The following is a 57,671-nucleotide window of genomic DNA, read 5'->3' on the forward strand; positions in this document are numbered from 1 at the left end:
TCTCGGGCTTTCCTCCGGGCTTTTCCCTTCGGTCTTGCGTTTCCGACTCTATCAGACTCTTTCGTGTCCGATTCCCCGTCGGAGCGGGGCCGCCTTCCAGGTTTCCGCTTTCGCGTTTCCCTTTCCGGCGATTCCGACTCTATCAGATTCATTCGGCGTGTTCTGCTTCATGAATTCCGATGGCCTTTGGATTGGCCTTGCCTTTCGGCTGACCCGACTTTAGCAGAAGCATTTGGGCCGATCTCGTCGGCCTTGATGATCTGGAGTCGAATCGAAGGGGTCGCTTGGAAATTCGATTCCCATCGCGAGCCGCATAGAAATGATCAACTGCTCTCGAAGCATGTCCTACTTCGAGGCAACCGTTCAAATCTACCTCCCCACGTCAACCGTGTCAACGGTCGTTGTGGGGCGAAGAGGAGACTAACAGGTGTCGGCCGCGATACGCACATCAGGCCGCGACCGGGAGTTCGGCGCTGCGGTCCGTGGCATCCACGTCTCCCGTCTCGCCCGCTCGTACGGCCCGGCCGCCGAGGATGTAGACGTAAGCGAGGAAGGCCGCCTCGGCTGCTACGCCGATGGCGATCCGCGCCCATGTGGGGAGGCCGGACGGGGTCACGAAGCCCTCTATCAGGCCTGACACGAAAAGGACGAGCGCCAGGCCGATGGCCATGCCCAGTGCGGCCCGGCCCTGCTGGGCCATGGCGGTGCGGCGGCTGTACGGGCCCGGGTCGATCAGTGTCCAGCCGAGCCGGAGTCCCGTACCCGCGGCGACGAAGACCGCTGTCAGTTCCAGCAGGCCGTGCGGGAGGATCAGCCCGAGGAAGATGTCGAGGCGGCCGGCCGAGGACATCAGACCGATGCCGACTCCCAGGTTGAGCACATTGACGAAGAGGATCCAGATGACCGGGAGACAGAGGAAGGCGCCCAGGACGAGGCACATGGCGGCGGCCTGGGCGTTGTTCGTCCAGACCTGGGCCGCGAAGGACGCCGCCGGATGGCTTGAGTAGTACGTCTCGTACTCACCACCGGGCCGGGTCATCCGGCGCAGTTCGTCCGGGGCGGCGATCGCTGACTGGACCTCGGGGTGAGCTCCGATCCACCAGCCGATGACGGCGGCCAGGAGGGTGGAGAGGATCGCCGTCGGGATCCACCAGCGCCGGGAGCGGTAGACGGCCGCGGGAAAGCCGGCCGTCAGGAAGCGCGCGGCGTCGCGCCAGGTGGCCCGGCGCGCTCCGGTCACCGTGGCACGGGCTCGGGCCACGAGCTGGGTGAGGCGCGTGGTGAGCGCCGGGTCAGGGGCGGTGGACTGGATCAGGGAGAGATGAGTGGCCGTGCGCTGGTAGAGCGCGACGAGTTCATCGGCCTCGGCTCCGGTGAGACGGCGCCCCCGGTGCAGGAGATGATCCAGGCGGTCCCACTCGGCGCGGTGGGCTGTCACGAAGACATCGAGGTCCATGGTCGGCTGCTGCTCCAGGCACTGGGTGCGTACGGTCCGTACTACTGCGCGGCCAGCGCACCGCTGTCACTGCCACTGCCGCGACGCGCTGCGGGCCAGCTTGGCAGACTGAGGTCTTCAGGGGCAGAGAAGGTCCGGCGATGGGTGGGGCACCGGTGGATGAGCTTGTGACGGGCGACGCGGTGGTACTCGGGCTGCGCCCGGCGAGGCTGCCGAGCCGGGCGCTGGCGGTGGCGATCGACCTGGTGGTCGCGTGGACGGCCTATCTGCTCGTGTCAGTCGGAATCGCTCTGTCGACGGGCGCCCTGGACGAGGCGGCGGTCATGGCCCTGTCCATCGCGGCGTTTCTGCTGGTGCTGGTGGGCGGTCCGATCGCTGTCGAGACTCTCAGCCATGGACGTTCGCTGGGAAAGCTGGCCTGTGGACTGCGCGTAGTACGGGACGACGGCGGCCCCATCCGGTTCCGGCACGCGCTCGTGCGCGGGGCGATGGGGGTCGTGGAGATCCTGCTGTCGTTCGGAGTCGTCGCCTGTATCGCGTCGCTCGTCTCGGCGCGGGGCCGGCGGATCGGGGACGTCTTCGCGGGAACCCTGGTCGTACGGGAGCGGGTGCCGGTGACGCACCCGGCCATGGTCCCGCCGCCCCCGCCGTGGCTCGCGGGACGGTTCGCGGAGCTGGACCTGTCCGCCGTGCCGGACGATCTGTGGCTCGCGATACGCCAGTACCTGACGAGGATGGGGCAGCTCGACGCCGGGGTGAGCTGGTCGATGGCCGAGCGGCTCGCGGGTGATCTGGCGGCACGTACCGGGGCTCCGGCGCCGCAGGGGATCCCCTCGGGCGCCTATCTGGCCGCCGTCGTGCATGAGCGGCAGGCCCGGGACGCCCGACGGGCCTTCGGAGCCCCCCTCGGCCCGACCCCCGCCCCGGTGGCGTATTCGGTCCCCGCCCAGGTCCCCGCCTCTACCCCTCTCCAGGTCCCGGCTCCGGCTCCGTCCCCCACACCCGCTCACACACCCACACCGTCCGAAGCCGGGTCTCCCCCGGCCACCGGGTTCGCCCCGCCGGCGTAGGCATTGGGCAGGGCCCGGGTCAGGGCAGGACGGACGGCGGGGATTCCAGGTCTTCGAGCTCGATACCTGGGGCCGAGAGCACCACGTCTCCGGCGAGGTGAATCGTGTGCTGTTCCCCCGTGTCCAGGGCGCTGACCTGGTACTCGTCCACTGTCAGGGGTCCGTTGTCAGTGGCGTGCGCTTCACTGTTCACCAGGGCCCAGGACTGATCGAGAGTACGGGGAGCGAGGACGGGATCCGTGAAGGCGACGAGGCGTACGCGGGTCGCGGGGGAGCCGGGGGTGAGACGAAGAAGTCGCGCGGTCGCGACAAGGAACGCGGGGGAGGTGCCGGTGAAGGCATGGGCGCGGACGTTGCCTTCGGTGGCATGGGTGCCGGTGGGGTCGGTACGGACCCAGGTGACGCCGTCGAGGGCGGCGCCACGGATCTGCCAGCTCGCGGCGTGGAGCTGAAGACGGATGGGGCGGCCGAGCTCGTCGAGGGCCAGATCGACGGAGCCGGAGTGGTCGCCGGAGGGGGTGGTGATCTGAGAGACATAGCGCCAGCCGGAGGGGCCGGGCGCGCAGTGGAAGTGTTCGTCACCGAGAGGAGCGTGATCGTGCGGATCATGGAGCGAATAACGGCCGCGGGGCATGGGGGCTTTCCGGTCCTTCGGGTCCTCGGCGTCTGACGCTCTTCCTCGCCGCGCACGGGACAGGCCCCCGACACGGGGGTGCGGGGGCCTGTCCGTAACCACGGAGGTACCTACGGGGTACCTACGGAGGGTGCGTCAGTACAGAGGGTGTGTCAGTAGCGGTAGTGGTCGGGCTTGTACGGGCCTTCTACCTCGACGCCGATGTAGGCGGCCTGCTCCGGGCGGAGCGTCGTCAGCTTCACACCGAGCGCGTCGAGGTGGAGCCGGGCGACCTTCTCGTCCAGGTGCTTGGGGAGCACGTAGACATCGGTCGGGTACTCCTCCGGCTTGGTGAACAGCTCGATCTGGGCCAGGGTCTGGTCCGCGAACGAGTTGGACATCACGAAGGAGGGGTGGCCGGTCGCGTTGCCCAGGTTCAGCAGGCGGCCCTCGGACAGGACGATCAGCGTCTTGCCGTCCGGGAAGGTCCAGGTGTGGACCTGCGGCTTGACCTCGTCCTTGACGATGCCGTCGATCTTGGCGAGGCCAGCCATGTCGATCTCGTTGTCGAAGTGACCGATGTTTCCGACGATCGCCTGGTGCTTCATCTTGGCCATGTCCGAGGCCATGATGATGTCCTTGTTGCCCGTGGTGGTCACGAAGATGTCGGCGATACCGACGACATCGTCGAGCGTGGAGACCTGGTAGCCGTCCATCGCCGCCTGGAGGGCGCAGATCGGGTCGATCTCCGTGATGATCACGCGAGCGCCCTGGCCGCGCAGCGACTCCGCGCAGCCCTTGCCGACGTCGCCGTAGCCGAAGACGACCGCGACCTTGCCGCCGATGAGGACGTCGGTGGCGCGGTTGATGCCGTCGATCAGGGAGTGGCGGCAGCCGTACTTGTTGTCGAACTTGGACTTGGTGACCGCGTCGTTGACGTTGATCGCCGGGAAGAGGAGGGAGCCGTCGCGGTGCATCTCGTACAGCCGGTGCACGCCGGTGGTGGTCTCTTCGGTGACACCGCGGATCTCGGACGCCAGACGGGTCCACTTCTGCGGGTTCTCGGAGAGGGTGCGGTTCAGCAGACGGAGGATGTAGCTGTACTCCTCGCTGTCCGCGGTGGCCGGGTCGGGGGCCGCGCCGGCCTTCTCGAACTCGACGCCCTTGTGCACGAGGAGGGTGGCGTCACCACCGTCGTCGAGGATCATGTTCGGACCGCCGGTGGGCGAGTTCGGCCACGTCAGGGCCTGCTCCGTGCACCACCAGTACTCCTCCAGCGTCTCGCCCTTCCAGGCGAAGACCGGGACACCCTGGGGGTTGTCGGCGGTGCCCTCGGGACCGACCGCGATGGCGGCAGCGGCGTGGTCCTGGGTGGAGAAGATGTTGCAGGACGCCCAGCGGACCTCGGCACCGAGGGCCGTCAGGGTCTCGATGAGGACCGCGGTCTGCACGGTCATGTGCAGGGAGCCGGTGACACGGGCGCCGGCCAGCGGCTGGGACGCCGCGTACTCCTTGCGGATCGACATCAGACCGGGCATCTCGTGCTCGGCGAGGGTGATCTCCTTGCGGCCGAACTCGGCGAGCGAGAGATCGGCGACCTTGAAGTCCTGTCGGTTGGCGACAGTCGTCATAACGAGCTGCTCCTCGTAAATCGGGTCGAGGGTGGGTACGTACGGCTGGCTCTGCGGCGGCGGGCATACGAATGCCCGAGCCCCCGCGGCGCAGTCCGTCGGAGGCCCTCTCTCCCTCGGCCGGTCCGCAACTGCGGGCCGCCCGACCGCCATCAGCAGCGACGTCTGGCTCTGCAGACGAATCTACACCGACCGGCCCAGGGGCCCACAGCCGAACGGAAAAGGGATCATGAAGGGATCGGGGAGTGACCAGGACTCAGTGGGTGGTGCCGGGCGTCGCACCGCCCTGGTCCTTGGCGGGGTTGGTGCCCGCCGCGGCGGCCGACTCGCTGAAGATGTCCGGCTCCAGATAGATCACCCGGGCGATCGGGACCGCCTCGCGGATCCGGGCCTCGGCCGCGTTGATGGCCTGGGCGATCTCGCCGGCGGTGTCGTCGTGCTCGACCGCGATCTTGGCGGCGACCAGCAGTTCCTCGGGACCGAGGTGGAGCGTACGCATGTGGATGATGCCGGTCACCACATCGCCGTCGACGAGCGCGTTCTTGATCTTCTCCACGTCCTCGGTGCCCGCGGCCTCGCCGAGGAGCAGGGACTTCGTCTCGGCCGCCAGTACCAGCGCGATGAGGATGAGGAGGATGCCGATGCAGAGGGTGCCGATGCCGTCCCAGACGCCGTTGCCGGTCCCCAGGGCGAGCCCCACACCGGCCAGGGCGAGTACGAGACCGACGAGCGCGCCGAGGTCCTCCAGGAGCACGACGGGGAGTTCGGGGGCCTTGGCGCGGCGGACGAACTGCGTCCAGGACAGCGAGCCGCGCGTGGCGTTCGACTCCTTGATGGCTGTACGGAACGAGAAACCCTCCGCGATGATCGCGAAGACGAGCACACCGACCGGCCAGTACCAGGCCTCGATCTCGTGGGGGTGCTTGATCTTCTCGTAGCCCTCGTAGATGGCGAACATGCCACCGACCGAGAACAGCACGATCGAGACGAGGAAGGCATAGATATAGCGCTCACGGCCGTAGCCGAAGGGGTGTTGCGGGGTCGCCTCGCGCTTCGCCTTCTTGCCGCCGAGCAGCAGCAGCCCCTGGTTGCCGGAGTCGGCGACGGAGTGCACGCTCTCCGCGAGCATCGACGACGAACCACTGAAGAGGAACGCCACGAACTTGGCTACTGCGATCGCGAGGTTGGCGGCGAGCGCCGCCACGATCGCCTTGGTTCCGCCTGACGCGCTCATTGGGTGCGAGGTGTCCCTTCATCGGTGCCGCGGCCCTGGCGCCGCGGTACGGCGGGACATTGTTGCAGCCGCCGGGAAGGCCGGTGCATCAGACCACCACTGTGGCCCGGAACACGGTGCCCGTACCGGACAGTTCGGCCTTCTCGCCCGCCGCGACGAAGACCGAGCCGCCGGGCGACAGCTCGATGTCGTTCGCCTGCGGCGTGCCCGCTGTGCAGAGCAGGATCTGGGGCGTCGCGGCGGTGACGTCGCGCGGCTCGGCGCCGGGCGCGAGGGCGTAGCGGGAGAGCCTGAACTCGTCGATGGGGGTCTCGTACAGCTCCTCGCCCGTGGGCGACGCCTCCGGACGCAGGACACCGGGGTCGGTGGCCTCGAAGCGCACGACACGGAGCAGTTCGGGCACGTCCACGTGCTTGGGGGTGAGTCCGCAGCGCAGGACGTTGTCCGAGGTGGCCATGATCTCGACGCCGAGACCGTTGAGATAGGCGTGCGGGACGCCCGCGCCGAGGAAGAGCGCCTCGCCCGGCTGGAGTTGTACGTAGTTGAGCAGCATGGCGGCGATGACGCCCGGGTCGCCGGGGTAGTGGTGCGCGATCGACGCATACGGCGCGTAGTCGCCGCCGAGCCGGTCCGCCGCCGCGGCGGCCTCGGTGACGGTGACGGCCATCTCGTCCGGATCGGCGCTGAGGACGGCGGTCAGCACCTCGCGCAGCGCGGCCTCTTCGGGGTGGGCCCGCAGGAGGTCGACGTACGGCTTGAGTGAGTCGACGTCCAGCCGCGCGAGCAGCTCGGCGGTCGCCTCCGGGGCGCGGAAGCCGCACAGGCCGTCGAAGGGCGTGAGCGCGCAGATCATTTCGGGCTTGTGGTTGGCGTCCTTGTAATTACGGTGGGGCGCGTCGATCGGGACACCGCGCCGCTCCTCCGCCTCGTACCCCTCCTTCGCCTGGGCGAGGTCGGGGTGGACCTGGAGGGAGAGCGGGGAGCCGGCGGCGAGGAGCTTGAGGAGGAAGGGCAGACGAGGGCCGAACTTCCGGACCGCGGCCGCGCCGAGCTCCGCCTCGGGGTCGGCGTCGATGACGGCGGAGAGCGCCTGTTCACCGGAGCCATGGCCCCGGTCGAGACGGGACGGGGCTCCCGGGTGGGCGCCCATCCACATCTCGGCCTGGGGCTCACCCGTGGGAGCGGTGCCGAGCAGCTCCGGGATGGCGGTCGTCGAGCCCCAGGCGTAGGGGCGCACGGTGTTGAAGAGGCGGTCCATGGGGTGAGCTTTCTCGTACGGGGTGACGGAACGGCGGCGTGCGGTGGCGGCACGGATGTGGCGACGGTGAAGGTGTGATGAAGACGGTGATGGAGAGCTGGTCAGAGAATGTGGGGCCAGGTTCGGCTCACGGTCATGTAGGGCCGGGTTCGGCTCACGCGGGAGTGGCCCCGGCTTACGCGGGGGCGGCCCCCGCGAGGGCCAGATAGACCGTGGCGAAGTCGGTGACCGCGACCAGCTCGGCGAGGGCCTCCAGCTCACTGCCCTCTTCGGGCTCCAGTTCGCTGATGGCCGTGTCATGGCCGAGGGCGAGTTCGCGGGCGGCGGGGGCCGCGGTCAGACCGCCCGCCGGGCGGTCCCGGAGCAGGACGACACGGGCACGCCACGCCTGCGCCTCCTCGACCCGGTCACGGAAGAAGTCGTCGGGGTCGGCGGCGCCGCCCGCGAAGTGTCCGGCGAGCAGCGCGCTGTGTGCCGGGAGGGCTTCGGGCAGTTCGGCGGCGAGGGCGGGGCGACCGGTCAGTTCGGCCAGTACGGCGGCGAAGCGGCGCCCCGCGGGGGCGGCCACCGGGCCCTCCGTCCAGACCAGCGGGAGGCTGTCGGCCAGCTCGGCGGCGAGGGTCTTGGCGGGGTTGCTGTACGTGGCGATGGCCGGCCCGCAGCGTTCGGCGGTGAGGTCCAGCCGGTCGGCGACGAGTTGGAGGGTCTCGGCCGGCGCGGTGACCAGCCCGACGCGGTCCAGGAGCGCGAGCAGCGGGACGAGCAGGGCCCACAGCGGGCCGGGGCCGGCTACCGGCGTCTCCTCGGGCTCGTACCACTCATCGGAGCCGTTCTGCCCGTACGAGCCGTTCTGCCCGTACTGGCCGTTCGGTGCCGTCGCCATCGGGACCATCAGTCCGTGCGTCCCGCCGACGACCTCGCTCAACGGCGACTGGCGCGGGGCGACGGCGACGACCGTACAGCCGCGGCGGTACGCCTGCTCGGCGAGGAGCGCGAGGCCGGGCTCGCTGCCGTCCGTGGTGGCGATCAGCAGCAGGTCCACGGGGCCGGCCCAGCCCGGGAGCGCCCAGCGCAGCGCGCCCGCCGCGGCGGCGACGCCGGTGGGGCGGAGCCGGGTGACGGGCGCGGCGTTCGTCGTGAGCGCGGTGATCAGATCGGCGACGCCGGTCGCGGCGGCGCCGGAACCGGCGATCAGCACGGCGCGCGGGCGGCCTTCCGGTGCGAGTCCGGCGATACCGGCCTCCGCGGTGTGCCGAAGGGCGGTACGCACTCTCGCCCCGGCCTCCGCCGCGCCGCGCAGCAGACCGTTGCGGTCGGCGTCGGCGAGGGCGTCGGGAGCGTCGAGCAACGACTCGTCGAGCATGGGGATGGGCCTCCGATCGCCGGGCGCGGGCCTCGCGGGCACGGGGCGCGGGGCGTTGTGGGCAGCGCTTGCTTGGTCAGGCGGGGCGGCGTGCCTCGTCGACGAGGAGGACCGGGATGTCGTCCCGTACCGGATAGGCCAGGCCGCAGTCCTCGCCGGTGCAGATCAGCTCGGGGGTCTCTGCCGCGGTGCGGTCGCTGAGCGGCGCGTGGCAGGCCGGACAGGCGAGGATCTCCAGAAGGCCGGCTTCGAGCGGCATGGGGTTGGGGTCCCTTCGTGCGGGTGGATCGGGCCATGTCAGCGTACCGCCGGGCGCTGTCCGGCGGGGACCGCCGGCCGCGGGCCGGGCCGGGCGGGACCGTCGCCGGCCGGACCGCCGCCGGACGATCACCCACCGGCCGCCCGGACACGCCCGACAGGCCTTAGCGGCGAATCGCTACGTGCGGATCAGCGCCAGCGCCTCGTCCCTGACCCGCTCCATCGTCGCCGCGTCGCGCGCCTCGACGTTCAGGCGCAGCAGCGGCTCCGTGTTGGAGGGACGGAGGTTGAACCACCAGTCCGCGCCCGTCACCGTCAGCCCGTCCAGTTCGTCGAACGTGACGTCGTCGCGGGAGGCGAAGGACGCGCGTACCGCCGCCGTGCGGGCCGCCTGGTCGTCGACCGTGGAGTTGATCTCGCCGGAGCCCGCGTAGCGGTCGTACGAGGCGACCAGCTCGGACAGCGGTCCCCGCTGGCCGCCGAGCGCCGCCAGCACATGGAGCGCGGCGAGCATGCCGGTGTCGGCGTTCCAGAAGTCGCGGAAGTAGTAGTGCGCGGAGTGCTCGCCGCCGAAGACCGCTCCCGTACGGGCCATCTCCTGCTTGATGAAGGAGTGTCCGACGCGGGTGCGTACGGGCGTGCCGCCGTGTTCCCTGACGACCTGGGGGACCGACCAGGAGGTGATCAGGTTGTGGATGATCGTGCCGCCGGGGTACTTGGCCAGCTCGCGCGCCGCGACCAGGGCGGTGATCGCCGACGGGGAGACGCCCTGGCCCCGCTCGTCGACGACGAAGCAGCGGTCGGCGTCGCCGTCGAAGGCGAGTCCCAGGTCGGCGCCCTCGGCCAGGACGCGGGCCTGGAGGTCCACGATGTTCTTCGGGTCGAGCGGGTTGGCCTCGTGGTTCGGGAACGTACCGTCCAGCTCGAAGTACATCGGCACCACGTCGAGCGGCAGATCCGCGAAGACCGTCGGGACGGTGTGCCCGCCCATCCCGTTGCCCGCGTCCACGACGACCTTCAGCGGGCGGATCGCCGAAACGTCGACCAGGGACAGCAGATACGCGGCGTAGTCCGTGAGCGTGTCCCGCTGCCCGAGGTGTCCGGGCTTGGTCACCGAGGCGGGTGCGCCGTCGGTCAGCCAGCCCTCGGCCAGCGCGCGGATCTCCGCCAGCCCGGTGTCCTGGCCGACCGGCGCCGCGCCGGCCCGGCACATCTTGATGCCGTTGTACTGGGCCGGGTTGTGCGACGCGGTGAACATGGCGCCGGGCATGTCCATGTCGCCCGACGCGAAGTACAGCTGGTCGGTGGAGCACAGTCCGATGATCGTGGCGTCGGCTCCGCGCGAGACGGCGCCCCGGGCGAAGCTCGACGCCAGACCGGGCGAGGAGGGCCGCATGTCATGGCCGATCACGATCGCTCCGGCGCCGGTGACCTCGACGAAGGCGGCGCCGAAGAGCTCCGCGAGCCGGTCGTCCAGTTGATCGGGGTACACCCCTCGCACGTCGTACGCCTTCACGATCTGCGACAAATCGGCCACGGCCAACGCCTCCAGAAGTTCCTGTCACCGCGATCTGCTCACCGCGGTCTGCTCACCACGGTCTGCGCGGTCTGCTGCGATCCGCTGCGGTCGGCTTCAAACTACCCGCCGGCCGCCTCTCGACGGTCCGGCGGACAGCCGTAAGTCCCTAAACCTCAGGGAAGCATCCACCCCAGCACGGCGGTGCTCTGCCCCAGCACGATCAGGCACATCACCAGCAACAGGGCCAGGCTCCAGGGCAGTACCTTGCGCAGCAGATCCCCTTCCTTGCCCGCGAGTCCGACCGCCGCGCACGCGATCGTCAGGTTCTGCGGCGAGATCATCTTGCCGAGCACTCCCCCGGAGCTGTTCGCCGCGGCCAGCAGCTCGGGCGACAGGCCGGACTGGGCCGCCGCCGTCACCTGGAGCGCGCCGAACAGCGCGTTGGCCGAGGTGTCCGAGCCCGAGACCGCGACGCCGAACCACCCCAGGATCGGTGAGAGGAACGCGAGTCCCGCGCCCGCCGCGGCGACGAAGTGGCCGATGGTGCCTGCCTGTCCGGACAGATTCATGACGTACGCGAGGGCCAGTACGGAGGTGACGGTGAGGATCGCGTACCGCAGTTCGTACACGGTCGCCGCCCACTCCCGCGCCGCGTCCCCCGCGCGTACGCCGAGGACGACGACCGTGAAGAGACCGGCGAGCAGCACGAGCGTGCCGCCGGTCGCGACGAGGGGCAGGGAGAAGACATTGGCGCCGACGCGGTTCCCGTCCGGGTCCGCGGCGTCGAGGAACGGCCAGTCGAACACCCTCGTGGCCCTGGCCAGCGTCTCCTTGACCGGCGGGATCTGGGCGATGGAGAAGATCACCACGATCAGTGCGTACGGGGCGTAGGCGCGCAGCACTTCGGGGCGCGGGTCCTCGCGGTCCAGGTCCTCGCTCCGTACGCCCGTGAGCACCGCGGCGCGCACCGGCTCCGCCGCGGGCCTACGGGCCGACGGTACGGCCACCAGCGCCGCCGCTCCGGCCAGCGCGGCGCCGATGTCGGCGAGTTGGGCGGAGACGTAGTTGGCGGCGAGGAACTGCGCGGCGGCGAAGGCGACTCCGCAGGCCAGCGCGGGCGCCCAGGTCTCGCGCAGCCCCCGCCGGCCGTCGACGAGCCAGACCAGCACGAGCGGTACGACGAGCGCGAGCAGTGGGGTCTGCCGGCCGACGACCGACGCGACGGTGTCCAGCGGCAGATCGGTGACCTGCGCGAGCGTCACCACGGGGGTGCCCATCGCGCCGAACGCCACGGGCGCGGTGTTGGCGACGAGCGAGACGACGGCGGCCTTGACCGGGGAGAAGCCGAGCGCCACCAGCATCACCGAGCAGATGGCCACCGGCGCCCCGAAGCCCGCGAGCGCTTCGAGCAGCGCGCCGAAACAGAAGGCGATGACGAGTGCCTGGATACGGGGGTCGTCGGAGAGCCGTCCGAACGAGCGCCGCAGGATGTCGAAATGCTGGGTACGGACCGTCATCCGGTACACCCAGAGGGCGTTGACGACGATCCACATGATCGGGAAGAGCCCGAAGAGCGCTCCCTGGGCGCCGGCCGAGAGGGTCTGGCCGAGGGGCATACCGAAGACGAGCCAGCCGACCAGCACGGCGACGGCGAGACCGATGACCCCCGCGCGGTGGGCTTTCATACGGAGGGCACCGAGCAGGATCAGTACGGTGGCCAGCGGGAGGGCGGCGACGAGGGCGGAGAGGGCGAGCGAGTCGGCGACGGGTTCCAGTTGCTGTACGTACACGACAGTCCTCCGGATTCCGCGATACGGAAAGCGATCTCTCACGGGTGGAGGAATGGTCGTGTCCACGCCAAGGCGAGGTCAATGGCCCGTACAGGATCTGTACCGGAAAGCCGGAAAGTGCGCCGATCAAAGGCCGGTCAATGGCCGGTGAACGAAGGGTGCCGACGAAGCGGAGAAGAGCGTTGCTCAGGGCTCAGCCGCTCAGGGCTCAGGGCTCAGGGGAGCGCAGCACTCGCAGATGCCCCCGGCGCCCGCCCTCCGTCGGATCCACCCCGCGTGCGCCGTTGCCACCGCCCCCGGCCGCGCGCTCCTGCGGGCGTGCGGCTTCACGTACGGCGTTGGCGAGCGCCTCCAGATCGTCACCGCTCGGGCGCGCCGGAGCCGAGCCGTCCGTCAGGCGGACGACCTCCCAGCCGCGCGGAGCCGTCAGCCGCTCGCTGTGTTCCGCACACAGGTCGTAGCAATGAGGCTCGGCGTAGGTGGCGAGCGGGCCGAGGACCGCGGTCGAGTCGGCATAGACGTACGTCAGTGTCGCGACAGCAGGGCGGCCGCACGCGGTGCGCGAACAGCGACGTACAGGGCTCACGATGTTGGACGGTACCGCACTCTTGAGCGGGCCGCGACGACTCCCCACCAGGTCACTCGCCCGTGTCGCGGCGCGATATCCCGCCCAACTTGGCCGGAAGTAACTGCCCTGACCTGCATGGAAAGAAGAGTGACCGAGCGACGACACTCCGTTACCCGGTCACGACTTGGGGCAAAAGCCGTCAATGACGGCGAGAGCGGTGATCGTGGGGACGCCTGGAATCGAGCCCAAGCTTGGCCTGAATGCTCAATATGCGACATGCCGCACGAGGGGGCGGCAGCCGCGATATCCGCGGGGCGGGGAGGGCTACCCTGCGTCAGTGATGGACAGTCCTGTACCGCCCCGCCCGACCGAACCACGGCCGCGCCGCCGCGACCGTCACGGCCGCGGTATGCGTGGGCCCGTCGCCCCGCCCCAGGTGCCGCTCTCGACCAGCCGCTCCGAGTCCTTCCGCGATCTCGTGCGGGACTCCGTGGACCGGCTGGAGCGGCGCTGGCCCCAGCTGGCCGAGGTGGATTTCGTGGTCATGGAGGTGCCGACCCCGCAGGACGACACCGTGCCGCTCGGCAGCTCGGTCCCGGCCGGCAAGGACCACCCGGCGCGAATCCTGGTCTACCGGCGGCCCGTGGAGATCCGTACCAAGAACCGCGACGACCGCGCGCTGCTGGTGCACGAGGTCGTGGTCGAGCAGGTCGCGGAACTGCTGGGGCTGGCGCCCGAGTCCGTCGATCCCCGGTACGGGCAGGAATGAGAGCGGACAGCCCCGACGCAACCTAGTGCCGCGACGGGGCAAACATTGCCGGTCGCGGCACTAGCTGCTAGCTGCCGTCGTCCAGGATCGACAGGTCCTCCTTGGCCTTCGGTACGGACACGGTCCCCCGGTCGTCCGGCAGCGTCTGGACCGTGAACATCGGAACCCCGTCCTCCGGCAGCGCCAGCGTGCGCGCCGCGTGGACCGGACCGCCGCCCGGCTCCGGCTCGACCGTCAGCGCGTACGAGCCCTTCAGCCCGGCCGGCACCGGCGGGGTGACCGCCAGGGTCGTACCGCCCTTGACCGTGTACGTCTTCTCGGCCGGCTCGCCGCCCCCGGTCCCCGCCGAGGCCGTGACCTTGACCTTCGCGGTCGCGCCCGGCGCGGTCAGGGAGAGCGTCGAGCCCTTGGCACGGTTGTCGGCGACGGTCGACCGCGACGCGATCGGCGCGGTCGCCGGGATGAACGCGATCTCCCGCTTGTCGCCCTTGCCGCGCACCACGCGCAGCGCCGCGACCACCGGGGCCGCGCGCCCGCCCTCGGCCGGGGTGAGGATCAGCGAACCCGCCTGGCCCTTGGTGATGTCCGCCAGTTCGAGGGTCGCCGTCATCTGCGACTTGATGTGCAGGCTCTCGCTGCCCGCCGGGGTGATCGTGCCGTCGGCGCCCGCCAGTTGCACCTTCAGGTCGGCGTCGTCGGAACCCGTCGCGAACGCCACGAGCCGCACGTCGGTCGCGTCCGCCGGGATTCCGGGGAGCACCAGCCGCGACGCCGGGTCCGCCGCGGCGGCCAGCCAGTCGCTGCCCCCCGCGCTGTCCGCCACGCGCACCGCCGCGCCGACCCGGCCGGAGCGGGTGGTGACATGGACGGTCACATCGGCCGCGGCCTCGGTGGTGAGCGTGGAGAGCAGCACCGGCACGCTGGCCCTGGCGGGCACCGGAATGCCCTCGCCCACCTCCGACTTGACCGCGCCGTCCTTGCCGTACAGCTCGATGTCGGCGACGGCGGCGGTGTCGTCGGGGTTGGTGAGATGGACGTAGTCCTGGCGCGACCTCTCGGTGCTCGCGCCGGGGAACCAGAAGTCCGTGTCCGGGGCCGTGCAGGTCAGACCGAGCACGCCGCGCGCGTCGCCGACGCTGACCATGGTGGTCTGCTGGGTGGTCCAGCCGGGCGCGAACCGGCCGGTGGCGGTGCCGACGAGAGCGGGTGCCTCGGCGCCGCTCGCCTCGACGGAGACGGGCTTGCCGGGCTCCTTCAGGCTGACGAACGGCTTGTCCTTCGCCGGGTCCTTCTTCGCGCCCGCCACGTCCCCCCCGTCCTTCGCCTTGTCGTCGGAGGCGCCCGCGTCGGCGGGATCGACCAACGTGACGACGGACTCCATCAGTTCGGCCGAGCCCGCCGTCCCGGCGTCGGCCGTGCCCGCCGGTGTGATGGAGGTGTACGTCGTCTCCGCGACGTCCGAGACACTCGGCGCCGGGCAGAGCTGGCTGGTGCGCTCCACGGGCAGCTTGGCCGGGGTCTGGGCGGCCGCCGTGCCCCCCGTGTCGGGCGCGGTCAGGGCGGCGAAGCCGGTGACGGCGGCGAGGGCGGTGGCGACCGCGATGAGGGAGAGAGTCGTACGGTTCACTGGTTACTGCTCCCGTCGGGGCGCTGGCGCTGTTCGTTCTCCGTGCCGTCGGCGTAGGGCTGCTGGGGCCGCGGTGGTTCCTGAGGCTGCTGAGCTTGCTGTGGCTGCTGAGCCTGCTGGCCGTAGCCGTACGGGTCGTACTGCGACGGGTCGTACTGCCCTTCCTGGTACTGGCCTTCGCCTTGGTACTGGCCTTCGCCTTGGTACTGGCCTTCGCCTTGGTACTGGCCGGCGGGGTACTGGCCCTCCTGGTACGGATCCGCCGGGTACTGCTGGTACGACTGCTGCTGATACGGCTGCTGGTACTGGCCCTCGCCGTACTGTTCGCCGTACTGCCGCTCGTTCGGGTACTGAGCTTGCGTGTAGTCCGCGCCCGCGTACGTGTTGGCGTCCCACTCGCCGTACGGGGGCTGCTGGGGCACCGCCCCGTACGCCGACTGCTGCTCACCCTCGCCGACTTGGCCCTGTCCGCCTCCGTACGGCTCCTCAACAGGCTTGGCAGGCGCGGCGGGAGGAGAGGCCGGAGGGGCGGCGGGCGTCGGCGGAACGGCCGGCTGCTGCGCGGTCGCGTACTCCCCCGTCACGTCCGTCTCCCCCGTCTCTCCCGTCTCCAGTCCCTCGGCCTCCGCCGCCGCACGCAGCCTGCGTGCGCGCCGGCCCTCGCCCGCCACCGGCTGCGCCGGGATCTCGATGTCCTCGTCGGGCAGGTCGTCGTCGATCTCCCGGCGGCGCCCCGGCAGGGCGAGCACCAACAGGACGACGGCGAGCGCGCCCTGTGCCCAGATCCACGCGGTGTGCGTGATCGGGTCCTCGTACGTGAGGTCGAGACGGCCGCCCTCGGCGGGCAGTTCGAAGCCCTGGGCCCAGCCGTCGACGGTCTTCTTCGTCAGCACCTTGCCGTCGAGCGTGGCCTGCCAGCCCTCGGCGGCCCGGTCCGCGATCCGCAGCACCCGCCCGGAGGCGCCCGCCGGGATCTTCGTGTGCGCCTCGACCGGCGCGGACGCGACGGCCAGTGGCTCGCCCTCGCCCTTGCCGTCGACGATCGTGGCCCGCGAGATCTGCCGGTCGACGCGCCACAGGGCGCTGCCGTCGAGCTGGCTCAGCCGGGTCAGCCCCGGGGTGGCGTCCAGGACCCGGCTGGTCTGGCGCGGCACGCCGTCCCGTACGAGTACGTAGCGGATCGCGAAGCCGCTGAGCTGGTCGGTCTGGTCGGCGCCGGAGCCCGCGACCAGGTTGGCGACGACCTTGTCGAGCCGCGGATCGCCACCGCCCGAAGCGGTCAGTTCGGCGTCTCCGAGCCGGCCGCCCGAGCCGCGCACCAGTGAGTACGAGACCTCGGCCGCCGACGTACCGCCGAGGACGAGCGTGCGCGGCTGGTCGCGGGTGATGCTCTCCTCCGCGACGAACGCGGGGACCTGCACCGGGTCGCGGCGCTCCAGCGGTCCGGCCGCGCCGCTGATCATCCAGCCGAAGGCGGCCAGCAGCGGCGCGAGACCCGCCGCGACGGCGATGAGTACGGCGACGGGCTGGCGCCAGCCGAAGCTCTCCGCGGCGACGCGCTCCCGGGCCCCGTCCGCGCCGAGCACGGCCGCCGCGATCAGCGCGAGTCCGTAGAGCAGGGTGGCGGGTCCGGCCCAGCCGGAGTTGTTGGTGAGTACGGCGAAGACCAGCGCGAGGATCGCGACGGCCCAGGCCGAGCGGATCGCGAACTGCCGTTCGCCGCGCAGCAGCGCCGCCAGCGCGGCGAACACGATCCCGAGGAGCAGGATGCCGCCGGCCGCCTTGGGCCCGCCGGGGCTGATGCCGAGCAGATCGAGCGCGGACGCCGTGCCCGTACCGAACTCCAGCCCGGCCTCCCGCAGGAAGGCGGACGGCGAGGTGAGCAGCGAGAGCGACCAGGGCGCCAGCAGCAGCAGGGGGGTGCCGAGACCGGCGAGGACGCGCGGTCCGTACGCGGCGAGGTCGTCGCGGCGCAGCGCCAGGACACCGAGGCCGAGCAGCAGCGCCACCGGCCATACGACCGGGGTGAAGGCCATCGCGAACGTCAGCAGGAAGGCGTACGCCCAGGTGGCGCGCCAGCTGCCGCGGCTCTCCCCGCTCGCGACGCCGCCCGCCCCGCCGCGCATCCCGTACGCGGCGACGGCGGTACGGGCGATCAGCGGCAGCAGGACGGCGAGGACGGCCGTACCGAGTCGTCCGGTGGCCAGCGCGCCGGTCGCGGCGGGCAGGAAGGCGTACGCGATGCTCGCCCAGGCCCGCAGCAGCCGCGATTCGACCAGCGGCCGTGAGGCGAAGTAGGCGGTGACTCCCGCCAGCGGGACCGAGCAGACGAGAAGAAGGGTCAGCGCGAAGCCGGTGGAGCCGAGGAACAGCGCGGAGAGCGCGGCGAGCACGGCGAGATAGGGGGGCGCGGTCTCGGTGACGCCCGTACCGACGGGATGCCAGCCGTCGGCGTAGCGCGACCAGAGGTCGGAGACATCGGCGGGCGCGGGCAGCAGTGCGCCGCCGGCCAGCGCGCCGCCGCCGAAGAGTCCGCGGCAGGCGATGAGCGAGACGAGCAGCAGGATCCCGAAGAGGACGGGGCCGGGCTTGTGCGCGAGCTTCTTCAGCCGGGCGAACTGCTCGATCTCCATGAAGTCGGCGTCGTCACCGCCGGGCCCCGACTCGACGGCGCCGTGCCGTGAGCCGCCCGCGTCGGCGTCCGAGTCGCCGCCGAGGCTGCCGGCGATCTGCTCGACCGTGGCCCGGACGGTGGCGCCGGGCGGCGGGAAGAGCGGACGCAGCTCGGCCGCCTCGACGACGCCCTTGCCGCGCTGCCGCCGGGCGCTGACGATCCTGCCCGGCCGCAGCAGGGTGCCGGAGAGCCCCATCACTTCGTCGACGGCCTGTCCCGGCGCCTTGCCGACGAGATAGGCGAGCGTGCGCAGCAGGGTGCCGACGACAAGACGGAGCAGTACGTAGGGGAGGACGGCGGCCCGCGCGTTGACGAGCATCGTGTAGACGGCGCCGGCCTTGTCGACGCGGTGCGGGTTGACGACGGAGCGGCCCGCGCAGTCGACCGTACGGCGCTCCCGGGCGGCGGCCTCGGCGTGCCGCAGGACGGCGTCGGGGGCGACGAGCACCCGGTGGCCGGCGGCGTGTGCGCGCCAGCACAGGTCCACGTCGTCGCGCATCAGCGGGAGCCGGCGGTCGAAGCCGCCGAGTTCGTCCCATACGTCGCGCCGGATGAGCATGCCGGCGCTGGAGACGGAGAGGACGGTACGGACCTGGTCGTGCTGGCCCTGGTCCTGTTCGCGCCGGTCGAGTCCGGTCCAGCGGCGTCCGCTGTTGGCGATGGAGACGCCGACTTCGAGGAGCTGCTTGCGGTCGTACCAGCCGCGCAGTTTGGGCCCGACGACCGCCGCGTACTGGTCGGAGTCGGCGACACGCAGCAGCTCGGCGAGCGCGTCGGGGTCGGGCGCGCAGTCGTCGTGCAGGAGCCAGAGCCACTGCACCGGTTCGCCGTGCGGCAGTTCTGGCATGTCGTACGTGTCGTCGCGCCAGCTCCGGGTCACCGGGTCCCAGCCGCTGGGCCGCTTCAGATACGGCAGATCGTCGGGCGTGAGCACCCCGGCGGTGCGTACCGCCTCGTCCACGGCCGTACCGAATCCGGACCGGCGCGCGAGATGCAGGACGCGTTCCGCGCCGAGGGCTTCGGTGAGCAGCCGGGCGGAGTCGTCGGCGCTGCCGGTGTCGGCTGCCATGACGTTCTGTACGGGTCGTTCCTGGCCCAGCAGCCCTGCGAGGGCGTCGGGCAGCCAGCGCGCACCGTCGTGGGCGACGAGCACCGCGGTCACGACGTGCCGCGGGAACTCGGGGGCGGTGGCGGTGGCGGAAACGAACGCGGCGGTGGTGGGGGACATTGAGGTAGCGGGCCCTCCGGCCGGGGGGTCGCCCCGAAGGGGCGTGGGAGCGTCTCGGACGGGGCCCCACACTAACGGTAGGGGGGAGGGGCGGCGGACGGGCGGGAAACACAACGGTCCGCCGTCTGCGGGGAGGTGCAGACTGCGGACCGTGCCATACATAGGGGGTGCTGCCGGTCGTGGCGTGCGGCCGGCCGGTCTTCGGCCCCGGCCACCGCGACCGGGCGGGCCGGGCGGCGGTCAGATCGCGGCCTTCTTCAGCCGACGCCGTTCGCGCTCCGACAAGCCGCCCCAGATACCGAATCGCTCGTCATTGGCGAGGGCATACTCAAGGCATTCGGATCGGACCTCACAGGCGAGACAGACCTTCTTGGCCTCACGCGTCGAACCGCCCTTCTCGGGGAAGAAGGACTCGGGATCTGTCTGGGCGCACAAGGCGCGCTCCTGCCAGCCGAGTTCCTCGTCCGCGTCCTCGACCAGCAGTTGCTGGAACAGCTCGGTCATGTGCGCCCCTCGTCTGTCTTTTGCGTCCCCGTGATGTGGCCGCTATCGATTTCGGCCGAACGACACGAGTGAAATTACAAGTGTGTGGCTCCGGTCCGGTCAAGCCGAGATCTGCTATTGGGCCCGGTATTCACTCTGCGGAACCAAGGCTATGCGGAAAGTGTTCAAATCACCAAAAACCTGACACATGCCACTGGCCTGTTCGCATCCACCCCCTTCCCGACAAGAGAGACGCCGAGATCCGCAACCTTGTTGCGGATCACCCCCGGGAAGCGATCCGGATCACAGTCTGATCACGAGGGCGTGAAGGTGTTTACGAGCACGGTCGCTGCCCCATGTGTCCGCGCCCACCGTCACCCAAACCGCTCCGCCATCGGATCAACCGGATGAGGTGAAACATTACGGCCAAATCGGCCATTGAGTTGACATCCGTAACCGGATTCGCAACCTTTGTTTCCATGCCAGCGAACCCCGCGCCCACCGCGACCCACCTCCGTGGATTCCGCAGCGCTCTCCGGGCCCGCTGTCGCTGTTCCAGCTCCGCCTGCTGTTGACGCCCCCGGGCTCCGGCCGTTCATCCCGCTCCTCCTGATCACCCTTCCGTGATCTCCCGCGCGTCTGACCCGCGTTTCCTCGCGATTCCCCCGCGATTCCACGCACTCGTCGCGTCCCCGCCGCACACCTTTTCTGCCGAGGAACCACCGCCCCCATGAACAGCGACAGCGACCTCCAGATCGCCGGCGACCTCCTTGAGGTCCCGCACCTTCTCCAGCCCGCCCGGGAGCACCCGGCGACGGTCGCCGAGTTCGCGGGCCTCGCGCGCGCCCTCGCGGCCGACCGCGCGCAGTGGGCCCCGCTCGTCCAGTACGACGCCGGCAGCCGCTGGTACCACCGGCTGCGCACCGGACCCGGCTATGAGGTGTGGCTGCTCTCCTGGGTGCCGGGCCAGGGCAGCGGATCGCACGACCACGGCCGGTCCTCGGGCGTACTGACCGTGCTCGCCGGTGAGCTGACGGAGCGTTCGGAGAGCGGGAGCCGCGCCCTCGCGCCGGGCGCGCAGCGGGTCTTCGCGCCGGGCTATGTCCATGAGGTGGTCAACGACGCGATCGAGCCGGCCGTGAGTCTGCACATCTACTACCCGGGTCTGACCGAGATGCCCATGCACTCCGCGCGCTGCGCCCCGGCGGCCCAGGATGTCGTACCCGCCTGACATGCCCACCCGTCGCCCGACCACCGCCCCTCAACGATCAGCCTGCGGCTGACAGACTGGCCCACCCGTCGCCCGACCACCGCCCCTCAACGATCAGCCTGCGGCTGACAGACTGTTCTCTATGCGCATTGTGGTTCTGGCCGGCGGCATCGGCGGCGCCCGTTTCCTGCGCGGCCTCAAGCAGGCCGCGCCGGACGCGGACGTCACGGTGATCGGCAACACCGGCGACGACATCCATCTGTTCGGGCTGAAGGTCTGCCCGGACCTCGACACGGTGATGTACACCCTCGGCGGTGGCATCAATGAAGAACAGGGCTGGGGGCGTACGGACGAGACGTTCCAGGTCAAGACGGAGCTCGCGGCGTACGGCGTGGGGCCCGAGTGGTTCGGCCTCGGCGACCGCGACTTCGCCACGCATATCGTCCGTACGCAGATGCTCGGCGCGGGCTATCCGCTGAGCGCCGTCACCGAGGCGCTCTGTGCCCGCTGGAAGCCCGGCGTACGGCTGCTGCCCATGTCGGACGACCGCGTCGAGACGCATGTCGCCGTCGACGTGGACGGCGAGCGCAAGGCCGTGCACTTCCAGGAGTACTGGGTGAAGATGCGGGCGTCCGTCGACGCCCAGGCGGTCGTCCCGGTCGGCGCCGACCAGGCCAAGCCTGCACCGGGGGTGCTGGAGGCGATCGCCGCCGCCGATGTCATTCTCTTCCCGCCGTCCAACCCCGTGGTCAGCATCGGCACGATCCTGGCCGTGCCCGGTATCCGGGAGGCCATCGCCGAGGCGGGCGTTCCGGTCGTCGGCCTCTCCCCCATCGTCGGGAACGCGCCGGTGCGCGGGATGGCCGACAAGGTGCTCGCCGCGATCGGCGTCGAGTCGACGGCCCAGGCCGTCGCCCTGCACTACGGCTCCGGGCTGCTCGACGGCTGGCTGGTCGACACCGTGGACGCCGCGGCGGTGGCCGGGGTCGAGAGCGCGGGGATCCGCAGCCGCGCCGTCCCGCTGATGATGACGGACCTGGACGCGACCGCCGCGATGGCCCGTGAGGCGCTGGCGCTGGCCGAGGAGGTACGGGCATGACGTCGTACCGCGTCCGCGCCCTGCCCGGACTGCCGGAGGTCCGGCCCGGCGACGACCTCGCCAAGCTGATCGTGGCCGCCGGTCCCGGGCTGGTCGACGGCGATGTCCTGCTGGTCACCTCGAAGATCGTCTCCAAGGCGGAGGGCCGGATCCTCGCGGCCACGGACCGCGAGGCGGCGATCGACGCGGAGACCGTACGGGTCGTCGCGCGTCGCGGGCCCCTCCGTATTGTCGAGAACAAGCAGGGTCTGGTCATGGCGGCGGCCGGGGTCGACGCCTCCAACACCGCTGCCGGAACAGTGCTGTTGCTGCCGGAGGACTCCGACGCCTCGGCCCGGACGATCCGGGAGGGGCTGCGCGACGCGCTCGGTGTGGACGTCGGGGTGATCGTCACCGACACCTTCGGGCGGCCCTGGCGCAACGGCCTCACCGATGTGGCGATCGGGGCAGCGGGCGTGCGCGTCCTGGAGGACCTGCGCGGCGGGACCGACGCCCAGGGCAACCCGCTGAACGCGACCGTCATCGCCCTCGCCGACGAACTGGCCGCCGCCGGTGACCTGGTGAAGGGCAAGGCCGAGGGGCTGCCGGTCGCCGTGGTGAGCGGCCTGGGCCACCTCGTCGGCGACACGGACACGGACGCGCGGGCGATGGTGCGGGTCGCGGCGGACGACATGTTCCGGCTCGGCACGTCCGAGGCGGTACGGGAAGCGGTCACCCAGCGCCGTACGGTCCGGGAGTTCACGGACGAGCCGGTCGACCCGGGCGCGGTCCGGCGCGCGGTCACGGCCGCCGTCACCGCCCCGGCGCCGCATCACACGACACCGTGGCGGTTCGTCCTCCTGGAGTCGCCCGAGTCGCGGCTGCGTCTCCTCGACGCCATGCGCGACGCCTGGATCGCGGACCTGCGCCGCGACGGCAAGTCGGAGGAGTCCATCGCCAAGCGCGTGCGCCGCGGCGACCTCCTGCGCAAGGCGCCGTATCTGGTGGTGCCGTGCCTGGTGACGGACGGCTCGCACACCTACGGCGACGCCCGGCGCGACGGGGCGGAGCGCGAGATGTTCGTGGTCGCCATGGGCGCGGGCGTGCAGAACTTCCTGGTGGCGCTGGCGGGTGAGCGGCTCGGCTCCGCGTGGGTCTCTTCGACGATGTTCTGCCGGGAGGTCGTACGGGACGTGCTGGACCTGCCCGAGGGCTGGGACCCGATGGGCGCGGTGGCGGTGGGCCACGCGGCCGCCCCGCCGAGGGACCGCCCGGCGCGCTCGCCGGAGTCCTTCCTCACGGTGCGGTAGCCGGTTTTCTCACAGCCGCGCGATGTTCCGGACCTCCATCCGGGGCGCCCGGCGGGCCGGGGTCCGTCCGCTCAGCAGGATCAGCCGGGTCGCGCGGTGCCGCTGGCCGGCGTACGGGGCGAGGAGTTCGAGCATCGCCGCGTCGTCGGCGTCCCGGTCGCCCGCGAGCGCGTGGCCGATGATGCCGGGGAGATGCAGATCGCCGACGGTGACGGCGTCGGGGGCGCCGTTGGAGCGCTGCACGACCTCGGCGGCGGTCCACGGGCCGATCCCCGGGATCAGCTCCAGCCGGGCGGCGGCACGCTCCGGCTCCATCGCCGCGGCCTCCTCCATCCGCCGTGCGACCCGGACGGCGCGCAGGATCGTCGAGGAGCGCTTGGCATCGACACCGGCCTTGTGCCACTCCCAGGAGGGGATCATCGCCCACGTCCGCGCGTCGGGCATGACGTACAGCTGATCGCCGTACCCGGGGCCCGGGGCGGGTCCCGGCGCGGGCTCGCCGTGCTTGCGCACCAGGATGCGCCAGGCGCGGTACGCCTCGACGGTGGTGACCTTCTGCTCCAGCACGGACGGGATCAGCGACTCCAGCACCAGCCCGGTACGGCAGAGCCGCAGGCCGGGCCGTCGCCGCTGGGCCTCGACGACGAGGCGGTGGCGGGGGACGAACGCGTCCGGGTCGTCGCCCGCGCCGAGCAGCTCCGGGAGCTGATCCAGCATCCACGCGGCGCCGGCGCCCCACGCCTCGGCCTCCACGACCCCACCGCGCCGCACGACCCGCAGAGTGCCGGGGCCGGCGGGCGTGCGGGAGGCACGCCATACGGAACCGTCCGGGTACGCGCGAAAGGTCGGATCGGCGGGCCCCCGCCGAAGCGGCCCGAGGACGAGCCCGAGGTCGTAGGGCTCGGGGGGAGTCCACTGCCGCCGTATGCCTGCGGGGTCCGCGGGGTCCGCGGGGTCCGCGTTACGCGGACGGCGCGGGCTGGGCACGGGGCGTTGTGCGAAGCGGCCTGCCACGGTTGAGGTCCTCGGGGGTCGGGGTCACCCCCGAGGCTATGCGGTGCGCCGTCCGGCGGGGGTGCCGGGTGCGCATCCGGCGGGGTGCCGGGTGCGGGGTGCGTTGTGGTGCGGGGTGCCGGGCGCGGGGTGCCGGGCGCGTTGTGGTGCAGGTCGCGGTGGGTGGTGCCGGGTGCCGGGGCCTCCGGAGGTCCGTGTCCGGACTGCTTTCCTCACCGCGCTCCGCGCGAGCTGCGACGCTTTACGTCCGGACACGCACCTCGCCCCGCCGGGTGCGGGAGAGTGCCGCCGCCTCCCCCGCCCGCCCTCGCGCACGGCCGGGCCGCCTGTGCGGGCGGCGAAGGGGGGCGCGCAGGGGTCGTGTCCGGGACACTAAAGCGTGATTTGTGGCGCACGAACGCCCGAACCCATCGTCAGGCCAGCTGCGCGCCGTAAATCGAACCACCGGCCCCAGGCCACAGCCGACCGCACCCCCGACCACGACCCGCACCCGGAAACCGGCACCAGCCACGACGACCTCAACCCGCGCAGCGCCCCCCTACACGTCCGACGAGAACCGCACCGCCCCCGCCGGCAGCACCGCGTCGCACCACACCCGTACCCCCTGCCTCAGCTCATTGTCCGCCCCCACCACCGCCCCGTCCCCCACCACCGTGTCCGACAGCACCGCCCGCTCCCCCACCCTCGCCCCCGCGCCTATCAGCGAGTTCGTGATCACCGCGCCCGGTTCCACGATCGCGCCGTCCAGGATCGCGCTGCCCGCGATGCGCGCGCCCTCGCCGATCCGGGCGGACGGGCCGATCACCGTGCCGCCCGTGAGTTTCGCGTCCGGGGCGACCGTGGCCGTGGGCAGGATCAGGCGTTCGCCGCACTGGCCCGGGACCGCCGGGGACGGGGCGCGGCCCAGGACCAGGTCCGCCGAGCCGCGTACGAAGGCCTGGGGGGTGCCCAGGTCCAGCCAGTACGTGGAGTCGACCATGCCCTGGAGATGTGCGCCGGCGGCCAGCAGGTCCGGGAAGGTCTCGCGTTCCACCGAGACCGGCCGGCCCTCCGGGATGGAGTCGATCACCGAGCGCCGGAACACATAGGCGCCCGCGTTGATCTGGTCGGTGACGATCTCCTCCGGCGTCTGCGGCTTCTCCAGGAAGGCCGTCACCCGCCCGTTCGCGTCGGTCGGGACCAGACCGAAGGCGCGCGGGTCCTCGACCCGGGTCAGATGCAGGGAGACATCCGCGCCGGACGACGCGTGGGTCCGGACGAGCGCTCTGATGTCGAGGCCCGTCAGGATGTCGCCGTTGAAGATCAGCACCGGGTCGTCGGGCCCGGAGTCCAGCCGGGAGGCGACATTCCGGATGGCGCCTCCCGTACCGAGCGGATCCCGCTCGGTCACGTACTCCAGGCTCAGGCCGAGGGACGAGCCGTCACCGAAGTACGGCTCGAAGACCTCGGCGAGATAGGACGTCGCGAGGACGATGTGTTCGACGCCCGCCGCGCGCGCCCGTGCCAGCTGGTGCGTGAGGAAGGGGACGCCGGCCGCCGGCACCATCGGCTTGGGGGTGCGGGCGGTGAGCGGCCGTAGCCGGGTGCCCTTGCCGCCGACCAGGAGGATCGCTTCTGTCACCGTGTCGTCTCCGCTTCCTGCTGGGGTCGGCGCTTCCGTCCGTACATGCATACACGTACGCGCACACAGAACCGACCAGTGTTTGCGACCGCTCGCGTCAGCGGCGCTGGTATCCGCCCGCCGACTTCCGTACGGCGCTGAGTTTCCCGTAGAGCCGGCTTCCCGGGCAGTCGGTGAAGAATCCGTCCCGGTGCCCGGAGATGGCGTTGAGCCTGACCTTTCTGCCCTTGCCGTACTTTCCGTTGCCCGCGGAGGTCAGCGTGACCTTCCCCCGTGCGTCGACGCCGTGCAGCCCGAGCTTCCACGCGGTGAGCCTGGCGACGGCGGTCGTCGCGGCGGCACGCGGACTGGTGCCGCCGTACGTTCCGAGGACGGCGATGCCCACGCTGTTGGTGTTGAAACCGAGTGTGTGGGCGCCCCGTACGGGCCTGGTCACTCCCCCGGCGCGGCCTTCGTAGATGTTTCCGCACTTGTCGATGGCGAAGTTGTAGCCGATGTCGCGCCAGCCGCTGCTCTTGACGTGGTAGCGGTAGATACTGCGCAGGACGGAGGGCGCCTGCTTGCAGCTGTAGTTGTTCCCCGTGGCGCTGTGGTGGACGAAGGCCGCCTTGACGGTCCTGGAGTAGCCGAGCCGCCTCTCGCGGAGCCTCTCGTCCGCGCCCCAGCCCGGGCGCGTGATGATGCGCGGGCGCGGTGCGGCGTACGACCGCGCGGAGTCGGGGAGAACGGCCCTTCCGGCCCTGGGCGACGTCGGAGGCGCGTCCTCGGGCCCGGTCCAATCGCCGCTGTGCTCGGGGGAGATGGCGGTGTCGGGTTCGGGCTCGCTGTCGTCCCGCGGCTCGGCGCTGTTGTCCGGGTTGTCCGGGGTCTCTTGCGGATCCTCTCCCGGGTCGATTAGTTCGAGCCGTAGCCCTTGTGGCAGCGGCGCGCGCGCCGGACCGTTCTCGTTCTCCTCGGCGGCGCGTACACGCAGTTCCACGCCGTCCGAGCCACCGACCCAGAGCGGAGCGGTGGAGCCGCGCGCGTGTCCCGAGTCGCGCTCCGTCGTGCCGGGGTCGGCGCCGTGTTCCTGGTTGTGCGTCTCCAGCTCCTGCCAGTCGGACCAGAGGTGTGAACCGGCCGCGCGGGTACGGACCTGGACCGTGCCGTGGAGTTCGGCGTCGGCGTCGTCCCAGACGACTCCGAGCAGCGAGAAGGGACTGACGTCGCGCCGGGTCACGCCCTGTTCCGTGGCGCCGCCCAAGGACCGGTCCGAGCCGGCCGCGCCCAGCGGGAGCGACTGGGTGGAGCCGGGTACGGCGGCCGAGCCCGTGTTCTGTGTGGCCTGTGGGACTTGTGGGGCGGCGATCGCGCCCGACGAGGACAGCGGGAGGACCAGGGCGGCGGTGCACGCGACGCCGATCGAGGTTACAAGTGAGGCACGCATGTGCCGATCCTGGGTGCGACACGACCACCACGCCCGTCGGGAAAACTGACGGCCCGTCGGTCCAACCGGTGTACCCCGTCACCGGTACGGCGGTGGCCGTCCGGCTCCCCGGCGTACCCTTTCCCGGGTGAACTCCAGCGACCGTACCCCCGCCGACCTGCTGCGATCCGCTCTCGCCACGGACCCGGCCCGCCCCTTGGTCACGTTCTACGACGATGCCACCGGTGAGCGCGTCGAATTGTCCGTGGCCACCTTCGCCAATTGGGTGTCCAAGACCGCGAATCTGCTGCAGGGCGATCTCGCGGCGGCGCCCGGCGACCGGCTCGCGCTGCTGCTTCCCGCGCACTGGCAGAGCGCCGTATGGCTGCTCGCCTGTTCCTCGGTCGGGGTGACGGTCGAGATCGGCGGTGATCCGGCCGGCGCGGATCTGGTGGTCAGCGGCCCGGACACGCTGGACGCGGCGCGCGCGTGCCGCGGTGAGCGGGTGGCGCTCGCGCTGCGTCCGCTGGGCGGCCGTTTTCCGCAGCCGCCCGAGGGCTTCATGGATTACGCGGTCGAGGTGCCGGGCCAGGGCGACCGGTTCGCGCCGTTCGCGCCGGTGGACCCGGACGAGTCCGCGCTGGTCGTGGGCGGTATGGAGCTGTCCGCGGCTCAACTCGTCGCGCGCGCGGGCGCGGACGCCGTGGAGCGCGGTCTCACGCCCGGCTCACGGCTGCTGTCGGGGCTGGCGTACGACAGTTGGGACGGGCTCTCGGCCGGGCTGTACGCCCCGCTCGCGGCGGGCGGGTCGGTCGTACTCTGCCGCAACCTCGGGAAGCTGTCGGCGGAGGCGCTCGAACAGCGCGTCAAGAGCGAACGCGTGACCGACAAGGCGATGTGACGCGCGGCGGGCGGGCAAGACTGCTACCGGCCAAACTCGCCCGCCCCGCCACTCGCCCGAAGTGGCCGCCCGTCAGCTGAGAATCCGCTGAGAATCCGGTCTGACAAAACGGAATATCGTTAATATAACGGACCCTGCTTCCAGGGGCGTATCCCAACCTCGGTACGTGATCGGCGATACCTGCGACCCGCAGCACAACCAAGCGCGGCGCTCGCCCGTCTACCCCTGCAACCGGCGGCCCAGTACGCCGCCGACGCCTTGAAGGATGGACGCAGACGTGACCGACAGCGCTGGCACGGCGACCGAACCGGACAGCAAGTCCGGCAGAGAGCCGTCGACCGGAGCGCCCGGGCCCGACGACAACGATGCCGAGCCCGCCGCCCCGCCCTCCGACCCCAACACCAAGCGCCACTGGCTGCGTTGGGTCGCGCTGGGCACCTCCGTCGCCATCCTGGCCACCGCCGGAGCCGGCTGGTGGTTCTACCGGAAGCTCGACGGAAACATCACCACCGACACCTCCGCCGCCGCGGAGTTGCACACGTACGAGAAGGAACGTCCCACCCCGGTCGCCCTCGACGCGCAGAACATCCTGCTCATCGGCTCCGACAGCCGCTCCGGCGAGGGAAACAGCAAGTACGGGCGGGACGACGGTGGTTCGCAGCGCTCCGACACCACGATCCTGCTGCACCTCGCGGCGGACCGGAAGAGCGCGACGGCCATGTCCATACCCCGCGACCTGATGGTGGAGATCCCCGGCTGCGCGAAGCCCGACGGCACCCGCAGCCAGGCTCAGTTCGCGCAGTTCAACTGGGCTTTCGAGGCCGGCGGCGCCGCCTGCACGATCCGTACGGTCGAGAAGCTCACCGACATCCGCGTCGATCACCACATGGTGATCGACTTCAGCGGCTTCACGGACGTGGTGGACGCGGTGGACGGTGTCGAGGTCTGCCTCGCCGAGCCGGTCAAGGACGTCCAGGCGCGGCTGGAACTGCCCGCGGGCCGGCAGACCCTCGACGGCGAACAGGCCCTCGGGTTCGTACGCGCCCGCCATGGCATCGGCGACGGCAGCGACACCCAGCGCATGGACCGCCAGCAGCAATTCCTGGGGGCGCTCTTCAAGAAGGTGCAGAGCAATGGGGTGCTGCTCAATCCGGCCCGGCTCTATCCGGTGCTGGACGCGGCGACGAAGTCCCTCACCACCGACTCGGGGCTGAACTCTCTCAGCGACCTTTACGAACTGGCACGCTCGATGCGGAGCGTACCGATGGAAAAGGTGCAATTCCTGACCGTGCCGCGCCAGCCGTACACCCAGGACCCGAATCGCGATGAACTCGTCCAGCCCGACGCGAAGAACCTCTTCGAGCGGCTGCGGGAGGACGACACCGTATCGGTCTCGCCGGACGGGAAGGACGCGCGGGACGGGGAGAGCGAGGGAAAGAGTGACGACTCCGTGAAGACTTCAGGGAACGACAGCGGCGGCGGCAGCGGTGCTCAGGCGACGGGGAGCCCTTCTCCGGCCCCCACTTTCCAGGGGACAAATGCCGCGGCGGGCATGTGCGGGTAAAGCCGGACCCAAAGGCAGCTCTTCAGTCCATGAAGATTGGGCAGATTGCCCGCTTGTAAGGGATGAGGAATTTGTCACTGGCGTCGCTCGACGTCGAACAGGGCGGATAGTGTGACGCGATCCGGTGCATCCGGCCGTCAGGTCGCGCACTACAGGATCGAAAGACCGAGCGTCTTCGGGGGAAGACGCCTCGCGTGGCACCGACGGAGGATTCAAGCAACCGTGGATGCGCATAGCCGTGGACAGGCGGACGAAATCGACCCCGCCGACCAGTGGGTCCTCAACCCGCAGACCGGTAACTACGAACTGCGACTGGACCACTCCACAGGGCAGTCGCCCTCCCCCCAGCCGCGCGGCGCCAGAAGAGCGAACGCTCCGGGAAAGAGGCCCGCGAGCCCTTCCGCCGAAGCCGAAGAGGAATCGCGGACGCGAGGCGAAGCGCGGACGGAATCGCGCGCGGAATCGCGTACGGACTCCCGGACGGAATCCCGTTCCGGCGGGCGCGGTCGCGGCGGGACGCGCGCCGACGTACCGGGCCAGCGCAGCCGCCGCGCCGGGAAGGGCCAGGCCGAAGCGGCGAACACCGCCGCCGGCCGCCGCAAGCGCAAGTCCCCGAAGTCGCGCAAGAAGAAGGCGCTGGTGTGGACGGGCGGTGTGATGGCGTTCCTCCTGGTGGGCCTCTCCGTCGGCGGGTACTTCGTCTACCAGCACTTCAACGGCAACATCGACACGATCGACGTCCAGGGCGCGGGCAGCGGCGGCTTCAAGAAGGACCAGCCCGTCAACATCCTGCTGATCGGCACGGACAAGCGGACCGGGTCGGGCAACGAGGGGTACGGCGACGCGGGGAGTGTCGGCCACGCCGACACGACCCTCCTGTTCCATGTCTCCAAGGACCGTACGAACGCGACGGTGGTCTCCATCCCGCGTGACCTGATCACCGACATCCCCGACTGCGAGACCAAGACCGCCGACGGCACGAAGGTCATTCCGGGCACCTCGCAGACGCGCTTCAACACCAGCCTCGGCCAGGACGAGCGGGACCCGGGCTGCACGATGCGTACGGTCAAGGAGCTCACCGGGCTCACGGTCGACCACTTCATGATGGCCGACTTCAACGCGGTCAAGACGATGTCGACCGCGGTGGGCGGTGTGGAGGTGTGTGTGGCCAAGGACGTCGACGACCCGAAGTCGCATCTCAAGCTGAGCAAGGGCACCCACACCATCCAGGGCGAGCAGGCGCTCGCCTTCGTCCGTACCCGGCACGCCTTCGGCAACGAGAGCGACCTGACCCGGATCGAGACCCAGCAGCAGTTCCTCAGCTCGATGATCCGGAAGATGAAGTCGGGCGACACGCTCACCAGCCCCAGCAAGCTGTTCAAGCTGGCGGAGGCCGCGACCAACGCGCTCACGGTCGACACCGGCATCGGCAGCATCCAGAAGCTCAGCGATCTGGCCACGGAGCTGGCGAAGGTCGACCCGAAGAACATCACCTTCACGACGCTGCCGGTGCTCGACAACCCGGCGGAGGTCGTCAAGGCGACGGTGGTGGTCAACGAGACCAAGGCCAAGCCGCTGTTCTCGATGATGCAGAACGATGTGTCGCTGACCGAGGTGCAGCAGAAGGAGAAGGCGGACGAGAAGGCCGCCAAGGCCAAGCAGGAGGAACTCCTCAAGGGGACCAAGGCCGACGCGTCCGACGTACGCGTCGATGTGTTCAACGGCGGCGGTCCGCAGGGCTCCGCGCAGGAGACCCTGAACTGGCTGCAGAACACCGAGGGCGTACTGAAGTCCACCAACAAGGGCAACGCCCCCGCGGATGTGGCCAAGACGACCCTGGAGTACGCGCCCAACCAGGCCGACCAGGCCCGGGCGCTCGCGGAGATGATGGGGCTGCCCGCCGCTGCGATGAAGCCGGGCACCGAGGACGCCGTGGGGCTCCAGGCGATGACGCTGACCCTCGGAGGCGACTTCAAGGGCGCGGGCGTACCCATCACCGGACCGGCAAAGGCGCCGGAAGGTGTGCAGAAGGTGGAAGCGGACAAGCAGGTCTGCGCCAAGTGACGCAGGAACGCCGGCCCATACGGACGGCCTGAAGAGGGAGTCTGGATGGGTCAGAGCAGCGTACGGCGGGAGGGGGCGCGCCAAGACGTCCCGCACGCCGGGGAGTTGGGCTGGGACGACAGCCTGTACGACGGCGACGGGCCGCGGCAGGACGGCGCGCCCGCGGACGGCGGAAACGCGGACGGCGGAAACGCGGACGGCGGCGGTGACACCACCGGCAAGGGCCGGCGCGGCAAGAACGGGCACGGCAACGGCGGGCGCAGTGGCGCGGCACGCAGACGGTCGAAACGCGGGCCCTGGCGAATACTTCGCTGGGTCGCCGCCGGGCTGTCACTGCTGCTGCTCGGGACGGCCGGCGCCGGCTATCTCTACTACCGCCATCTCAACAGCAATATCCGCAGCGGCGAGCGCAGCAACGGCGCCAGCGGCCTGGACAAGCCCGTGGCCAACTCGGCGGGCCAGACCCCGCTGAACATCCTGCTCATCGGCTCGGACAGCCGGGCCGACCCCGAGAACGTCAAACTGGGCGGCAGCAAGGACACCGCGGGCAACCCGCCGCTCGCCGATGTGCAGATGCTCGTCCATGTCTCCGCCGACCGGAAGAACGCGTCGGTCGTGAGCATCCCGCGCGACACCCGGGTCGACATCCCGGAGTGCAAGGACGCCGACACCGGCAAGACCTATCCGCGGACCAACGCGATCATCAACGAGACGCTGGCCCGCGGCGGCCCCGGCTGCACCCTGTCCACCTGGGAGAAGCTGACCGGCGTCTATATCGACCACTGGATGACGATCGACTTCGCGGGCGTCGTGAAGATGGCCGACGCGATAGGCGGTGTCGATGTCTGCGTCAAGGACAACGTCTGGGACCGGCCGCTGCCCGGGGTCCCGGGAGGCTCTGGGCTGAAGCTCACGAAGGGTACGCGTCAGATCCAGGGCGAGCAGGCGCTCCAGTGGCTGCGTACCCGGCACGCCTTCGAGAGCGACCTCGGCCGTGCCAAGGCCCAGCACATGTACATGAACTCGATGATCCGCGCGCTCAAGTCGCAGAGTGTCTTCACCGACACCGCCCGGCTGACCGGTCTCGCGGAGGCGGCGACGAAGTCGCTGGAGGTCTCCGAGGAGATCGGTACGGTCAAGAAGCTGTTCGATCTGGCCATGCAGCTCAAGAACGTGCCGACGAACCGCCTCACCATGACGACGATGCCGACCGTGCAGGATCCGCAGGACGCGAACCATCTGATCGCGGCGGAGACGGACTCCCGCAAGCTGTGGTCGATGCTCCGCGACGACGTGGCCTTCGACAGCAACGGCGACAAGGCCGAGGCCGCCAAGAAGAAGCCGTCCGCGCCGGCCACGAAGGACCCGGCCGCGGCGCCCGCCGACACGGGCGTGATCGTACGCAACGGGACCGGCGGCACGCAGAGCCCGGTGCCGCGCCGGGCGGCCGATATCGCGAGCACGCTCAACGGCAAGGGCTTCGCGCTGGCCAAAGCCGATTCGCAGCAGACTCCGCAGGAGACGAGCTCGGTCAGCTATCCGAGCGCGGACATGGAGGGGGACGCCCAGGCGGTGGCCAAGGCCCTCGGCATTCCGCTGACGTCGGTGACGAAGTCGACGGACGTCTCGGGGGTCACGGTGGTCGTGGGCGCCGACTGGCGCAGCGGCTCGTCCTTCCCGAAGGAGGCCGAACCGGCGGCGGGCGGCATACCGGACACGGCGGACGCGCTCAACGGCGCGAAGGAGGACGCCTGCATGGACGTCTACGCGCCGTACCGCTTCTAGGGAATCCCGCATACAGACGCGAGCGCCGTCCGGTGGGATCGGACGGCGCTCGCGGTTTCGTCGGGGAGTGAGGCCCGGGAGTTACGCCTCGACCGGCTGCGCCGCCGGGCGGCGGCTCGCGATGACCTTCTTCGCCAGCGACCGCGGGCTGGTCAGGAAGCCGTAGCCCCACGACATGTGCATGGTGGCCAGCGCCACCGGGATCTGGAGCCGGGCCTTCAGCGACAGCCCCTTGCCCGCCGGGACGGAGCCCGCGGCGATCGCGGCCAGATAGCCGGCCGGTACGACCAGGCCCCAGGGCGTCAGTACGGCGCCGGCCACAATGCCCGCGGCGATGGCGCAGACGGCCGTCGGCGGGGCGAGATAGCGCAGATTGATCGAGCCCGAGTGGTAGCGGGCGACGACATGGCGCCAGCGGCCGTAGTCCTTGTACTGCTTGGCGAGCGCCCGGACCGAGGGCCGCGGGCGGTACTGGACGCGCAGCTCGGGCGAGAACCAGATGGCGCCGCCCGACTCACGGATACGGAAGTTCAGTTCCCAGTCCTGGGCGCGGATGAACTCCTCGTTGTAGCCGCCCTGCCGCTCCAGCGCCTCGCGCCGGAAGACACCCAGATACACGGTTTCGGCGGGCCCGGCCTGGCCTCCGGTGTGGAAGGCCGCGTTGCCGACCCCGATCTTCGAGGTCATGGCGGCGGCGACCGCGTTCTCCCAGTCGTTCTCGCCCTCGGCGTGCATGATGCCGCCGACGTTCTGGGCGCCCGTCTCCTCCAGGAGCCGGACGGCGGTCGCGATGTAGTTCGGCGAGAGCATCCCGTGCCCGTCGACCCGTACGACGACGGGGTGCCTGGACGCCTTGATCGCGGCGTTCAGCGCGGCCGGGGTGCGGCCGGTCGGGTTCGGTACGGTCGTGACGCGGGCGCGCTCATGGGACGCGGTCTCCCGTACCAGCTCCGCGGCGATCTCGTCCGTACGGTCCGTGGACGGGCCGAGCGCGATCACCACCTCCATCTCGCCGTCGTACTCCTGCTCCAGGATGTGCCGGACGGAGTTCCTCAGATGGCGTTCCTCATTGAGCACCGGCATGATCACGGAGACCGCGGGCGGCAGGGCAGGCATGTGGTCCTTCAGGGGTCCTTCGGCGGCGGATGACCGCCCACGTTACCGCGAACGGGGGACAGCGACGCGCGCCGCCCGGTTGCGGACCGGTGTCGCTGATCGTATGGGCCTACCGTGCACACGGTCCCCCCACCACCCTTTTCACGCACGATCCCTGATCACGCGGAGGTGTTTCCCGTGCCCACGCCGCCCCGCACCACCCGCCGTCCGGTCCCCTCCCGGCGGCCGGGGACGCCGCGACGGCCGCGCTGGGGAATGCGGGTGGCGACGACCCTCTCCGTACTGGTGCTGGGGGCGGGCGGGATCGGCCACGCGGTGATGACCAGCCTCGACACCGGCATCGGCCGGGTCGATCCGTTCAAGGACATGAAGAACCGTCCCTCCGCGGGCCACGGTCTCAACCTCCTGCTGGTCGGCACGGACGGCCGCGACAAGATCACGGAGGAGGAGCGGCAGAAGTACCGGCTCGGTGGCGAGCCCTGCCACTGCACCGACACGATCATGCTGGTGCACCTCTCCGCGGACGGTGAGCGCGCGAGCGTCGTGAGCGTGCCGCGCGACAGTTACGCGGAGCTTCCCGAGCACACCGACGCGGCCACCGGCAAGCGCCATGAGCCGCACTCCGTGAAGCTCAACGCAGCGTACGCGGAGGGCGGGCCGCATCTGACGGTCAGCACCGTCGAGCGCATGACGGGGGTGAAGATCAGCCACTATCTGGAGGTCGACTTCGCCAGCTTCATGAAGACGGTGGACGCCCTGGGCGGCGTCGAGATCTGTACGCCCCGGGCGCTGAAGGACAGGTACACCGGGCTCGATCTGACCCCGGGCACGCACAGCATGAACGGCGGCCAGGCGCTCCAGTACGTACGGTCGCGGCATATCGACGGCGCGGCCGATCTCGGGCGGATGCAGCGCCAGCAGCGCTTCCTGGCCGCGCTGATCGACCGGGCCACCAGCAGCGGAGTCCTGCTGAACCCGGTGCGGTTCAAGGAGGTCTCCTCGACGATGCTCGCCTCGGTACGGGCCGACGCGGGCTTCGGTACGGAGCAGCTGCTCGCCCTCAACGAGGCGATGCGCGGCTTCTCGCCCTCCTCGTCGGAGTTCACGTCGGTGCCGCTGGCCGGTGACAGCGTCTCGGTCAAGGGGGTCGGTTCCACGGTGAAGTGGGATCCGGTGAAGTCGCGGGAGCTGTTCCGCGCGCTGCGCGAGGACAGGCCGCTGACGGCGCCGCACGCGCCGGCGGACGCGAAGCCGGGCCGAGCGCCGGACCCGCAGTCCGAGCCCGGCCCGGGACCGGGACGGGAATCGGGCTCGGGACACAAGCCGCCCGAGCACGGCGAGCCGGCCGAGCCGGATGGGTCCGCCAAGCCGGTCGAGCCGGCCAAGCCGGCCGAGTCTCCCAAACCGGTCGATGTGAAGCCGCAGGACATCCGGGTGCAGGTCTACAACGGGACGCGTACGGACGGACTCGGCAAGCGGGTCGACGACGCGCTGCACGCCACCGGCTTCAACACGACCCGTGCCCCGCTCAACGCCGACGGGCCCGACCTGCGGCGGACGGTCGTGATGTACGACCCGCGCTGGGACCTTTCGGCGAAGTCCCTGGCGGCGGCGCTGCCCGGCAGCGAACTGCGCGCGGTGAAGCAGCAGGGCGCGACGCTCAAGGTGATGGCGGGGGCGGACTTCACCGCGGTGACGCCGGTACGCGCGCAGGAGGCCCCCAAGGGCCGGTTCGGGGCGATGACCGGCGACCAGGTGGTGTGTCCGTAGGCACGGCGGGCGGGACGATCCGCTGCCGCCGCCGGGTCAGGCGGTGATCAGCTCAGAAGCTCCGATCAGCGGTGGTCGTCGATGCCCTCCGCCGCGCGCCGCGCCCGTAGCTCCTTGATCGCCCGCCGCCGGGCGAGCCGGTGCGTACGCCGGATCTGCGCCTCCTGGTAGCGCCGCTTGTCCCGCTCCGACTCCGGGATCACCGGGGGTACGGCCCGGGGCCTGCCCTCCGCGTCCACGGCGGCGAAGACCAGATACGCGCTGCCGACCTGGGTCGCCGGGGTGGACTCGTTCCAGCGCTCGGCCATGACCCGGACGCCGACCTCCATCGAGGACCGCCCGGTCCAGTTGACCTGGGCGCGGACATGGACGAGGTCCCCGACCCGTACCGGCACGAGGAAGACCATCTCGTCCATCGAGGCGGTGACGGCGGGGCCGCCGGAGTGGCGTCCGGCGACGGCGCCCGCCGCGTCGTCGACCAGCTTCATGATCACGCCGCCGTGCACCGTACCGAGGAGGTTGGTGTCGCTGACGGTCATGATGTGGCTGAGCGTGGTGCGTGAGGCGGAGGTGGGCTTACCCGGAATATCGCTTTCCGGGGGTGGGACCTGATCTGTCATGTCCTCCACCCTATGCGGGGCTCTCGCGGGGTCTCGTGGGGTCCCGTAAACGTCGGTCAGTGCCCCGGTGCGGTCCGCATTGCATCAGCTTGGCAACAGCACCGACCCGATTTCCTACCTCCCCTGTCTGGCGCACGGCCCGGCCCGGCACACTGGTCCGCATGAATGATTGGCCCGATGGATGGACCGGCAACCGCGGCGAGCGGGGCGACCGCTACGGGCGCGGCAGCGCGGGCGCGCAGCCCGAGGGCGCGCGTGTGATGCCGCATGTGCAGCCCCGAGGTGTCCCTCAGCAGTCCCAGGGACACGACCGGGGCTACGATCCCGGGTACGACAGCGGGTACAACACGGGCCAGGTCTACGGCTCTCCCCCCGGCGGCGGTGGCCGCGACGGGCAGGGCGGTCCGCCGCCGGGCGTCCCCCGCGGGCCGCGGCAGGCGCCCGACTGGCGCCGCCGGATCAAGGTCGGCGCGCTGGCGCTGGTCGTGGTGATCCTCGGCGTCTCCATCGGCACGTACTTCTGGGCGGACGGCAAGCTCAAGCGCGAGGTCGATCTCTCCAAGGTCATCGAGCGGCCGGCGTCGGGGGACGGCACGAACTATCTGATCGTCGGCTCGGACAGCCGTGAGGGCATGTCCGCCGAGGAGAAGAAGAAGCTCCACACGGGCTCGGCCGACGGCAAGCGCACCGACTCGATGATGATCCTGCACGACGGGTCGAACGGTCCGACGCTGATCTCGCTGCCGCGCGACTCGAACGTGACGATCCCGTCGTTCCGCGGCTCCGAGTCCGGCAAGATGTTCCCGAACACGGGCCGGCAGACCAAGCTGAACGCGGCGTACGCGGAGGACGGCCCCGAACTGCTCGTCCGTACCGTCGAGTTCAACACCGGTCTGCACATCGACCACTACGTCGAGATCGGCTTCGCGGGCTTCGCCAACATCGTGGACGCGATCGGCGGGGTGGAGCTGGACATCCCGAAGGCGTTCAAGGACAAGAAGTCCGGCGCCGACTTCCAGGCGGGCAAGCAGACCCTGGACGGCGAGCAGGCCCTGGCCTTCGTACGGACGCGGTACGCCTTCGCCAACAGCGACCTGGACCGCACGAAGAACCAGCAGAAGTTCCTCGCGGCCCTGGCCTCGCAGACGGCGACGCCCGGCACGATCCTCAACCCGTTCGCGTTCTATCCGACGATGAGCGCGGGGCTGGACACGGTGATCGTGGACAAGGACATGTCGCTGTGGTCCCTGGGCCAGATGTTCTTCGCGATGAAGGGCGTCACAGGCGGGGACGGCACGTCCATGAACATGCCGATCTCGGGCAGCGTGGGCGGCAACCTGGTCTGGGACAAGGCCAAGGTCAAGGAGCTGGTCAACCAGCTGAACAACGACGAGAAGGTCACGGTCACCGGCAACTGATGCCCGGCAACGAGCCGGTCGACCACGACCTGGACACGATCGTGGCGGTCGGCGACCGGGAGCGCGGGGTGATGCCGCCGTGCGGGCGGTGCCGGCAGTTCCTGACCGGCTGCGTACCGTACGGATCTCCGCGCTCCTGCCGGAGAGTTACATCTGGGCAGACCAGCAGTAGACCGTCACCGGCGGACATCGCGTACAACCTTCCTGCTGACCGAGGCGTCGAATGTGCCGTAGATCAACGCGTGCATGTCCGATGGAGGACCCTTGAGAAGGATCATGGCCGTGGTGAGCACGGCCGTCGCGCTCTCCGCAACCACACTGATCGCCGCGCCCACCGCGCAGGCGGCCGAGGTCAACCTCCGATCGTTCGCGTGGAGCGCCGAGAAGGACGGCAAGATCCATGTGCTCTATGAGCACTGGGACCGGAACTCCCTTCCGTCCGATGTCACCGTCCGGGTCCGCGCGAAGGGCGGTGACGCGGTGCTCGCCACGCTCGGCCTCAATGACGCCGGGCGCTGCACCACCGCGAACGACTGCGAGGAGCAGCAGTTCTGGACCGACCCGGTCGAACTGCCCGCGCTGGGCGTCTACACCGTGGACCTCGTGGTCAGGGCCGGCACGGCGGGCGAGCTCGTCGACCGCGACAACGGTGAGCTCAACTACGGGCTCGCCCCGAAGCTGACCGCCACCGCCGACCGTCAGTGGGTGTCGTACGACCACCGCGTCGTCACGGTGAACGGCACGCTCGTCGCGCAGGACCCGAACACAGGCGAGGTCAAGCCGTTCGCGGGTGCCGGCATCCACACCCGTTACAAGTCCCGGGACTTCGTGACGACGGCCGTCGACAAGGCCGGACGCTTCTCCGTGCCCTTCGACTTCAGCGGTTACGAGACCGGCGCGCGCCTCGACGTCTGGTTCCAGGAGAACGACGCGTCGTTCCCGGTGACGGTGCGCAGGCAGCCCCTGAAGCTGACGGTCGACACCCCCGCCCGCTCGGTCACGGCCCCGTACGGCAGCGACATCCCCGCGCGCGGCAAGGTGACCCGTACGGCCGACGACGGCACCGAGAAGCCGGCGGGCGGCGTCGGTGTCCGGGTCGACAGCCGGCACATCACCAGCACCAAGGCAGACGGCACCTTCTCCGGCGCCTTCCCGGCCACGAGGAACGGCACCACGCGCCTTGAGCTGGGCCAGGAACCGTGGTTCGAGAACGTGGCGTCCCCGTCGTCCCCGTACGACTTCCAGGTCAAGACGACCGCGACGAGCACGTTCTCGGCGGTCGAGGCCGCGGTGGACAAGTACCGGAAGGTCACCTTCAGCGGCAAGCTCGGCGTCACCTCGGGCTCGTACCCCGCCGGAACGACGGGGCGCGTCTCCATCGACCACTCGACGGACGGCCAGAACTGGTCCGGCGTCGGCCAGTTCACGGCCACGTACGGAGCCGCGTTCAAGCAGACCGCCCCGCTGAAGGGCACGGCCGGCAGCTACTGGCGTCTGCGCCACCTGGGCGCCCCGGGCGTGGAGAGCCGCGTCCACAAGCTCGGCCGCCAGTACACCGAGATCCGGAGCGACGACGTCACACCCGAGGGCGTACGCAAGGGCACGAAGCTGACGGCCAAGGGCACGCTGATGCAGAAGTCCGGCTCCGTCTGGAAGGCGTACGCCGGCCAGAAGGTCCGCGTCTACTTCAAGCCCGCCACGCGCGGCGCGGTCTGGAAGGACCTGGGCAGCGCCACGACCCTCACCAACGGCACGTTCAGCAAGCAGTTCACGGCGCAGCAGGATGGCACCTGGCAGATGCGCTACGTCGACACGGTGAAGACGCACTACGCGTCCAGCGGCCGCGAGGACTACGTCGACGTCCGCTAGGCCCTGTCTGAGGCATACGAACGGCTCCCGGCACGAGGCGAATTCGCTGCCGGGGGCCGCGGCCTTCCTCTGTCCCCGGGGAAGCGGTCAGCCGTGACCGGCCTCCCTCGCCGCACGCTCCAGTCGGCTCCGGTAGTTCTCCCACCACGACTGATCGCCCGGCGGCATGTTGTCGTTGCCCTCCGCCATCCCCACGGCCCCGTCGATGAGTTCCCGGACGATATCGGCGTGGCCGGCGTGCCGGTGAGTATCGGCGATCACACGTACCAGGACATGGTGCAGTGTCACCTCTCGCCGTTCCTCCGGCCACCACGGGACGTGACCGATCGCGTCGAGCGGCAGCGTGGCGATCGTGGCGTCCGCGTGCTTCCACGCCTGCTGGTACAGCCCGACGAGCTGTTCGCGGGACTCGTCCGCGGTGGCCCACATGTCCGCGCCCGGTTCGGCGCCCTCCCCGTACCAGGACGGCGGCTCGTCAAAGTACGGCCGCCCGAACGTGTCGCCGAAATACCCCAGTTCAACACCGGCGATGTGCTTGACCAGCCCCAGCAGATTCGTGCCGGTCGGCGTCAGCGGGCGGCGGATGTCGTACTCCGAGAGCCCGTCGAGCTTCCACAGCAGGGCTTCGCGGGCGGCTCGCAGGTAGTGGAGAAGGTCCGCTTTCGCTTTCGATTCGATCATGCGGGGCAGTCTCGCACCCGGCACTGACAGCCGGTCCCGGCCTCGTTCAGGTGATCGTGCCGGTCGGACGGAGGAGCCACGGGGGAATCCGGGTAGAGCAGGAGCGTCGGTCGGCCGGAGAGAGGCTGGAGAGAGGCTGGAGAGGCGAGGGACTATGGGGCAGACACAGGACAGGGGTTCCGAGGACATCGTCGTGCTGGCGCCGCAGGCAGCGGAGGCGGCGGCGTTCTTCGACTCGCTGGGGCTTGGGTACCAGCATGCGTTCGAGGGCAGGAAGACCTCCCAGATCCAGGCGGCCGAGCGCCTGATGAGCCGGCTGGATCCTGGTGCCCGGGTGCTGGATGTGGGGTGTGGCACCGGTCTGCCCACGGCCGGGCAGCTGAGTGAGGGAGGCATGGACGTCACCGGGATCGACGTCTCCGAGGGCCTGCTCGCCCACGCACGGCGCCAGGTTCCGGGAGCGCGCTTCGTCAGGGCCGATCTCTTCGACCAGGAGCTGGACATCGGGCCCTTCGACGCTGTCGTGAGCTTCTACTCCCTCGTCGACCTGACCGCGGACATGTTCATCGCCGCGCTGGAGAGACTGCGGGATCTCACGGTCACGGGCGGCACGCTGCTGGTCGCCGTTTCGGAGCGGCGCACCGACGACGAGGTGCGGTTCATGGACACGAGCTACCGCCCCGCCCTGTGCCGACGTGAAGATCTCGGCGACTGGGCCCGCCAAGCGGGGCTGTGGGTGGACGAGTTGAACATCTGTCCCGAGCAGGGAGCCGAGGGGCAGCCCGAGACCGGTCTCTATCTCTGGGCCAGGCGCTTCCGCGACAGCCCCCCGTCCCGGTCGGAGCCGGGCCAGGGGGCGATGGCCGACCGCTGAGGCTCGGGCGGCCGGGGTGTGCGGGGTGGTTTACAGGCCGCCGCGCTTGGAGTCGAAGGTGACCAGTCGGGCCACGGGGGTGCCGGGCCGGTCGAGTGTGGCGAAGTCGAGGACCCTGTCCAGCAGGTAGCGGTCGCCCCTGGCGGGGTACTGGCTGAGGCCGGTGGCGCTCAGTCGCAGAGGCTCGATGCCGTTGAGTACGACCGGGTCCTTCCCGGGGAGTTCGACGGTCGCGCTGACCGGGATGACGTCGTGTTCGTCGAACTTGGGCGGGAAGTGCGAGGTGATCCGCAGGATGCTCTTCGGGTCGACGTCGACGTCGTTCTGCTCCAGGGTGATGCTGCCCCCGCCTGGAATTTCGGCGCTGACACGGAACCCGACGGTGCGCAGCCGCACACTGTTGATGGGGTCGTCGGGGTTGACGTCGACACGCTGTTTGATGCCGCCGCGGAAGTCGACGGTGTAGGCGGTGCCCCGGTATTCGAAGAGACTGTTGATCGCGAGCATCGAGGAGGGGACCTCGGCGCCGATCGGAGGCAGCAAGGGGAAGCGTGCGGCGGCCTGAGTGGAGGCAGGCGCGGCGGTCGCGGGGCCGGCAGCGGCGGTGGGCAGAGCGGCGAGGGCCACGGCGGCGGCACCGGCCGCGAGCGCCCGGACCAGTCGGGGGGACAGCAAGGGTTCCTCCTGCATGTGCTAAGAAGATGACAGGGGAATTGCACCGGAACCGCCGCTGTCCGCCGGGGAATTGACTCGATGGTGGGCCTGCCGCGCCTCGGCGGTGACGAACTGGCGGCCGAGAGACGTACCGGTGGAACGTCACGGGAATGCCCCGCGCCGATCATCGGCGCGGGGCATTCCTCTCAGCACGTACACCACGCGCACGGCAGCGCTACGGCAGGTTCCTCGCCATCACGATCCGCTGGACCTGGTTCGTGCCCTCGTAGATCTGTGTGATCTTGGCGTCGCGCATCATCCGCTCGACCGGGTAGTCGCGTGTGTAGCCGTACCCGCCGAGGAGCTGCACCGCGTCCGTGGTGATCTCCATGGCCGCGTCGGAGGCGAAGCACTTGGCCGCCGCGCCGAAGAAGGTGAGGTCCTCCTTGGCGCTGCCCGCGGAGACGCGTTCCGACCTGGCGGCGGCGGAGTAGGTGAGCTGGCGGGCCGCCTCCAGTTTCATGGCCATGTCGGCCAGCATGAACTGCACGCCCTGGAAGTCGCCGATCGGCTTTCCGAACTGCTTGCGCTCCTGCACATAGCCCTTGGCGTAGTCGAGCGCGCCCTGCGCGATGCCGAGCGCCTGGGCCGCGATCGTGATGCGGGTGTGGTCCAGGGTCTTCATCGCGGTGGCGAAGCCCGTACCCTCCTCGCCGATCAGCCGGTCCGCGGGGATCCGGACGTTGTCGAGGTAGACCTCGCGCGTCGGGGAGCCCTTGATGCCCAGCTTCTTCTCCGGGGCGCCGAAGGAGACGCCCTCGTCGCCCTTCTCGACCACGAACGCGCTGATGCCCTTGGTGCGCTTGTCCGGGTCGGTGACGGCCATGACCGTGTAGTACTCGGAGACGCCCGCGTTGGTGATCCAGCGCTTCACGCCGTTGAGGACGTAGTGGTCGCCGTCCCGTACCGCCTTGGTCTTCATACCGCCCGCGTCGGAGCCCGCGTCCGGCTCGGAGAGGCAGTACGAGAACATCGCGTCGCCCTTGGCCAGCGGGCCCAGGTACGTCTTCTTCAGGTTCTCGGAGCCGGAGAGGATCACCGGCAGCGAGCCGAGCTTGTTCACGGCCGGGATCAGCGAGGAGGAGGCGCAGACGCGCGCGATCTCCTCGATGACGATCACGGTGGCGAGGGCATCGGCGCCGGCGCCGCCGTACTCCTCCGGGACATGGACCGCGTGCAGATCGGAGGCGACCAGCGCGTCCAGGGCCTCCTGCGGGAAGCGCGCCTCCTCGTCGACCGCCGCGGCGAACGGGGCGATCTTCGCCTCCGCGAGCGCGCGCACGGTGTCGCGGAGCATGTCGTGCTCTTCGGACGGGCGGTACAGGTCGAAATCAGCCGATCCGGCCACGGTCTTTCACTCCCCAGGATGCTAACTACCGTTAAGTAACACAATTTTAGGGGGCCGAGGCGCCGCAGGCATAGGTGAGTTTGCCGACAGCCACTCCGTACTGGAAGAAGTGCCCCTGCGGAGCCCCCGCTACGCGCGGCTATGCTCGGGCCCGCACCTGCCCGCATCCCCCTGGAGCACTCAATGGCCCTCAAGATCACCGTGATCGGCACCGGCTATCTCGGCGCCACGCATGCAGCGGCCATGGCGGAGCTGGGCTTCGAGGTCCTCGGCCTCGATGTGGTGCCCGAGAAGATCGAGATGCTCTCCGCGGGCCGGGTCCCGATGTACGAGCCCGGTCTCGAAGAGCTGCTGCGCAAACATGTCGCCGGGATCGAGGGATCGAGCGGGCGGCTGCGGTTCACCATGGACTGGGCGGAGATCGCGGAGTTCGGCGATGTGCACTTCGTGTGCGTGAACACCCCGCAGAAGCACGGCGAGTACGCCTGCGACATGTCGTACGTCGACTCCGCGGTCGAGAGCCTCGCCAAGCATCTGGGCAGGCCCGCGCTGGTCGTCGGCAAGTCGACGGTGCCCGTGGGCAGCGCGGAGCGGCTCGCGGCCCGCATCGTCGAGCTGGCGCCCGCGGGCGGCGAGGTGGAGCTGGCCTGGAACCCGGAGTTCCTGCGCGAGGGCTTCGCCGTACAGGACACGCTGCACCCCGACCGGATCGTGGTGGGCGTACGCAGCGAGCACGCCGAGCGGGTGCTGCGCGAGGTGTACGCGACGCCGGTGGGCGAGGGGTCGCCGTTCGTGGTGACGGACTTCCCGACCGCCGAGCTGGTGAAGACCTCCGCGAACTCCTTCCTGGCCACGAAGATCTCGTTCATCAACGCGATGGCGGAGGTCTGCGAGGCGGCCGGCGGCGATGTGGTGAAGCTGGCGGAGGCGCTCGGCTACGACGAGCGGATCGGGAAGAAGTTCCTGCGCGCCGGGATCGGCTTCGGCGGCGGCTGTCTGCCGAAGGACATCCGGGCGTTCATGGCGCGGGCGGGCGAGCTGGGCGCGGACCAGGCGCTGACGTTCCTGCGCGAGGTGGACTCGATCAATATGCGGCGCCGCGGCCACATGGTGGAGCTGGCGCGCGAGGCCGTGGGCGGCGACTCGTCGTTCCTGGGCAAGCGCGTCGCGGTGCTCGGCGCGACCTTCAAGCCGGACTCGGACGATGTACGGGACTCCCCCGCGCTCAATGTCGCGGGGCAGATCCATCTCCAGGGCGGCCAGGTGACGGTGTACGACCCCAAGGGCATGGAGAACGCCAAGCGGCTCTTCCCGACGCTGGGGTACGCGCCGTCCGCGCTGGACGCGGTGCGCGGCGCCGATGTCGTACTGCATCTGACGGAGTGGCGCGAGTTCCGTGAGCTGGACCCGGCGGCCCTGGGGGAGGCGGCGTCGCGGCGGCTGATCCTGGACGGGCGTAACGCGCTGGACCCGGCGCGGTGGCGCGCGGCGGGCTGGACGTACCGCGCGATGGGGCGCCCGCGCGCCTAGGTCCTGTCCGGCCGGACAGGGCCTAGGTCCTGTCCAGTGGGACTGTCAGTACCTGACCGGGCTCGACGCGAGCATCGGCGAGACCTCCGACGGCACCCCGTCCACGGTCGCTCCGGCGAAGGCGAGCATGGGGGCGAGGTCCCTGTTGATGTCCGCGGGGAAGTCGAGCGCGGGCTTCGAGACCTCGTCCAGCGCGTCCATGTGCTCCTGACCGAGCGTGACGTCCAGCGCGGCCAGATTCTCCCGGAACTGCTGCAGCCGGCGCGCGCCGATGATCGTGGAGGTCACCCCGGGACGGCCTCTCACCCAGGCGAGCGCCACCGTTGCCGGGGGCACGCCCAGGTCCGCGGCGACGGCGTTCACCGCCTCGATGACGTCGTAGTCCGCCTCACGGGGCCCGCCCACCAGGCCCGTACGTCTGGTGTCGACGGAGCCCGATCCGGCGTTCTCACGGGAGTACTTCCCCGAGAGGAATCCGCTCCTGAGCGGGGACCACGGCATCACGCCCATACCGCATTCCCGCGCCATGGGAATCAGCTCGCCCTCGGCCGTCCGTTCCAGCAGGGAGTATTCGAGCTGCATGGCGACCACCGGGGACCAGCCCCTGAAACGCGCGATGGTCTGGGCCTCGGCGGCTTTCCAGGCCGGAATGTCGGAGAAGCCGATATAGCGAATCTTGCCCGCTGTCACGAGATCATCGAGGCAGCGCAGGGTCTCCTCGACCGGTACGGTGCGGTCCCAGTTGTGGAGCCAGTAGACATCGATGTAATCCGTTCGCAGCCGGCGCAGTGAATCCTCGCACTGGTCGACCATGGCCTTGCGGCCCGCGCCGCCTCCGTTCGGATCTCCCTCATGGAGATTGCAGAAGAACTTCGTACCGATGACCGTGCGGTCACGCCGCGTGCTCTTCTTCGCGAAGAAATCACCGATGATCTTCTCGGAATGGCCATTGGTATACATATTGGCCGTGTCGATGAAGTTTCCGCCGCGATCGAGATATTCGTTCATCATCGCCCCGGACTCGGCCTCGGTGGCGCCCCAGCCGTGGTCCTCGCCGAAGGTCATGGCCCCCAGACAGAAGGGGCTGACCCGCAGTCCCGAGCGGCCGAGCGTGACATAGGAATCGAGTGGCATGTCTGCTCCCTGACGTCGCACGTGGCACGTGTGCACGTGGCACGTGCAGATCGCACGTCACGGGTCGCGCCGCCCGGTGCCTCCCGCTCCCGCGAGCGGGAGGCACCCCGGCGCTACTCGCTGCTACCCCTTCAGCCAACCACCAGGGCGCCGTCCTCGCGCGCTCGGGCCGGAAGGCACGGGCGTCAGCCGTCGTCAGCCGTCCAGTTCCTCGATCGTCGCCAGCGACGGACCCCGCTCGTCCCGCAGGTCCCGCGCCACGTCCTCCGCCGCACGCAGCACCCGTACCGCGTTCTGCCACGTCAGCTTCGCCAGGTCCTCGGTGGACCACTTACGGGCGAGCAGTTCCGCGATCAGGTTCGGGTAGCCCGCGACGTCGTCCAGGCCGGCCGGGGTGAAGGCCGTGCCGTCGAAGTCGCCGCCGATGCCGATGTGGTCGATACCGGCGGTCTCCCGCATATGGTCCAGATGGTCCGCGACCGTCGCCGCCGTGGCGTTCGGGCGCGGGTGGGACGCCTCGAAGGCCTGGTGGATCTCCATCGCGCGCGTGGTGGTGTCCAGATGGTGCAGACCGTGGGCCCGCATGTTCTCGTCCGCCGCCTGCGTCCAGGCCACCGCCGCGGGGAGGATGAACTTCGGTACGAACGTGGCCATTGCCACGCCGCCGTTCGCGGGCAGCTTCTCCAGCACGTCGTCCGGGATATTGCGCGGGTGGTCGCAGATCGCCCGTGCCGACGAGTGCGAGAAGATCACCGGCGCCCCGGTCGCGGCGAGCGCGTCACGCATCGTCGTGGCGGCCACATGCGAGAGGTCGACCAGCATGCCCGTGCGGTTCATCTCGCGGACCACCTCGCGGCCGAAGGCCGAGAGCCCGCCCACGCCCGGGACGTCCGTCGCCGAGTCCGCCCAGGCGAGATTGTCGTTATGGGTGAGCGTCATATAGCGGACACCCAGGGTATGGAGGGCCCGCAGCGTGGCGAGGGAGTTGTTGATGGAGTGGCCGCCCTCGGCGCCCATCAGGGAGGCGATCCTGCCGTGCCGCCGCGCGGTCTCCATGTCGTCCGCCGTCAGGGCGCGGGACAGATCGCCGGGGTAGCGGGCCAGCAGCCGGCCGACCACGTCGATCTGCTCCAGCGTCGCGCTGACCGCGTCGTCACCGGCCATGTCGGACCGTACGTACACGGACCAGAACTGCCCGCCGACGCCGCCTCGCCGCAGCCGGGGGATGTCCGTGTGCAGCTTGCCCGACAGATCGCCGGCGATGTCGAGCCGGTCCAGGTCGTAGCGCACATGCTCGCGCAGCGCCCAGGGCAGGTCGTTGTGTCCGTCGACCACCGGGAAGTCGGCCAGCAGGGCACGGGCCTCGTCGAGGTAGGGCGTGGAGTCCATGGCCGTGTCCGTCACTTTCCGAATCCGAAGTGGTCCGCGCCTTCGGCTTTCGCGCGCAGCCGCTTGCCCTTCGCCGTCGCCTGGTCGTTCAGCTCCTGCTGGAACTCCCGCATCCTGCCCTGGAGTTCGGGGTCGTGGGCGGCGAGGATACGGGCGGCCAGCAGCCCCGCGTTACGGGCGCCGCCGACCGAGACCGTGGCGACCGGCACACCGGCGGGCATCTGGACGATGGACAGCAGCGAGTCCATGCCGTCGAGGTACTTCAGCGGTACGGGGACGCCGATCACCGGCAGCGGGGTCACCGAGGCGAGCATGCCCGGCAGATGCGCCGCGCCGCCCGCGCCCGCGATGACCGCCTTGAGTCCGCGCCCGGCGGCCTCCTCGCCGTACGCGATCATCTCGCGCGGCATGCGGTGCGCGGAGAGGACATCCACCTCGTAAGGGATCTCGAACTCGTGGAGGGCCTTCGCGGCGGCCTCCATGACGGGCCAGTCGGAGTCCGAGCCCATGACGACGCCGACCAGGGGTGTGGCGCGCGCGTCAGCGCCCGATGAGGGGCGGTGGCCGGGTGACGGGTGGGCTTTCATTCGGTGATCGTTCCTCGGAGGTAGCCGGCGGCATGGCGGGCGCGCTCCAGCACGTCGTCCAGGTCGTCGCCGTAGGTGTTGACATGCCCCACCTTGCGGCCGGGTTTCACGTCCTTGCCATACATATGGATCTTCAGCTGCGGGTCCCGCGCCATACAGTGCAGATAGGCCGCATACATATCGGGATAGTCGCCGCCCAGCACATTGCACATAACTGTCCAGGGCGCACGCGGGCGCGGGTCGCCGAGCGGCAGATCGAGTACGGCGCGCACATGGTTGGCGAACTGCGAGGTGATCGCGCCGTCCTGGGTCCAGTGCCCGGAGTTGTGCGGGCGCATCGCCAGCTCGTTGACAAGAATCCTGCCGTCGCGGGTTTCGAAGAGCTCCACCGCGAGATGGCCCACGACCCCCAGTTCGGCGGCTATCCGCAGGGCGAGCAGCTGGGCCTCGCCCGCCAGCTCGTCCGGCAGTCCGGGCGCGGGGGCGATGACGGTGTCGCAGACGCCGTCGACCTGCCGGGACTCGACCACGGGGTACGCGACGGCCTGGCCGTGCGGGGAGCGGACGATGTTCGCGGCGAGCTCGCGTACGAAGTCGACCTTCTCCTCGGCCAGTACGGGGACCCCGGCCCGGAAGGGCTCCTCCGCCTCTTCCTCGGACCGTACGACCCAGACGCCCTTGCCGTCGTAGCCGCCGCGCACCGTCTTGAGGATGACCGGGAAGCCGCCGACCTCGGTCGCGAAGGCCGCGACATCGGCCGGTCCTGTGACGACGCGGTGGCGCGGGCAGGGCGCGCCCAGCTCGGTCAGCCTGGCGCGCATCACGCCCTTGTCCTGCGCGTGCACCAGCGCGTCCGGGCCCGGCCTGACGGGGATTCCGTCCGCCTCCAGGGCACGCAGATGTTCGATCGGAACATGCTCGTGATCGAACGTGATCACATCGCAGCCGCGCGCGAAGTCACGCAGCGTGTCCAGGTCGCGGTAGTCGCCGACGACGACATCGTTCACCACCTGGGCCGCCGAGTCCTGCGGGGTGTCACTGAGGAGCTTGAATCTGAGGCCGAGGGGGATGCCCGCCTCGTGGGTCATACGGGCGAGCTGACCGCCGCCGACCATGCCGACTACCGGGAACGTCACGCCCCCAGGGTATCCGCCGCCCGATGGGCCCGGCCCCCGCGTACGGGCGCGGCCCCGGCCCGTACGGGCGTCCCCCGTACGGCCGCCACCCACCGTGACCGAGGGTGACGTACGGTCGCCCAGGCGGCGGAAGGGGCCGCTGGTTAGCATGGTTCGGAACTGACACCGACCGGACGGGGCTGAACGGGCATATGAGCGAACGGGGCGCACTCCGCGTGCGACTGGACCGGCTCGTCCGCGAGGTGGTCAAGTTCGGCGCGGTGGGCGGCGCGGGGCTGCTGGTCAACCTGCTGGTCTTCAATCTCGTACGGCACACCACCACGCTCCCCGTGGTGCGGGCCAGCATCCTGGCCACCGTCGTCGCGATCGCCTTCAACTACGTGGGCTTCCGCTACTTCACCTACCGGGACCGGGACAAGAGCCGCCGCACGAAGGAGCTGACGCTCTTCCTGCTGTTCAGCGTGGTCGGTCTGGTCATCGAGAACGGGGTGCTCTACGCGGCGACGTACGGCTTCGGCTGGGACAGCCCGCTCCAGAGCAATGTCTTCAAGTTCCTCGGCATCGGGGTCGCGACGCTCTTCCGCTTCTGGTCGTACCGCACCTGGGTGTTCCGCGCCCAGCCCGCGGCGGCGGGCGTGGACCTGCCGGACGAATCGTTCCTGGAACGGGAGCCCCCGCGCCCCGACCGCGTCCGCGGCTGACAGGCCATGCCCCCCGGAAAGCCACGCCCCCCGGTCGCCCGCAGTCAGCGGACCGGCCGCTCCGGGGACTTCGGTGCCTTGCGGTTACGGGCCTCCCGGCTGAGGAAGAGCGCGAAGACCGGCGGCTGCTGCTGGAGCAGCTCCAGCCGGCCACCGTCCGCCTCCGCCAGGTCGCGGGCCACGGCCAGGCCGATCCCGGTGGAGTTGCGGCCGCTGATGGTGCGCTCGAAGATCCGCGCCCCGAGGTCGGCCGGGACACCGGGGCCCTCGTCGGTCACCTCGATGACGGCCTGGTTACCGGTGACGCGGGTGCGCAGGGCGACCGTACCGCCGCCGTGCATGAGTGAGTTCTCGATCAGCGCGGCCAGCACCTGGGCGACCGCGCCCGGGGTGCCGACGGCCCGCATCCCCTGCCGACCCGAGCAGACGATGGCCCGCCCGGCACTGCGGTAGGCCGGACGCCACTCCTCGATCTGCTGTTTGACGACCTCGTCGAGATCGAAGGCGACGGCGGAGCCGGTACGCGGGTCGCGCGCGTTGGTGAGCAGTCGCTCCACCACATCGGTCAGCCGCTCGACCTGCGTCAGCGCGACCATCGCCTCCTCCTTCACCGACTCCAGGTCGTCGGTGGCGGAGATCTCCTCCAGCCGCATGGACAGGGCGGTCAGCGGCGTACGGAGCTGATGCGAGGCGTCCGCGGCGAGCCGCCGCTCGGCGGTGAGCATCCGGGCGATGCGCTCGGCGCTGGAGTCGAGGACATCCGCGACCCGGTCCAGCTCGGGCACCCCGTACCGCTTGTGCCGGGGGCGCGGGTCGCCGGAGCCGAGGCGCTCCGCGGTCTCCGCGAGATCGGTGAGCGGGGAGGCCAGCTTGTTGGCCTGGCGTACGGCGAGCAGCACGGCGGCGATGACCGCGAGCAGTGCCACCGCGCCGATGATCAGGAGGGTGCGGCCGACCTCACGGGTCACGGAGGAGCGTGCCTCCTCGACGATGACGGTCTCGCCCTCCTCGCCCGTCGCCTTGCCCCGGATGACGCTGCCGGTCGGCCGCTCGCCGATCTGGACGACGGGCCGGCCCGGGATCTCGATCCGGGCGTACCGCGTCTGGTCGATCTGCTCGGACAGCACCTTGGCGGTGATGTTGTCACCGCCGAGGAGGCGGCTGTCGACGATGCTCACCAGCCGTACCGCCTCGGAGTCCACGCTCTCCTGGGCGCTGCTGCTGATCGTCCGGGTCTCGACGATGACGAGCGAGACCCCGAAGACGGCGATGACGACCAGCACCACGGCGAGCGTGGAGTTGATCAGACGACGGCGCAAGGTGGCTTAGCTCTTCTCGAACCGGAAGCCGACGCCCCGCACGGTGGCGATATAGCGCGGGTTGGCGGCGTCGTCACCGAGCTTCTTGCGCAGCCAGGAGATATGCATGTCGAGGGTCTTGGTCGACGACCACCAGGTGGTGTCCCAGACCTCGCGCATCAGCTGGTCACGGGTGACGACCCGGCCCGCGTCCCGGACGAGGACCCGCAGCAGGTCGAACTCCTTGGCGGTGAGCTGGAGTTCCTCGTCGCCCATCCACGCGCGGTGCGATTCGACATCGATCCGTACGCCATGGGTGGCGGGGGCGGGCACGGGGTCCGAGGCGCCGCGCCGGAGCAGCGCCCGTACGCGCGCCAGCAGCTCCGCGAGCCGGAAGGGCTTGGTCACATAGTCGTCGGCGCCGGCGTCCAGGCCGACCACGGTGTCCACCTCGTCGGCGCGGGCGGTCAGCACCAGGATCGGCACGGCGTGGCCCTCGGCGCGCAGCCGGCGGGCGACTTCGAGGCCGTCCATCCCGGGCAGGCCCAGGTCGAGTACGACCAGGTCGACACCGCCCTGGAGTCCGGCGTCCAGCGCGGTCGGACCGTCTTCGCGGACCTCGACCTCGTAACCCTCCCGACGCAGGGCGCGGGCCAGCGGCTCCGAGATGGAAGCGTCGTCCTCGGCGAGCAGTACACGGGTCATGTGGTGATGGTAGACCGCACGGGGCGGCGCTTGGGTCCTGCTCGGCGATGCCTTCGGGTTCGCGTGCGATCTGATGATCTACCTTCGAATATAAGGGTTTGATTCCATCAAATCCTGTGATTCATCTCTCAAGTCCTTCCATATGGGACTCTGTCATGTCGTATGGTGTCGAGACGCCTGTAGTACCACTAGGAGACCTTTGGCCTGCTGAGTGCCAAGGGTCTCCTCTCCGCGTCTCCGCGCCGGGGACGGCACGTACCGCTCCGGCCCGCCCCCCACACCGGGCGCGTCACCGCTGACCAAGCGCCGCGTCCCGAGCAAGCAAGGATCGACCCATGGCGTCCAGCCTGACGAAGGACTCGCCCAGCGCCCCCGCCGGACCCGAGAAGACCTTCTTCGGCCACCCCCGCGGACTGGCCACGCTCTTCATGACCGAGATGTGGGAGCGCTTCAGCTTCTACGGCATGAGGGCCCTGCTCACCATCTATCTGATCTCCGGTGGCCCCGACGCCTCGAAGGGGCTTCAGGGCGGCGGGCTCGGGATGGATCTGGCCACCACCACGGCCATCTACTCCATCTACTTGTCCATGGTCTATCTGCTGGCGCTGCCCGGCGGCTGGCTGGGCGACAGGCTCTGGGGCCCGCGCAAGACCGTCACGATCGCGGCCTCCACGATCATGCTGGGCCATCTCACCCTGGCCCTGCCGGGCACGGGAAGCTTCTTCGCCGGGCTGGCGCTGGTGGCGCTCGGCTCGGGTCTGCTGAAGGCCAATATCTCCACGATGGTCGGCCATCTCTACGACGGCCCCAACGACCCGCGCCGTGACGGCGGGTTCACCATCTTCTACATGGGCATCAACATCGGTGCCTTCTTGGCCCCGCTGATCATCGGCACCGTCGGCGAGACATACAACTGGCATCTGGGCTTCGCCCTCGCCGCGGTCGGCATGGGCATCGGCCTGATCATGTTCCTGCTCGGTACGAAGCATCTGAGCCCGGAGAGCAGCCGCGTCCCGACCCCGCTCTCCCGCGAGGAGCGCGTCACCTGGCTGCGCAAGGGCATGACCTGGCTGCTGATCGCCGCCGTCTTCTACGGCGCCGTCGGTCTCAGCGGCAACTTCACCCTCAACTGGGCGATGGTCCCGCTGACGCTCGCGGGCATCGTGATCCCGGCCGCCGTACTGATCCGGATCAAGCGCGACAAGGAGCTGTCGGCGACCGAACAGACCAAGATGTCCGGGTACATCTGGTTCTTCGTGGCCGCGGCCGTGTTCTGGATGATCTACGACCAGGGCGGCTCCACGGTCCAGGCGTTCGGTACGACGAAGGCCGCCGGCGAGCTGTTCGGGCTGGGCTTCCCGTCCTCCTGGTACCAGTCGCTGAACCCGGTGTTCATCATGGCGCTCGCGCCGGTCTTCGCCTGGTTCTGGCTCTGGCTGAGCCGCCGGGGCCAGGAGCCGAGCACGGTCGTGAAGTTCGCCGCCGGGCTGTTCTTCGTCGGCGTCTCGTTCTTCTTCTTCCTGATCCCGCTGGCGATGGCGGCGGACGGCACGCTGGTCAGCCCGATGTGGCTGGTGGGCATCTATCTGATCCAGACCGTGGGCGAGCTGTGCGTCTCCCCGGTGGGTCTGTCGGTGACGACAAAGATGGCGCCGGCGAAGTACGCGAGCCAGATAATGGGGGTCTGGTTCCTGGCGGTCACCGCGGGCGACTCCGTGACCGGTCTGCTCTCCATCGGCGGGGTCGATCTGGGGAAGACGGGCGTGGTCGCGCTGGAAGCGCTGCTGGCGTCCCTCGCCGGCCTCGCGGTCTTCATGTACCGCAGGAAGGTACGGGCACTGATGGGCGACATCCACTAGGTCCTGTCAGGACGGGTCGTACGCGACGAAGAGGGCCGCCGCACCGGGTAAAGGTGCGGCGGCCCTCTCGCGTACGTACTCACGGAGTCCCGCTACGCGCGTTACGACGGAGCGGCCAGCTCCGCCCAGACCGTTTTGCCGGCCGCGCCGGGGGTCCGTACGACGCCCCAGTCGAGGCAGAGCCGCTGGACGATGAACATGCCGTGGCCGCCGGGGCGTCCCGCGCGGTGCGGGGTACGGGGGGCCGGCTGGCCCGTACCGCGGTCCGTGACCTCCAGCCGCAGCACCTTGGCGGTGTGCGCGACGCGCAGCCCCTCGGGGCCCTCGGCGTGCAGACACGCGTTGGTGACCAGCTCGGAGACGACCAGCAGCACGTCCTCCGCCGCCGCCCGCCGGTCCGCGGTCGAGGCGGGGAGCCAGCCCCAGTCGTAGAGCGCCTGGCGGGTGAAGTCACGCGCGAGCGGTACGACACCGCTGGCGCCGGCCAGGGCGAGCGACCGTACCCGCGCGTCGGACGTCGCGGCGGCGGTTCCCGCCCCGTCCGACTCGGGGCCGAGATCGCCCGGCGGAGGCTGCCGGGTGGTGCTCATCAGCGCTTCACCTCACCGATTCACCAATTAGCCAGTTCTTGTGTACAGAGCGTGCGGGGTCCTGCTGGGGCCGCCGGGGGTCTTCTGCCCCTCCGAATCGTGACAACACCCACTTCACCGGTCCGGAAATGGTGAGGAGGGCAACACGACAGGGCAGGGCGGGGATCCGATGCGGAACCCGGGGTGCAGAGTAGCGGCCGGAGTCAGTCGGCCAGGGCCTCTTCGAGGGAGTCATGGACGGTGAAGACCGCGTCCGCGCCGGTGATCTCGAAGACGCGCGCCACCACGGGCAGCATCGCCGCGAGATGGACCCCGCCGCCGGCGGCATCCGCCTTGAGGCGGGCGCCCAGCAGGACGTTGAGTCCGGTGGAGTCGCAGAATTCCAGTTGCGAACAGTCGATCACGAGGCGTGACCTGCCCTGTTCGAGCGCTTCGTCCAGAGGTGTCCGCAACAGGTCGGCCGTGTGGTGATCCAACTCACCGGCCGCTGTCACTACCTCGCTCCGGCCCTCGGTCCGAACCCCGACCCGAAGCCGGCCCCGGTTCGTGCTGCCGACCGTCTGGCGGTCCATGCCGATCCCTCTTCGCCGTGTCGTGCGCCGTCGTCAGATGGTGTCGCCCCGTCGTCATCTCAACCCGATGACGTCCGTCGAACATTACGCCTTTCACACGCCGACCGGTACCCAAAGTCCCCCACAATAAGGACATATGAAACAATTAACACTTGCAACTGTCCGTGCCTAGCGGGTAGGGCTTGTAGGGACACATCCGACCACGGCCGGCTATGGAGGCGCCGCACACCGCAGCAGCGCGTATTGGCATCGGCAGCCATATGCCGAGAACGTATGGAGGAGACACATGTCACCCCGGCTCGACGACACGCGTACCCCGCACGCGCCGTCGGCAACTCCGCCCGCACCTTCCGAGACCGACATCACACTGCCGGCCGGCTTCGAGGGCCCGACCGAGGGCCTTGATGACCTGCCCGAGATCCCGCCCTTCGACGAGGTGGGCGCGGTGGATGCCCGAGCCCTGTCGAAGACGCTCTTCGCCCGGCTGGAAGCCCTTGAAGAGGGCACGCACGAGCACGCGTACGTCCGCAACACCCTGGTCGAGCTGAATCTCGCCCTGGTGAAGTTCGCGGCCGCCCGGTTCCGCTCCCGCAGCGAACCGATGGAGGACATCGTGCAGGTCGGCACGATCGGCCTGATCAAGGCCATCGACCGCTTCGAGCTGAGCCGAGGCGTCGAGTTCCCCACCTTCGCGATGCCGACCATCGTCGGCGAGATCAAGCGCTTCTTCCGCGACACGTCGTGGTCGGTGCGCGTACCGCGCAGGCTCCAGGAACTCCGCCTCGACCTCGCCAAGGCGGGCGACGAACTGGCCCAGCAGTTCGACCGGGCGCCCACCGTCGGTGAGCTCGCCCACCGCCTCGGCATCACCAACGAGGAAGTCGTCGAGGGCATGGCGGCGAGCAACGCGTACACCGCCAGCTCGCTGGACGCGCAGCCCGAGGACGACGACACCGAGGGCGCGCTCGCGGACCGGATCGGCTACGAGGACCACGGGCTCGAAGGCATCGAGTACGTCGAGTCCCTGAAGCCGCTCATCGCGAGCCTGCCGTCGCGGGACCGGAAGATCCTCTCCCTGCGCTTCGTCGCCAATATGACGCAGTCGGAGATCGGCGAGGAGCTCAATATCTCGCAGATGCATGTGTCCCGGCTGCTCTCCCGCACCCTCAAGAGGCTCAGAAAGGGTCTGACGCTGGAGGAGTGACGGGCCCTCCCGGACCTCCGGCTCCGGCGCTCCGCGCCTCGGCGGTCTTATTGGCGGCTCGTCCGTTATGGGCCACATTGAGCCGGGCAGGGGGAGCGTGGGGAGACGCGACGGCTCATGGGGAGGGCCGCCCGGCGGAGCACTCCGCGTACGCGGCGTTGGAGACGCTGCTGCGCCGTCGCCTCGGCAGGGAATGTCTCTATGTGCCGTCGTGCCGGCGCGGGTTGTATGTGGCGCTGCGCCACTGATGCCGGCCCGGCGGGCGCGTCCTGATGTCCCCGGTCAACGACGACGTCAACTTCTTCGTGGCGCTCGCCGCCGGACTGCGCCCCGTACAGGCGCCGTTGAGCGCCCGGGACGGGTCCATCGACCCGGCGGGCCTCCCGGAGTCCGGCTGGCACTCAAGTCGACCCCCGGTCGCTCCCGCCCCGAAGGGACGGTACCCGCCCAAATCACTCCAGGACAACGGTCCGTAACAGGCCGGAACGCGCCGAAAGAGGCCGGAACAGCTCCTGTGCCGGGCCACCCGGTCGCTCATAGGATCGGGAGCGACCCTGTACCAGGCATGCCGGGAGGGAGAGTCCAGTGACCGCGTCATATGCGCCCCACCGAATGGACCCGTCCGGCGGCTGCCCGCACGCCGCCAACGCCGCGCTGCTGGCGAAGGGGGCCGCGGCCGAGGTCCTGCTCCCCGGGGACGTACCGGCGGCGGTGGTGCTCGGGCACGAGGCGCTCAAAGAATTCATCGGCCATCCGGATGTCGCCAAGAACGCCCGGCACTTCACCGCGCTGCGCGAGGGGCGCATTCCGGACGGCTGGCCGCTGCGGACCTTCGCGACCGTGCAGGGCATGGTCACCTCGGACGGCGACGATCACCGGCGGCTGCGGGCGCTGGTGAGCAAGGCGTTCACGGCCCGGCGGGTGGAGGCGCTGCGGCCCGGCATCGAGCGGCTGACCGACGAGCTGCTGGACGGTGTGGAGGCCGCGGCGGCCGAAGCGGCCGGCGGTGCGGGTGACGGTACGGGTGACGGCGTGGTGGATCTGCGGGCGCTCTTCGCGCTGC

The 57,671-nt window shown here is 70.3% G+C and carries 47 protein-coding genes and 2 pseudogenes (1 of these 49 running past the window's edge); 20 read left to right on the top strand and 29 right to left on the bottom strand.

The features are described 5' to 3' along the window. Positions 1 to 448: 448 nt before the first annotated feature. Positions 449 to 1,456 carry a stage II sporulation protein M gene (locus IF11_RS0109060; RefSeq protein WP_030350963.1) on the bottom strand — a complete coding sequence of 336 codons (1,008 nt, stop codon included), beginning with the start codon at positions 1,454 to 1,456 and terminating at the stop codon, positions 449 to 451. A 155-nt stretch (positions 1,457 to 1,611) separates the two neighbouring features. On the opposite strand from IF11_RS0109060, the gene IF11_RS0109065 reads away from it, so the two are divergent. Then, positions 1,612 to 2,526, top strand: coding sequence for an RDD family protein (locus tag IF11_RS0109065; protein ID WP_030350964.1), 915 nt, complete (start codon positions 1,612 to 1,614; stop codon positions 2,524 to 2,526). 19 nt (positions 2,527 to 2,545) lie between these two features. Here the strand turns inward: IF11_RS0109065 and IF11_RS0109070 are convergent, their stop codons facing one another. The 9 genes from IF11_RS0109070 to IF11_RS0109110 form a co-directional block, all read right to left on the bottom strand. After that, complete coding sequence (locus IF11_RS0109070; RefSeq protein ID WP_030350965.1) at positions 2,546 to 3,160, bottom strand: hypothetical protein; 615 nt, start codon at positions 3,158 to 3,160, stop codon at positions 2,546 to 2,548. Positions 3,161 to 3,312: 152 nt separating this feature from the next. Continuing rightward, positions 3,313 to 4,770 carry an adenosylhomocysteinase gene (gene ahcY, locus IF11_RS0109075; RefSeq protein WP_030350966.1) on the bottom strand — a complete coding sequence of 486 codons (1,458 nt, stop codon included), beginning with the start codon at positions 4,768 to 4,770 and terminating at the stop codon, positions 3,313 to 3,315. 256 nt (positions 4,771 to 5,026) lie between these two features. Further along, positions 5,027 to 6,004: a cation diffusion facilitator family transporter gene (locus IF11_RS0109080; protein ID WP_030350967.1), complete on the bottom strand. Its 978-nt coding sequence runs from the start codon at positions 6,002 to 6,004 to the stop codon at positions 5,027 to 5,029. 88 nt (positions 6,005 to 6,092) lie between these two features. Beyond that, positions 6,093 to 7,262 carry a mannose-6-phosphate isomerase, class I gene (gene manA / locus IF11_RS0109085; RefSeq protein ID WP_030350968.1) on the bottom strand — a complete coding sequence of 390 codons (1,170 nt, stop codon included), beginning with the start codon at positions 7,260 to 7,262 and terminating at the stop codon, positions 6,093 to 6,095. 175 nt (positions 7,263 to 7,437) lie between these two features. Next, entirely contained in the window at positions 7,438 to 8,625 is a 1,188-nt protein-coding gene (locus IF11_RS0109090) for an SIS domain-containing protein (protein WP_030350969.1), read from the bottom strand. A 76-nt stretch (positions 8,626 to 8,701) separates the two neighbouring features. Continuing rightward, positions 8,702 to 8,884, bottom strand: coding sequence for a Trm112 family protein (locus IF11_RS0109095; RefSeq protein WP_030350970.1), 183 nt, complete (start codon positions 8,882 to 8,884; stop codon positions 8,702 to 8,704). A gap of 177 nt (positions 8,885 to 9,061) precedes the next feature. After that, positions 9,062 to 10,426, bottom strand: coding sequence for a phosphomannomutase/phosphoglucomutase (locus IF11_RS0109100; RefSeq protein ID WP_030350971.1), 1,365 nt, complete (start codon positions 10,424 to 10,426; stop codon positions 9,062 to 9,064). 149 nt (positions 10,427 to 10,575) lie between these two features. Further along, complete coding sequence (locus IF11_RS0109105; protein WP_030350972.1) at positions 10,576 to 12,192, bottom strand: L-lactate permease; 1,617 nt, start codon at positions 12,190 to 12,192, stop codon at positions 10,576 to 10,578. A gap of 208 nt (positions 12,193 to 12,400) precedes the next feature. Further along, a complete protein-coding gene (locus IF11_RS0109110) occupies positions 12,401 to 12,826 on the bottom strand; it encodes a DUF3499 domain-containing protein (RefSeq protein ID WP_078490573.1) in 426 nt (141 codons plus the stop codon). Between the two features lie 274 nt (positions 12,827 to 13,100). On the opposite strand from IF11_RS0109110, the gene IF11_RS0109115 reads away from it, so the two are divergent. Continuing rightward, positions 13,101 to 13,529: a metallopeptidase family protein gene (locus IF11_RS0109115; protein ID WP_078490574.1), complete on the top strand. Its 429-nt coding sequence runs from the start codon at positions 13,101 to 13,103 to the stop codon at positions 13,527 to 13,529. A 67-nt stretch (positions 13,530 to 13,596) separates the two neighbouring features. Here IF11_RS0109115 and IF11_RS0109120 read toward each other — a convergent pair whose 3' ends face one another. The 3 genes from IF11_RS0109120 to IF11_RS0109130 all read right to left on the bottom strand — a co-directional run bounded on the left by IF11_RS0109120 (position 13,597) and on the right by IF11_RS0109130 (position 19,562). After that, positions 13,597 to 15,156: a DUF5719 family protein gene (locus tag IF11_RS0109120; protein WP_030350975.1), complete on the bottom strand. Its 1,560-nt coding sequence runs from the start codon at positions 15,154 to 15,156 to the stop codon at positions 13,597 to 13,599. After that, entirely contained in the window at positions 15,153 to 19,058 is a 3,906-nt protein-coding gene (locus tag IF11_RS0109125) for a glycosyltransferase (protein WP_037727398.1), read from the bottom strand. Before IF11_RS0109125 ends, IF11_RS0109120 begins: the two co-directional genes overlap by 4 nt. A 240-nt stretch (positions 19,059 to 19,298) precedes the next feature. Then, complete coding sequence (locus IF11_RS0109130; RefSeq protein ID WP_014046372.1) at positions 19,299 to 19,562, bottom strand: WhiB family transcriptional regulator; 264 nt, start codon at positions 19,560 to 19,562, stop codon at positions 19,299 to 19,301. Between the two features lie 709 nt (positions 19,563 to 20,271). On the opposite strand from IF11_RS0109130, the gene IF11_RS0109135 reads away from it, so the two are divergent. The 3 genes from IF11_RS0109135 to IF11_RS0109145 all read left to right on the top strand — a co-directional run bounded on the left by IF11_RS0109135 (position 20,272) and on the right by IF11_RS0109145 (position 23,139). Beyond that, the gene (locus IF11_RS0109135) at positions 20,272 to 20,772 is read left to right on the top strand and encodes a cysteine dioxygenase (RefSeq protein ID WP_030350977.1); all 501 of its coding nucleotides are present in this window, start codon (positions 20,272 to 20,274) and stop codon (positions 20,770 to 20,772) included. A gap of 121 nt (positions 20,773 to 20,893) precedes the next feature. Beyond that, entirely contained in the window at positions 20,894 to 21,850 is a 957-nt protein-coding gene (cofD, locus tag IF11_RS0109140; RefSeq protein ID WP_030350978.1) for a 2-phospho-L-lactate transferase, read from the top strand. Continuing rightward, positions 21,847 to 23,139, top strand: coding sequence for a coenzyme F420-0:L-glutamate ligase (locus IF11_RS0109145; protein ID WP_030350979.1), 1,293 nt, complete (start codon positions 21,847 to 21,849; stop codon positions 23,137 to 23,139). The genes cofD and IF11_RS0109145 overlap by 4 nt, the downstream gene beginning before the upstream one ends. A gap of 9 nt (positions 23,140 to 23,148) precedes the next feature. Here the strand turns inward: IF11_RS0109145 and IF11_RS0109150 are convergent, their stop codons facing one another. The 3 genes from IF11_RS0109150 to IF11_RS0109160 form a co-directional block, all read right to left on the bottom strand. After that, positions 23,149 to 24,153, bottom strand: a complete 1,005-nt coding sequence (locus IF11_RS0109150) for a DNA-3-methyladenine glycosylase family protein (protein ID WP_030350980.1) — start codon at positions 24,151 to 24,153, stop codon at positions 23,149 to 23,151. A 538-nt stretch (positions 24,154 to 24,691) separates the two neighbouring features. Next, entirely contained in the window at positions 24,692 to 25,774 is a 1,083-nt protein-coding gene (gene manB, locus IF11_RS0109155) for a mannose-1-phosphate guanylyltransferase (protein ID WP_030350981.1), read from the bottom strand. A 97-nt stretch (positions 25,775 to 25,871) separates the two neighbouring features. After that, positions 25,872 to 27,200 (bottom strand): peptidoglycan recognition protein family protein, encoded by a 1,329-nt coding sequence (locus tag IF11_RS0109160; protein ID WP_030350982.1) that lies wholly within the window; start codon positions 27,198 to 27,200, stop codon positions 25,872 to 25,874. A gap of 127 nt (positions 27,201 to 27,327) precedes the next feature. On the opposite strand from IF11_RS0109160, the gene IF11_RS0109165 reads away from it, so the two are divergent. The 4 genes from IF11_RS0109165 to IF11_RS0109180 all read left to right on the top strand — a co-directional run bounded on the left by IF11_RS0109165 (position 27,328) and on the right by IF11_RS0109180 (position 33,493). Beyond that, complete coding sequence (locus IF11_RS0109165) at positions 27,328 to 28,080, top strand: TIGR03089 family protein (protein WP_030350983.1); 753 nt, start codon at positions 27,328 to 27,330, stop codon at positions 28,078 to 28,080. Between the two features lie 277 nt (positions 28,081 to 28,357). After that, positions 28,358 to 29,644 (top strand): LCP family protein, encoded by a 1,287-nt coding sequence (locus IF11_RS0109170; protein ID WP_420894620.1) that lies wholly within the window; start codon positions 28,358 to 28,360, stop codon positions 29,642 to 29,644. 222 nt (positions 29,645 to 29,866) lie between these two features. Beyond that, on the top strand, positions 29,867 to 31,708 hold the full coding sequence (locus IF11_RS0109175) for an LCP family protein (RefSeq protein ID WP_030350985.1): 1,842 nt from the start codon (positions 29,867 to 29,869) through the stop codon (positions 31,706 to 31,708). A 45-nt stretch (positions 31,709 to 31,753) separates the two neighbouring features. Further along, the gene (locus tag IF11_RS0109180; protein ID WP_030350986.1) at positions 31,754 to 33,493 is read left to right on the top strand and encodes an LCP family protein; all 1,740 of its coding nucleotides are present in this window, start codon (positions 31,754 to 31,756) and stop codon (positions 33,491 to 33,493) included. An 81-nt stretch (positions 33,494 to 33,574) separates the two neighbouring features. Here the strand turns inward: IF11_RS0109180 and IF11_RS0109185 are convergent, their stop codons facing one another. Further along, positions 33,575 to 34,609 (bottom strand): glycosyltransferase family 2 protein, encoded by a 1,035-nt coding sequence (locus tag IF11_RS0109185; protein ID WP_030350987.1) that lies wholly within the window; start codon positions 34,607 to 34,609, stop codon positions 33,575 to 33,577. A gap of 177 nt (positions 34,610 to 34,786) precedes the next feature. Between IF11_RS0109185 and IF11_RS41245 the strand changes: the two genes are divergently transcribed. Continuing rightward, the gene (locus tag IF11_RS41245; RefSeq protein WP_478212545.1) at positions 34,787 to 36,379 is read left to right on the top strand and encodes an LCP family protein; all 1,593 of its coding nucleotides are present in this window, start codon (positions 34,787 to 34,789) and stop codon (positions 36,377 to 36,379) included. A gap of 65 nt (positions 36,380 to 36,444) precedes the next feature. Here IF11_RS41245 and IF11_RS0109195 read toward each other — a convergent pair whose 3' ends face one another. Further along, on the bottom strand, positions 36,445 to 36,999 hold the full coding sequence (locus tag IF11_RS0109195) for an acyl-CoA thioesterase (RefSeq protein ID WP_030350989.1): 555 nt from the start codon (positions 36,997 to 36,999) through the stop codon (positions 36,445 to 36,447). 161 nt (positions 37,000 to 37,160) lie between these two features. On the opposite strand from IF11_RS0109195, the gene IF11_RS0109200 reads away from it, so the two are divergent. The 3 genes and pseudogenes from IF11_RS0109200 (at position 37,161) to IF11_RS0109210 (ending at position 40,286) form a co-directional block, all read left to right on the top strand. Beyond that, entirely contained in the window at positions 37,161 to 38,417 is a 1,257-nt protein-coding gene (locus tag IF11_RS0109200; RefSeq protein ID WP_030350990.1) for an LCP family protein, read from the top strand. A 23-nt stretch (positions 38,418 to 38,440) separates the two neighbouring features. Beyond that, positions 38,441 to 38,589 (top strand): annotated as a pseudogene (locus IF11_RS41965) (cytidine deaminase); the annotation flags it as partial. 92 nt (positions 38,590 to 38,681) lie between these two features. After that, positions 38,682 to 40,286 (top strand): hypothetical protein, encoded by a 1,605-nt coding sequence (locus IF11_RS0109210; protein WP_157848423.1) that lies wholly within the window; start codon positions 38,682 to 38,684, stop codon positions 40,284 to 40,286. 87 nt (positions 40,287 to 40,373) lie between these two features. Here the strand turns inward: IF11_RS0109210 and IF11_RS0109215 are convergent, their stop codons facing one another. After that, on the bottom strand, positions 40,374 to 40,967 hold the full coding sequence (locus IF11_RS0109215) for a DinB family protein (RefSeq protein ID WP_030350992.1): 594 nt from the start codon (positions 40,965 to 40,967) through the stop codon (positions 40,374 to 40,376). A gap of 154 nt (positions 40,968 to 41,121) precedes the next feature. Between IF11_RS0109215 and IF11_RS0109220 the strand changes: the two genes are divergently transcribed. Then, positions 41,122 to 41,841: a class I SAM-dependent methyltransferase gene (locus tag IF11_RS0109220; RefSeq protein WP_051745732.1), complete on the top strand. Its 720-nt coding sequence runs from the start codon at positions 41,122 to 41,124 to the stop codon at positions 41,839 to 41,841. 30 nt (positions 41,842 to 41,871) lie between these two features. Here the strand turns inward: IF11_RS0109220 and IF11_RS0109225 are convergent, their stop codons facing one another. Beyond that, entirely contained in the window at positions 41,872 to 42,516 is a 645-nt protein-coding gene (locus IF11_RS0109225) for a hypothetical protein (protein ID WP_030350994.1), read from the bottom strand. 214 nt (positions 42,517 to 42,730) lie between these two features. Next, complete coding sequence (locus tag IF11_RS0109230; RefSeq protein WP_030350995.1) at positions 42,731 to 43,903, bottom strand: acyl-CoA dehydrogenase; 1,173 nt, start codon at positions 43,901 to 43,903, stop codon at positions 42,731 to 42,733. A gap of 183 nt (positions 43,904 to 44,086) precedes the next feature. Here IF11_RS0109230 and IF11_RS0109235 point away from each other — a divergent pair, with 183 nt between their 5' ends. Next, the gene (locus IF11_RS0109235) at positions 44,087 to 45,433 is read left to right on the top strand and encodes a UDP-glucose dehydrogenase family protein (protein WP_030350996.1); all 1,347 of its coding nucleotides are present in this window, start codon (positions 44,087 to 44,089) and stop codon (positions 45,431 to 45,433) included. A gap of 45 nt (positions 45,434 to 45,478) precedes the next feature. Here IF11_RS0109235 and IF11_RS0109240 read toward each other — a convergent pair whose 3' ends face one another. The 4 genes from IF11_RS0109240 to IF11_RS0109255 form a co-directional block, all read right to left on the bottom strand. Continuing rightward, the gene (locus tag IF11_RS0109240; protein WP_030350997.1) at positions 45,479 to 46,567 is read right to left on the bottom strand and encodes an aldo/keto reductase; all 1,089 of its coding nucleotides are present in this window, start codon (positions 46,565 to 46,567) and stop codon (positions 45,479 to 45,481) included. 195 nt (positions 46,568 to 46,762) lie between these two features. Continuing rightward, entirely contained in the window at positions 46,763 to 47,956 is a 1,194-nt protein-coding gene (locus tag IF11_RS0109245) for a dipeptidase (RefSeq protein ID WP_030350998.1), read from the bottom strand. Positions 47,957 to 47,967: 11 nt separating this feature from the next. Beyond that, positions 47,968 to 48,543, bottom strand: a complete 576-nt coding sequence (gene purE / locus IF11_RS0109250) for a 5-(carboxyamino)imidazole ribonucleotide mutase (protein ID WP_030350999.1) — start codon at positions 48,541 to 48,543, stop codon at positions 47,968 to 47,970. Then, the gene (locus tag IF11_RS0109255) at positions 48,540 to 49,658 is read right to left on the bottom strand and encodes a 5-(carboxyamino)imidazole ribonucleotide synthase (protein ID WP_240627816.1); all 1,119 of its coding nucleotides are present in this window, start codon (positions 49,656 to 49,658) and stop codon (positions 48,540 to 48,542) included. The genes purE and IF11_RS0109255 overlap by 4 nt, the downstream gene beginning before the upstream one ends. A gap of 212 nt (positions 49,659 to 49,870) precedes the next feature. Here IF11_RS0109255 and IF11_RS0109260 point away from each other — a divergent pair, with 212 nt between their 5' ends. After that, positions 49,871 to 50,380, top strand: coding sequence for a GtrA family protein (locus IF11_RS0109260; protein WP_030351001.1), 510 nt, complete (start codon positions 49,871 to 49,873; stop codon positions 50,378 to 50,380). A gap of 44 nt (positions 50,381 to 50,424) precedes the next feature. Here IF11_RS0109260 and IF11_RS0109265 read toward each other — a convergent pair whose 3' ends face one another. Both IF11_RS0109265 and IF11_RS0109270 read right to left on the bottom strand, forming a co-directional pair. Continuing rightward, complete coding sequence (locus tag IF11_RS0109265; RefSeq protein ID WP_030351002.1) at positions 50,425 to 51,699, bottom strand: ATP-binding protein; 1,275 nt, start codon at positions 51,697 to 51,699, stop codon at positions 50,425 to 50,427. A gap of 6 nt (positions 51,700 to 51,705) precedes the next feature. Then, positions 51,706 to 52,383: a response regulator transcription factor gene (locus IF11_RS0109270; RefSeq protein WP_030351003.1), complete on the bottom strand. Its 678-nt coding sequence runs from the start codon at positions 52,381 to 52,383 to the stop codon at positions 51,706 to 51,708. Between the two features lie 335 nt (positions 52,384 to 52,718). Here IF11_RS0109270 and IF11_RS0109275 point away from each other — a divergent pair, with 335 nt between their 5' ends. After that, complete coding sequence (locus IF11_RS0109275) at positions 52,719 to 54,242, top strand: peptide MFS transporter (RefSeq protein WP_030351004.1); 1,524 nt, start codon at positions 52,719 to 52,721, stop codon at positions 54,240 to 54,242. Between the two features lie 101 nt (positions 54,243 to 54,343). Here the strand turns inward: IF11_RS0109275 and IF11_RS0109280 are convergent, their stop codons facing one another. After that, on the bottom strand, positions 54,344 to 54,832 hold the full coding sequence (locus tag IF11_RS0109280; RefSeq protein WP_030351005.1) for an ATP-binding protein: 489 nt from the start codon (positions 54,830 to 54,832) through the stop codon (positions 54,344 to 54,346). A 203-nt stretch (positions 54,833 to 55,035) separates the two neighbouring features. Then, entirely contained in the window at positions 55,036 to 55,404 is a 369-nt protein-coding gene (locus IF11_RS0109285; protein WP_030351006.1) for an STAS domain-containing protein, read from the bottom strand. A gap of 286 nt (positions 55,405 to 55,690) precedes the next feature. Between IF11_RS0109285 and IF11_RS0109290 the strand changes: the two genes are divergently transcribed. The 3 genes and pseudogenes from IF11_RS0109290 to IF11_RS0109300 form a co-directional block, all read left to right on the top strand. Further along, positions 55,691 to 56,608 (top strand): RNA polymerase sigma factor SigF, encoded by a 918-nt coding sequence (locus IF11_RS0109290; RefSeq protein ID WP_030351007.1) that lies wholly within the window; start codon positions 55,691 to 55,693, stop codon positions 56,606 to 56,608. Between the two features lie 170 nt (positions 56,609 to 56,778). After that, a pseudogene (locus IF11_RS38685) lies at positions 56,779 to 57,012 on the top strand (DegT/DnrJ/EryC1/StrS family aminotransferase); the annotation flags it as partial. 208 nt (positions 57,013 to 57,220) lie between these two features. Further along, on the top strand, positions 57,221 to 57,671 hold the 5' end (the start) of the coding sequence (locus IF11_RS0109300) for a cytochrome P450 family protein (protein ID WP_030351009.1). 788 nt of this gene lie beyond the right edge of the window; the window shows 451 of its 1,239 coding nt (coding positions 1–451); the start codon lies at positions 57,221 to 57,223; its stop codon lies beyond the right edge, outside the window.

Origin of the sequence: Streptomyces scopuliridis RB72 (assembly GCF_000718095.1) — a bacterium.
In the GTDB taxonomy this organism is placed as follows: domain Bacteria; phylum Actinomycetota; class Actinomycetes; order Streptomycetales; family Streptomycetaceae; genus Streptomyces; species Streptomyces scopuliridis.

Excerpts from the sequence above, each read along its gene's own strand:
- IF11_RS0109060 (WP_030350963.1), bottom strand. The coding sequence starts at position 1,456 with ATGGACCTCGATGTCTTCGTGACAGCCCACCGCGCCGAGTGGGACCGC.
- IF11_RS0109070 (WP_030350965.1), bottom strand. The coding sequence starts at position 3,160 with ATGCCCCGCGGCCGTTATTCGCTCCATGATCCGCACGATCACGCTCCT.
- ahcY (WP_030350966.1), bottom strand. The coding sequence starts at position 4,770 with ATGACGACTGTCGCCAACCGACAGGACTTCAAGGTCGCCGATCTCTCG.
- IF11_RS0109080 (WP_030350967.1), bottom strand. The coding sequence starts at position 6,004 with ATGAGCGCGTCAGGCGGAACCAAGGCGATCGTGGCGGCGCTCGCCGCC.
- manA (WP_030350968.1), bottom strand. The coding sequence starts at position 7,262 with ATGGACCGCCTCTTCAACACCGTGCGCCCCTACGCCTGGGGCTCGACG.
- IF11_RS0109090 (WP_030350969.1), bottom strand. The coding sequence starts at position 8,625 with ATGCTCGACGAGTCGTTGCTCGACGCTCCCGACGCCCTCGCCGACGCC.
- IF11_RS0109095 (WP_030350970.1), bottom strand. The coding sequence starts at position 8,884 with ATGCCGCTCGAAGCCGGCCTTCTGGAGATCCTCGCCTGTCCGGCCTGC.
- IF11_RS0109115 (WP_078490574.1), top strand. The coding sequence starts at position 13,101 with ATGGACAGTCCTGTACCGCCCCGCCCGACCGAACCACGGCCGCGCCGC.
- IF11_RS0109125 (WP_037727398.1), bottom strand. The coding sequence starts at position 19,058 with ATGTCCCCCACCACCGCCGCGTTCGTTTCCGCCACCGCCACCGCCCCC.
- IF11_RS0109130 (WP_014046372.1), bottom strand. The coding sequence starts at position 19,562 with ATGACCGAGCTGTTCCAGCAACTGCTGGTCGAGGACGCGGACGAGGAA.
- IF11_RS0109135 (WP_030350977.1), top strand. The coding sequence starts at position 20,272 with ATGAACAGCGACAGCGACCTCCAGATCGCCGGCGACCTCCTTGAGGTC.
- cofD (WP_030350978.1), top strand. The coding sequence starts at position 20,894 with ATGCGCATTGTGGTTCTGGCCGGCGGCATCGGCGGCGCCCGTTTCCTG.
- IF11_RS0109145 (WP_030350979.1), top strand. The coding sequence starts at position 21,847 with ATGACGTCGTACCGCGTCCGCGCCCTGCCCGGACTGCCGGAGGTCCGG.
- IF11_RS0109160 (WP_030350982.1), bottom strand. The coding sequence starts at position 27,200 with ATGCGTGCCTCACTTGTAACCTCGATCGGCGTCGCGTGCACCGCCGCC.
- IF11_RS0109180 (WP_030350986.1), top strand. The coding sequence starts at position 31,754 with ATGGGTCAGAGCAGCGTACGGCGGGAGGGGGCGCGCCAAGACGTCCCG.
- IF11_RS0109185 (WP_030350987.1), bottom strand. The coding sequence starts at position 34,609 with ATGCCTGCCCTGCCGCCCGCGGTCTCCGTGATCATGCCGGTGCTCAAT.
- IF11_RS0109195 (WP_030350989.1), bottom strand. The coding sequence starts at position 36,999 with ATGACAGATCAGGTCCCACCCCCGGAAAGCGATATTCCGGGTAAGCCC.
- IF11_RS0109200 (WP_030350990.1), top strand. The coding sequence starts at position 37,161 with ATGAATGATTGGCCCGATGGATGGACCGGCAACCGCGGCGAGCGGGGC.
- IF11_RS0109215 (WP_030350992.1), bottom strand. The coding sequence starts at position 40,967 with ATGATCGAATCGAAAGCGAAAGCGGACCTTCTCCACTACCTGCGAGCC.
- IF11_RS0109220 (WP_051745732.1), top strand. The coding sequence starts at position 41,122 with ATGGGGCAGACACAGGACAGGGGTTCCGAGGACATCGTCGTGCTGGCG.
- IF11_RS0109235 (WP_030350996.1), top strand. The coding sequence starts at position 44,087 with ATGGCCCTCAAGATCACCGTGATCGGCACCGGCTATCTCGGCGCCACG.
- IF11_RS0109240 (WP_030350997.1), bottom strand. The coding sequence starts at position 46,567 with ATGCCACTCGATTCCTATGTCACGCTCGGCCGCTCGGGACTGCGGGTC.
- IF11_RS0109245 (WP_030350998.1), bottom strand. The coding sequence starts at position 47,956 with ATGGACTCCACGCCCTACCTCGACGAGGCCCGTGCCCTGCTGGCCGAC.
- purE (WP_030350999.1), bottom strand. The coding sequence starts at position 48,543 with ATGAAAGCCCACCCGTCACCCGGCCACCGCCCCTCATCGGGCGCTGAC.
- IF11_RS0109255 (WP_240627816.1), bottom strand. The coding sequence starts at position 49,658 with ATGGTCGGCGGCGGTCAGCTCGCCCGTATGACCCACGAGGCGGGCATC.
- IF11_RS0109260 (WP_030351001.1), top strand. The coding sequence starts at position 49,871 with ATGAGCGAACGGGGCGCACTCCGCGTGCGACTGGACCGGCTCGTCCGC.
- IF11_RS0109270 (WP_030351003.1), bottom strand. The coding sequence starts at position 52,383 with ATGACCCGTGTACTGCTCGCCGAGGACGACGCTTCCATCTCGGAGCCG.
- IF11_RS0109275 (WP_030351004.1), top strand. The coding sequence starts at position 52,719 with ATGGCGTCCAGCCTGACGAAGGACTCGCCCAGCGCCCCCGCCGGACCC.
- IF11_RS0109280 (WP_030351005.1), bottom strand. The coding sequence starts at position 54,832 with ATGAGCACCACCCGGCAGCCTCCGCCGGGCGATCTCGGCCCCGAGTCG.
- IF11_RS0109285 (WP_030351006.1), bottom strand. The coding sequence starts at position 55,404 with ATGGACCGCCAGACGGTCGGCAGCACGAACCGGGGCCGGCTTCGGGTC.
- IF11_RS0109290 (WP_030351007.1), top strand. The coding sequence starts at position 55,691 with ATGTCACCCCGGCTCGACGACACGCGTACCCCGCACGCGCCGTCGGCA.